The following is a 57671-nucleotide window of genomic DNA, read 5'->3' as shown; positions in this document are numbered from 1 at the left end:
GGCACACCGGAGGACATCCTCGCCGTGCTGCCCGGCGGCGGCTCCCCGGTCGCCGTCCTGCACATCTCCTGCCACGCCCTGGCCGGTCCGGACCCCACGCGCTCCGCCCTCTGGCTCGCCGCCCCGCCCGCGGGGCCCGAGGACTCGGGGCGGCTCAGCGTGGCCCATATCCTGGATGGCGCGGTCGGCGCCGTGGGCGCCGCCGCCGGACAACCGGTCGGCGCGGGCCCGCTGGTGGTGCTCAGCGCCTGCGAGACGGACCTCAGCACCCGCGACCACGACGAGGCCCTGACCCTGTCCACCGCCCTGGTCGCCCGTGGCGCGGCCGATGTCATCGGCTCGCGCTGGGCGGTCCTCGACGCCTCGACGGCCCTGATGATGGCCGTCTTCCACGATTTCGTCAGCACACATGGCCTCGCCCCGGCGGACGCCCTGCGCGCGGCCCAGCTCTGGATGCTCGACCCGCGGCGCGAGCCCCCGCCCACCCTCCGCGGCCACCTCCGCGGCGAAGCCGCCCGTACCGACCTCGACCGCGTGCACCTCTGGGCCGCCTTCACCCACCAGGGCAACCCGTCGGCCCGGGGCACGGGGTGACGCCGGAGGCCGGGCCCGTACCGGTGCGGCGATCGGCGGGCCGAACAGCCCCGGCGGCCCAGGGGGTGGTGCCGATCCGGCGGGGGGCTAGCCGATGACGAACGGGAGCTTCGCGGCCAGATCGCCCAGTTCGGCCCTCTCCGCGTCGGTCGGGGCCCGCCGCCCGGTGCCGACCAGCAGCGCGTCCTTGTCGGACCACGACGCGGGGAACGCCGCCCCGGCGATCTCCTCCAGCATCCGGCGCGATCCGGCGAGGCTCTCGGCGGGAGGGTCCGCCGCGCCCGGGAGGTGGGCGATCAGATCGAGGTGGTGCAGGGTCCACTCCAGGACGTATGCGGAGAGGTAGTCGCCCGCGGTGAGCACCACATCGCGGGTGCCGACCCGGAGGGCCGGGTCGGCGAGGCCGGCCGCGCGCCCGGCGGCGGAGCCGACGTCGTCGAGGTGGAACTTCAGCAGCCACGGCTCCTCGTACGCGGCGGCCAGCCGGACGATCAGCGCGTCGAGCGGATCGTCGCCGGCCGGCGGCGTGTCGGCCACCTCCCAGTAGGTCACCGCGTCGCGCGTCGGTTCGGCGTCGGTGGGTGTCACGAGGGTGATCAGGACGTCCTGGGCGTCGATGACCAGGTGGCACACCAGGTCCCGGACGAGCCAGCCGGTGCAGCCCGACGGCCGAGCGAAGTCCTCGTCCGCGAGCTCGGCGACCGCGGTGCGCAATGCCGTCCATGAGTGTGAGAAGAGGTCCACGGCCGCAAGTCAATCAGATCGGCGGACGTCGGCCGCGGTTCGGTGGCGGCCCCGAAGGTGTGCGGAGGCTGTGCCGAGGCGCGGTCGGCCACGATGGCGCCCCAGACGATCGGCGGCACCACGAAGGCCGAACTCGGGCCCGGGAACGGGGAATTGGGGACTCGGTCCCGCCAGGGGCGGCGGCGTCACGACACGCCGATGCCATCAGGTCAGGTGTCGTAGTGGCGGACGTCGTCGAGGTACTCGCGCGCACGCTCCCGCACCAGCGGGGGCAGCTCACCGGCGGCCAGATCCGCGAAGGTGGTCTTCTCCAGCACCTGCCGCAGACTCGCCCGCACCGCGCGCCACACATCCGGCAGCACCGCCGCCGCGCCCGGGTACTCCAGCCCGCTGAGGCCCACGTCCCGCACATTGGCCAGCGGGCCGTCCATGGCGCGGATCGCGTCGGCGAGGGTGATCTCCTTCGCCGGGCGCGCCAGCAGATATCCGCCTTCCGGGCCCCGCACACTGCGCACCAGATGGGCCAGACGCAGCTCCCGCAGGATGCCGAAGAGGAAACGCAGTGGAATGTCCTGCCGGGTCGCCACCTGCTCGGCGGTCAGGGGAGAGCCCTCCGCGGCCGCCAGTTCGGCCATCGCCCGGACGGCATAGTCCGACTTGGCTGTGATCCGCACCCGCGCAAGTTATCACGCACGTCCGTTTCATGGGGCCGCATACAACCGGCTTGGGGCCAGGCCCCGCTTTTCCTTCTCCCATGAGTTCACAAAGTTCATTGAATTGGTGAACTTAGATGGCTACGGTACCGCTGCGTGAGCGGGGCATCGGTCTCGCTCGCCCACCGGTTCAGGGGAAGCAGGAGGTATCACATGGCATCGCCAGAGCCGTGTACGACGTCAGGGCCGTGTAAGAAGACCGTCGCCATCGTGGGGGCGGGTGCCGCCGGGGCGCTGGTGGCGATCCAGCTCTGCGAGACCGCGGCACGCCGCCGTATCCCGTTCGACCTCCTTCTGATCGACCCGGCCCCCGAGGCCGGCCGCGGCACCGCCTACTCCACCCTCGACCCGCGCCACCGCCTCAATGTGCCGGCGGGCAAGATGAGCTGCTACCCCGACGATCCGGGACACTTCGTGCGGTGGCTGTGCCACCACGGTGAACCGGGCGTGCGCGGCGGCGACTTCGCGGAGCGCTACCGCTACGGCGCCTATCTCGCCGACACCCTCGGCCGGGCGATCATGGCGGCGCAGGGCGTCGTCGGCGTCCGCCGGCTGCGCACCCGGGCCACCGGCTGCCACTGGACCACCCAGCCCGGAGGGGACCCGTCCGCCCGGCTGGAGCTCGCCGACGGCGGCACCGTCGAAGCGCACCACGTGGTGCTCGCGACCGGTCCGTCCCGCGCCACCGCCGAATGGGCACCGGCGGACCTGCGCGGCAGCGACCGCTTCATCGCCGACCCCTGGGCGCCGGGCGCCCTGGACGCCGCGCTCGGGCAGGGCCACAAGGAGGATGTACTCCTCGTCGGCACGGGGCTGACCTCGGTGGACATCGCCATGACACTCGACCGCCCCGGCCGCACGGTGCACACCGTCTCCCGTGGCGGAAGGCTGCCGCAGCCGCATGCGGTGGACCCGCTGCCCGCCGCCGCGTGTACGACACCACTGCCCGGTCTGTCCCTGGCCGCGCTGCGCGCCGAGGTACGGCAGCACATCGGCCGGGTGATGCGCACCCACGGCGACTGGCGGCCCGCGGTGGACGGGCTGCGCCCGGTCACGGCCGAGATCTGGGCGTCGATGTCCACCGCGGAGCGGGCCGAGTTCATGGCCCGGGACGGCTCCCTGTGGAACACCCACCGCCACCGCATGCCCCCGGCCACCGCCGAGTCGGTGGGCCGTATGCGCCGCACCCGGCGGATGCGCACGTACCAGGGGCGGCTCGCCTCCGCCTCGGCCCGGCCCGACGGCTCCCTGACGGTCTCCCTCGCCACTGCCGATGGCCCGCGCACCCTGCCCGTGGGCTGGGTGGTGGACTGTACGGGGCCGGGCCTGCGGCTGTCCGGGACGGCCGACCCGCTGTGGCGGAGTCTGCTCGACCAGGGCGCCGCGGTGCCCGGCCCGCTGAGCATGGGCGTGGCCACCGACCACGGGCGGCTGCGGGGCGCCGACGGCGGCGCCACCCGCCCCCTGTGGACCCTCGGCGCGCCCCGCCGTGGCGAGTTGTGGGAGACCACCGCCATCCCGGAGATCCGCGAACAGGCCGCCGCCATCGCCGAGGCCGTCCTCGACCCGTGGACGGCCCCCGCCCTCCCCGCCGACGGCGGCCGCGCCCCGCGCCGGGCGCGTCGGCCCATGGACACCTCGGGCTTCCCCCTCAGCACCCACGCGGCCGCCGCCACCGCCTACCGCCTCGGTGTGGACCGGCTGCTGAAGGTCCGGGCCGGGGCTCCGCAGGCGCTCCGCCGCTCCGTGGCGCTCGACCCCGGATTCGCCCTCGGCCACGCCGCGCTCGCGCTCATCGGCCATGAGTGCGGCGCCGATGTGGATGTCTCGCGCGCCCTGGCCGACGCCCGGCGCGCGGTGCGCGAGCGGGCCGATGACTACGAGCGCTCCTTCGTGGACGTCGTCTCCCGCCGTGTTCTGCGCTCGCCCGCGGACGGCGACGCCGCCCTCCTGCGCCATCTGGAGGAGTACCCGGGCGATGCGCTGGCGCTCGCCGTCGCGGTGCCCACCATCGCCTTCTCCGGTCTGCGCGATCTGGACGGCACCACCGCGCTCCGCGTGGTCGAGCGGACCGCCCAGGCCCATGGAGGGGGCTGGTTCCACACCTCCCTGCTGGCCTTCATGCGCCAGGAGCAGGGGCGTTACGACGAGGCCGGAACCCTGGCCGAGCGGGCCCTGGCCGCCGAACCCGCCTCCGGCCACGCGATGCACGCCCTGGCCCATGTGCACTACGAGCGCGGCGACCACGAGGCGGGCCGTGAGCGGCTCGAACGATGGCTGGCCCACCAGGGCCGGGGCGGCACCCACCGCGCCCACTTCTCCTGGCACGCCGCGCTGCACGAACTCGCCCTGGAGGATACGGCGGCGGTCCGCCGCCGGTGGGCGGAACAGCTGTCCCCGGGGAAGGTCCACGGGGTCCGCGCCCTGGTCGACTCCGGCTCCCTGCTGTGGCGGGCCCGGCTGGTGGGTGCGTGGCAGGGCCCGTTCCCGATCGGCGACGTGCTGGACTCGGCGCCCGCGGCCGTCCTGGAGCGCCCGGCCACCGCGTTCGTCGCGCTGCACGCCGCCATCGCCCTCACCGCCGCGGGCGACCTGGCGGGGCTGCGGCGGCTGCGGGTCCACGCCCTGCGCGCCGATGAGGTGCAGCGGAGCGTCATCGCCCCGCTGTGCACGGCCTTCGAGGACATCCTCGAAGAGCGCTGGGCCGAGGCGGCGCGCGGATTGGAGCGCCTGCTGCCACGGCTCCCCGGTGTGGGCGGCAGCGCCGCGCAGCGCGAGATCGTCGAGGAGACCCTGCTGTTCGCGCTGGTGTCGGCGGGCCACCGCGACGCGGCCCGGGACCGTCTGGAGGAGCGGCTGGACCGCCGTTCCTCTCCCCACGACCGGCGACGGCTGACGGCTCTCTCCTCCTGACGGCTCTCTCCTCCTGACGGCCCTCTCGTCCTGACGGCTCTGTCGTCCTGAGCCCCTCTCGTCCCGACCACCCTCATCGTCCCGACCGTCTTCCCGCTCTGCCCCCGGGCGCCAAGCCCCGGGGCCTGTCGGGGAGTTGGGAGTCGGTGAGGTGGTTAGGACGGTGACATCGATGGGGATGACAGTGGACCAGACCACTTCCGTCCCATGTCTTGACCGTGAACGGACAGCCGGTATGGTCTAGACCTAGTGCGGCGCGGATTCGCGGCCGCCTGAACGGCCATGAAACGTTCCGACACAGCCACCCCCCACATCCCCCCACATCCCCACCTTCGGCAAGGGCTTCGCGCCTGGCGTGGGGCCCTCGCCGCGAAGGAGTTGGCATGAACATGAAACGCAAGCTGTCCGTGGTCATCGGCGCGGGGATAGCTCCCATGATCGCGCTGAGCCTCCCCACGGCCGAGGCGAGCGCGCACGGCTACATCTCGACCCCGCCGAGCCGCCAGGCCCAGTGTGCGGCCGGGACCGTGCCCTGCGGCGACATCAAGTACGAGCCGCAGAGCGTCGAAGGCCCCAAGGGGCTGACGAGTTGCAGCGCTGGTAACTCGCGGTTCGCCGAGCTCGACGACGACAGCAAGGGCTGGGCGGTCACGCCCGTCCCGTCCAAGGCCGACTTCACCTGGAAGCTGACCGCGCGTCACTCGACCAACACCTGGCAGTACTTCGTCGGCGGCCAGAAGGTCACAGAGATCGACGACGGGGGAGCGCAGCCGGGTGAGACCGTCACCCATCAGGTCGACTTCGGTGACCTGAAGGGCCAGCAGAAGGTGCTCGCCGTCTGGAACATCGCGGACACCTCCAACGCCTTCTACGCCTGCATCGATGTGAACATCGGCGGCTGAACGCCGACGGCCGAATGCGGGCGGTTGAACGCAGGCGGTTGAATGTGAGCGGTTGAACGTCGGGCCGGTCGTCACCGAGACGACCGGCCTTCGCCGTTGCCGCCGTAGCGCCGGGAGCCGGCTACCGGGGGCCGTACGTAAGCCTCCGCAGCAGCTTCTCGGCGGGCCCCGGAAGCGAACGGCGCTGGAGGGCATACGCCCCGGCCACCGTGGCGAGCCAGATCAGGATGGCGCTCAGACACGCGGTGAGCGTCGGACTGCCGGTCCGCTCGCCCAGCGCGAGGGCGAACGGGGAGAGCAGCAGCACCCACGCCAAGGACTGGCACAGATAGCCGCTCAGCGACCGCCGGCCCAGGGCCGCCAGCGCCGCCACGGGGAGTTTCGGCCGCGAGCCGGAGCGGCCCTTGGACAGGCGCAGGGCGAGGAGTCCGAAGAGTGCCACATATCCCGGGCCGCCGAACTGCCCGCTCACCTCGTACAGCATCAGGAACGCGTCCGCGGTGGCGCCGTCGACATGCACGAACCCCGCGCTGACCAGGCCGATCGGCGCCCCGCCCGCGAAGGCGATGCCGAGCCCGATCACCGCGGTGCGGATCAGCAGCCGCCGGTGGCGGGCCGGGTCCTCCAGCACGCCCCGGCGCGCGGCCCACGCGCCCAGCCAGACGATCACGATGAACGGCACCACGGTCAGCGTGTGGATCGGCCACTCGCCGAGCCGGTCGGCCACGGACGCGGCGTAGTCGGGTGCCGAGAGCGAATCCACATCGCCCGTCGGCACACCGGCGGACCCCGACCCGCTGTTCGCGGCGCGGTAGCCGGCCATGGCCGCCACGACGGCGACGTACACCGTCATACCGCCCCACAGCCACAGCACGACGCGCTGCACCCGCTCGCCGCGGCGCAGGAGCAGCAGGGTGAAGAGGATGCCGACGATGCCGTAAGCCCCCAGGAAATCACCGAAGTTGAGCAGCGCGGCGTGGACGAGGCCGAAGGCGACGAGCCATGCGTTGCGCTTCAGCAGCACCGAGCGCGCCGCGCCGGGGCCGGTGCCCGCCGCGTCCTGTCTGCGGGTGAGCTGCACCAGCCCGTAGCCGAACATCACGGCGAACATCGGATAGGCGCGGGCGTGCACGAAGACGAACATGACGAGGTTGAACGGGCGTTCCCAGCCGTGCGGGGACCCCTCGGCGCCCGGCTGGTTGCCGAAGGCGAACACCGCGGCATTCGCGAGCGCGATGAACAGCAGCATGGTGCCCCGGGCCAGATCGGGGGCCAGGGCCCGTTCGGTCCGGCGGACTGGGCCCCGCGCGGGGCCCGGGGCATGGGACTGCGTCGATATGGCGGTCACCGGGATCTCTCTCCGTCCTGTCGTATTGAGGGCCCTTCGGGCAAGGGGACGTGAGCGAGCCCTCGGCGCCCGGCTTAGTATAAGCAATAATCTATATGAGCGATACTAAGTAGCCGTGCGCCATGATGTACCTGGTGAGAAACCGAGGTACGAGAAGGAGAAGCGCCATGTCGGCCGACCAGGAGGAGGCGCCCGCCGAGCTGGCCCGCCTGTGGCGGCTGCCGGTCCCGGCCTCGGGCCTCGGCCGGCCCGCCGCGCTCGACACCGAGCGCGTGGTGCGTACGGGGGTGGAGCTGGCGGACCGCGACGGGCTGCCGGGCGCGACGCTGCCGAAGATCGCGAAAGAGCTGGGCGTCTCCCCGATGTCCCTCTACCGCCACGTCGGATCCAAGGACGAGCTCCTCGTCCTCATGCGGGACCTGGCGCTCGGCTCTCCGCCCGATGTCGAGACCGCCCCGGACCGGTGGCGTGCGGGGCTACGGCAGTGGGCCGTCGCCCAGCGCCTGGTCAACCACCACCGCCCCTGGCTCCCCCGCCTCCCCATCGCGGGGCCGCCGACGGGACCTCATGAGATCGCCTGGATGGAGGCGGGCCTGAGCGCGCTGAGCGGCACGGAGCTCGACTGGGCCGCGAAGGTCGGGAGTCTGAGCCTGCTCAGCGGCTATGTGCGCCACGCCTCCCTGCTCGCCCAGGAACACGCGCAGGGCAGAAGCGGAACGGGCCTGAGCCAGGAGGAGACCGAGCGGGTCTACGGCCGGACCCTGGCGCGGCTCATCACCCCGGACCGCTTCCCGCAGATGGCGCTGCTCCTCTCCGCCGGCCTGTTCGAGGCGGCGCCGGACGGCGCGTACGACGACCCGGCCACCGACCACGACTTCGTCTTCGGCCTCGAACGCGTCCTCGACGGGATCGCCGTGGCCGTCGACGACGCGCGGACGGCTACGGGGCGGGGCCCGACGCCGTAACGCGGGGTCGCCGACGGATCAACTCGGCGCGGGGGCGGTGGCCCGCCCCCGCCGGGCGACGATCGCGTTCACGGTCTTGCCGCCGCCCGGCTCCTCGGTGACGGCCGTGGCCATGGCCATACCGCAGATCATCGGCCAGCCGAATCCGCCGCCCGCTCCCCGGACATCCGGAGTGCGCCGGTGCGGCGGTACGCGGCTGGCATCGCCGACGGCGATGGCGATGGCCTCCGGGTCGGCCGACACGCGCAGCGAGCAGTACCGGCCGCCCGAGTGCCGTACGGCATTGGTGACCAGCTCCGAGACGATCAGCATCACCGCCTCGACGGCGCTCCGATCGGGCTCCGGACGCAGGCCCTCCAGGAAGGTGCTGGTGAGTTGGCGTGCGTACGAGGCCGCTTCGGGGCGGCAGTCCAAGGTGGCCCGCAGCGCGGACGGCGAGGCGGCCGTCCGCCGGGCCGTGGCGGTGTGCATGATGCTCACCTCGTTTCATCGGGTGTGTTCGCGCGGCCTGATTGTTTCCACGCGCTTACCCGATGGGGCGCTCCCGAAAAGGGGTCCCTCAGGAGTCCTTTCCGTAGCTGCGCGGTGCGGAGGTGGACGGGGGCAGATCGCCGTTGAAGCGGGTGTCCACATAGTCGGCGAACCGGAAGCGGCGCGGGGTGAGCTTCAGCTTCGCGAAGGTGTCCGCGATCTCCTGCTCCGAGGCGACGGCGGGCTTGTCGACCGCGACGTACACCCGGGTGCCGTTGGTGCGCTTCACGGAGTCCAGCGCCACCTGGTACGGCAGCCCGGTCTCCTTGCCCCACACCTTGGCCCATGCCTCGGGGTGCTGGTAGACCCAGTCCTGGGCCCGGCGCAGCCGCCCGAGATAGTCCTCGATGACCTTCGCCTTCTTCTTGTCGTCGAGGGAGGAGGGGTTGGCGACCTGGAAGTTGAGGCCGTTGACCACGCCCTGACCCGTGGTGAGCACCCGCGCGTCCGACTGGCGCAGCGCCTGGGAGGTGTACGGGTCCCAGACGGCCCAGGCGTCCACCTTGCCGCGGGTGAAGGCGGCCAGGGCGTCGGCGGGCTGAAGGAAGTTGACCTTGACGTCCTTGATCGAGAGCCCGGCCTTGGCGAGCGAGGCGACCAGTTGGTAGTGGGCCGAGCTGCCCTGCGCTACCGCCACCGACCTGCCCTTGAGGTCGGCGGTCCGCTTCAGCGACGACCTCTTCTTGACCAGGATCGTCTCGCCGTCGGCCGTGCCGTGCTTGGCGGCCACGACCTTGATGTGGGACTTGGCTGCCGCGGCGAAGACCGGCGGGGTGTTGCCGACCCCGCCGATGTCCACGGCCTTGGCGCTCACAGCCTCCAGGATCGGCGGGCCGGAGGTGAACGTGGACCACTTGATCTTGTACGGGAGGTTCTTGAGCTGCCCGGCGGCGCGCAGCACCGCCTCGTCGTTCCCCTTCTGGTCACCGACGTTGAGGGTCACATCGCCCTTGCCGTCGGTATTGCCGGAGGAGCCGGAGTCGTTGTGCGAGTTCGAGCTGACGCAGGCGGACAGCAGCAGGGCGAGCGGGAGGGACAGGGCGGGGACGATTCGCCGTCTCATGTCAGCAGGGTCCGTTCGGGGAGATCAGAGGGTTGCGAGATCGCGAGGTGTCGCGCGGGCGGGTACGGGATCGTGCCGGACGGCCGTCAGGCCACTTTGTGGACGGCCGGTTCGGGCGCCTTCACACCCAGCCGGTCCAGGAGCTCGGTGCGCAGCTCGGCGAGGAGCGGGTCGGCGATGTCGCGCGGCCGGTCCCGGTCCACCCGGACCTGGTGCGCGATGACGCCGCCGTCCATCACCAGTACGCGGTCGGCGAGCAGCAGCGCCTCCTCCACGTCATGCGTGACCAGTAGCACCGCACAGCCCCGCCGCTGCCACAGCTCGGCGACCAGCTGCTGGGCCGTGATCCGGGTGAGCGCGTCCAGCGCGCCGAACGGCTCGTCCAGCAGCAGCAGATCGGGCTCGCGCACCAGCGCACGGGCGAGCGAGGCGCGCTGTGCCTCACCGCCGGAGAGGGTCTTGGGCCAGGCGTCGACCCGATGGCCGAGACCGACCTCGTTCAGCGCCCGCTCGGCCACGGCCCGCCCGGGGCGGCCCGGCAGCCCGAGCAGCACATTGCGCCAGACCCGCTTCCAGGGCATCAGCCGCGGTGCCTGGAAGGCGACGGCCTTGCGGCGTGGCACCAGCACCTCGCCCTCGATCTCCCGGTCGAGCCCGGCGAGGACCCGCAGCAGCGTGGACTTGCCACAGCCGCTGCGGCCCAGCAGCGCCACGAACTCACCCGCCCCGACGTCCAGTTGGAGATCGTCGATGACCGCGCGGCCGTCGAACGAGCGGGTCAGCGAGCGGACCCGCACCGCGGCATCGCCGCCGTCCCCGCCCCTCTCCTCCGTCGCACCCTTCTCGTCCGTCGTCTTCTCCAGCTCCTTGTCCACGGAGCTCACGTGCCGGTGAAGTTCGGTCGCCACTGCAACAGCAGCCTCTCCAGGGTGCGGACGATGAAATCGGCGAGCAGGCCGAGGGCGGCGTAGACGATCAGGCAGACCACGATCACATCGGTCTGGAAGAACTCCCGTGCGCGGTTGAGCAGAAAGCCGATCCCGTCATCGGCGTTGATGGTCTCGCCGAACACCAGCGCCAGCCAGGCGGTGGCGAGGGAGTAGCGCAGCCCGGTCATCGCACCGGGGAGCGCACCCGGCAGCACCACATGGCGGATCAGCCCCCAGCGGCCGAGCCCGAGCGAGGTCCCGGCCTCGATGAGCTGGGCGTCCACACCACGGATGCCCGCGTAGACATTGAGATAGAGATGGAAGGTGACGCCCAGCGCGATGAGCGCGATCTTCGGGGCCTCGCCGATGCCCATCCAGATGATGAACAGCGGGATCATGCCGACCCAGGGGATGCTGCGCAGCATCTGCACACTCGCGTCGACGAGGTCCTCACCGAGCCGGGAGAGCCCGGAGATCAGCGCGAGCGAGACGCCGATGACCCCGCCGAGCACCAGCCCGATCAGCACCCGCTGCACCGACACCAGCATGGCGTGCGGGAGGGTGCCGTCCTCGACCAGGTCGGAGGCGGTACGGGCGATGGTTCCGGGGGAGGCCAGGGTGTCGGAGGGCAGCACACCGGTGGCGCTGGACACCTGCCAGAGCACCAGCAGCAGTAGGGGTCCGGTCGTGCGCCGCAGCCAGCGCGGTACGGTGCGGCGGCGCGCGGAGAGCGGCACGACCGGTTCGAGAACCGGGGACATGGGGGCTCCACAAAGCGGGTACGCCTCGATGCCCCTGCGTACGCCGGTACGGCCCGACCATCAGGGCCGGTACGGCGGAACGGGCCGGAACGGGGCGTTGCCGAGGCGGAGAAGAAGCGGGGGAGGAAGGGGGAAGGTCAGCGGTGGCCGGGACACGCGGCGGACGCCACCCGCAGCAGGTCGATATGACCGCGCGTGGTGAGCAGGGCTGACGTATACATGCTCACGAAGCTAGCGAGGACGTCCGGAACCGGTCAACGCCTGTCTTGCCCCTCGGACCTTTGTTGCGGGAGTTTTGCGGGGCGGCGTATCAGGATGGAGCCATGAGCACATTCCGTACCCACACCATCAGCGTCACCACCGGTTCCACCGAGACCGTCGCCGACCTCACCGCCGACTGCGAGGCGTATCTACGGGAGGTGGCGGGCGGCGGTGACGGCCTGCTCAACGTCTTCGTCCCGCATGCCACGGCCGGGATCGCGATCCTGGAGACGGGCGCGGGCAGCGACACCGATCTGCTCTCCGCGCTGCGCGATCTGCTGCCCCCGGACGACCGCTGGCGCCACCGCCACGGCAGCCCCGGCCACGGCCGTGACCACGTCCTCCCCGCCCTTGTGCCGCCGCACGCCACCCTCCCGGTCATCGGCGGCGGGCTGGCGCTGGGCACCTGGCAGTCGGTGTGCCTGGTCGACACCAACCGCGACAACCCCGAGCGCCAGGTCCGGCTGAGCTTCCTGGGCTGATCGACCGCCGTTGGGCCAGGCGGTCGATCGCAAGGCGGAGCGTCGCCCTCGTACTGGGCGTACTCGGGCGACGCGACAACGCGGCGAGCGGCCGTGCCAGGCGTCGGGAGCAGGGCGCGCCCCCTTTGACGACTGACGACTGACCCTAGGCCCAGCAGCCGTTGACGGTGGCGGCGAGGCCGTCGAGGGTGTCCTTGGTCGCGGCCGGGTCGGCGGAGGATTCGTTCTCGATGAAGGAGAAGACCTTCCACCGGCCGTCCTGAGCCTTGGTCAGGCCGCTCAGGGCGATGGCGCCGGTCAGCGTGCCGGTCTTGGCCTTGACCTGGCCGACGGCGCACTGGGAGTCCGCGGTGTCGAAACGGCCCCACTCGGGGCCCAGGGTGCTGCCCGCCTCGCCCGCCACGGGCAGACCCTCGTCGATGGAGCGCAGCAGGCCGCGGTAGCGCGGGTCGGTGACCAGGTCGAGGATGTCCGCGACGGTCTGCGCCGGGATGCGGTCCGCGCGGGACAGCCCGCTGCCGTCGTGGATCTGGAAGTTGTCCATCGAGACCCCGTAGTGCCCGCTGAGGACGTCCCGCACCACGGCCGTGCCGTCCTCGAACGTGGCGGGCCTGCCGGCGCCGAGCGCGGTCATGCGCAGCACCGTCTCGGCGATGTCGTTGTCGCTCTTCTTGAGCATCTTCTTGACCGTCTCGGACAGTGTGGGGGACAGATGGTGTCCCACCGGAACGTCCGTCGCCGGGGCCGTGCCGCGGGTGACCTCGCCGTCCACGGTGACGCCCTGGTCGGCGAGTTGTCGGGCGAAGACCTTCCCCGCGTCGATGGAGGTGTCCGCGGACAGCTTTCCGTCCACCACCAGGGAACGCACCGGTGAGACCTGGTCGTCGTAGTACGAGTCGTTCCACCCGGTGGCGAGGGTCGGCTCGGCGAAGAGGCTGTCGTCGACGCGGACCTTGACCGAGTCCAGGCCGCCGAGCTTGACCCCGGCGGCGGCCGTCTTGGCGAGCTCGGTGAGGTCGGCGGTGGTCAGCAGGCGGTCGCCGCCGCCTATGAGGGTGAGCGTGCCATCGCCGTAGACCACCTTGGTGGTGAACCGGTGCTCGGGGCCGAGCACGGTCAGCGCCGCGGTGGCGGTGGCCAGTTTGGCGTTGGACGCGGGCATCAGCGCGGTGTCGGCGTTGTGCCCCCAGACGACCTTGTCGGACGCGGAGTCCAGCACGACACCGCTGAAGGTGTCGCCCAGACTCGGGCTCTGGGCGCGGGTGTTGAGGTTGTCCGCGATCCGCTGCTCGGCGGGGTCGAGCCCGTCGGCGGCGGCCACGGACTGGGTCGTCGCGGTGGTCTTGGCGGTCTTGTCGGCGGCGAGCGCGGAGGGAGCCGACAGCAGCGCGCCGGTGACCGGGACGGCCGCGACGATGAAGGCGCGGCGCAGCGCGAGGCTCATGGGCTTGGCTTTGCGATGACGCGCGGTGGACGAGGTCGCGCTGGACATGGGGGCTCCGCGGCGCGTAGAGGGACATTGGGGGGTGTGAAGCGAAGCACTCACTTTAGCCATGGCTGAACGGCTTCGTCCCCGAGGCCGGTGGATATGTGGTGAAGCCGTTGCGGAGATACGCCACCGCACCCACTCCTCCGGTTTTTCACGAGATGTTGCGACCACCGTTGAGAACGATCGCCTCGCCGTCCGTATCCATCGGCGTCGCGCTGTGCCTTCCAACTCCGGGACGGGTGGTGGGGGCGCGGTCCGACGCGGCCGAGGGCAAGGCGTCCCCGGCGTATGGAGACTGCCGATGAGGGGCGAAGGATGAGGAACAAGAAGAGACACAAGCGATCCAGGGTCATCGGGCTGACCGTGGTCGGAGTGACCGCACTGGCCGTGGGTGGCGGGGCTCTCCTGATGACCGACAACGACGCTTCCGCCGCCCGCCAGTCGGCCGGGCAGCGGCAGACATCGGCACGAGCGGCGATGACCGTCAAGTGCCCGGATGCCGCGACCCGGCTGTCGAGTGTGCCGCAGCAGGCGCGGCCCACCGTGGACAAGGAACTGGCGACGATGGACAGCCAGGTGGCCGACGCCTACCAGCGGTTGGCCGCGCGCGGCGCCGGTGCCGACCAGGACTGGGTGCGCACCCGGGTGCTCGAGCCGCTGACCGCCCAGCGGCGTGGCGCGCTCAACCGCATCGGGAACGAGATGGACCGGGTGTCGAGCCGCCCGTCCGGCCTGGGCACGCTGGCCCCCTGCACCGTGCAGGAAGCGCCCCCCGCCGCCACCCCGGCAGGCGCCGCCCCCGCCGCGGGAACGGCCGCCCCCGCCGCTCCGGCCGCGGGCGCCCCGCCGCAGTCCGGCCCGGTGCGGGCGGACTTCGTGGACATCCGCAAGGTGAGGCCGAACGTCAAGAACCCCCGCACCCGGGCCAACGCCTCCCGCGGCACCTTCTCATCGCGCTGCGGACGCAATGAGAACAAGCACTTCAACTCGGACAACGTGATCGTCGCCCCCGGTGTGAGCAACGGCGCCCACCATATGCACGACTACGTCGGCAACCGCGACACCGGCGCCTTCTCCACCAACGACGGCCTCGCCGCCGCCGGGACCACCTGCACCAACGGCGACCGCTCCACCCACTACTGGCCGGTCCTGCGGCTCCAGGACGGGACGAAGGAGGTCGACGCCGACCAGCCCGGCGGCGGCACCGAGGGCAATATCGGACGGATCCTGCGCCCGGCCACCGCGTCGATCACCTTCCGTGGCAGCGCGGTCTCCAAGGTCGTGGAGATGCCCAGGTTCCTGCGCATCATCACCGGTGACGCCAAGTCCTTCACCAACGGCACGGCCAACGCCAACGCCTCCTGGAGCTGCACCGGGTTCGAGAACCGGCAGCTGAAGGACAAGTACCCGCTCTGCCCCAAGGGCAGCAAGGTGGTCCGTACGTTCGCGTTCCAGAGCTGCTGGGACGGTAAGAACACCGACAGCGCGAACCACCGCACCCATGTGGCCTTCGCGGACGCCAAGGGCACGTGCCCCAGCGGGTTCAAGGCCATCCCGCAGCTGATCCAGCGGATCACCTACAAGGTGGCACCCGGCTCGCTCTTCGCGGTCGACAGCTTCCCCGAGCAACTGCACAAGCCGGTGACCGACCACGGCGACTTCATCAACGTGATGTCCAACTCGCTGATGAGAAAGGCCGTGAAGTGCATCAACACCGCGCGTAGGTGCGGCTGACAGCCGCCTCGACGGCCCGGTGCCCCGGCCGGATCGGGATCCGGCCGGGGCACCGTCCGCGGAGCGGGTCAGTCCTCAGGAGTGCCCTTGGGGAGCTGACGCCAGGTGACCTCGGTGTTCGCCCGGAAGGCCCAGTCGAGCATCTTCTTCGCGTCCGGGTAGCGCTTGGGCGCGTTGAGGATCACGCCCACGACGGTGCGCCCGTCCCGCTTGGCCGCGAACACCAGGCACCTGCCGGGCGCGGTGCCCGTGCCCGTCTTGATGCCGATCGCGCCGCTGTACGAACCCAGCAGCCGGTTGGTGTTGTTCCAGTAGTACGTCCTGGTCCTGCCGTTGGCGGCCGGCGCCTTCTGGATGGTGTCGACGGACTTGACCACGGTGCCCAGAGTGGAGTTGCGCAGCGCGTGCCTGGCCAGCTTGGTCATGTCACGGGGCGTGGTGTAGTTCTGTCCGCCCTGCGAGATGCCGTCGAAGGTGTCGTAATGGCTCTTGGTCATCCCCAGCGCGGACGCCTTCTTGTTCATCTGCGCGATGAACGACTTGGTGCGCTTGGCGGTGGTGTCACCGGTGCCGAACGTATCGGCGAGCGCCATGGCCGCGTCGCAGCCGGACGGCAGCAGCAGGCCGTACAGCAGCTGCTTGACCGTGAGCTTGTCCCCCTTCTTCAGGTCCGCCTTGCTGCCGCCCACACGCGCGGTGTAGTCGATGTACGACTGCTTGACCGTGACCTTCTTGCCGAGGTCCAGCCCCCGGCTGTCGAGGACCACGACCGCCGTCATGAGCTTCGTGGTGCTCGCCATCGGCCGCTTGGTGTCCGCCGCCTTGGCCCACAGCTGCTTGTTGGCGCTGTTGTCCAGCAGATACGCGCCCTTGGCGCTGACCCCCGTCGGACCGCTCGCGGCCCCGGCGGCCTGGGCCGCGGTCGCCGGCGCGGCGACCGCCACGGCCGCCGCCGAGGCGATGACCGCCGTCCCCCAGCGGCGGATCGCCTTACCCCCACGTCTTTCCATACGCCCTCCGTCTCTCCTGCGACATGCCGGTGAATGTCCGGGCATGTGCATGCGCATCGTCTCACCGGAGGGCCGGGGACCGTGTTGCGGGGTGTCGGCCGCGGGCTGTCGCGCTCCGGGGACCGGGGGCGTCAACTACCGGCCGTGGTCCACTCATAGGCCCGCCGGGCGTCGAACTCCGGCTGTCCGCCCCGGAAGAGCAGCCCGGCGGAGGCGAACGGCTCGCCGTCCGGAGACGGACCCGCCACGTACGGAACGGCGATACAGCGCATCCCGGCCCGCCGCGCCGCCTCCACCCCGGGACCGGCGTCCTCGACCACCACACACCGGCCCGGATCGACGGACAGCAGCCGCGCGGCGGCCAGGAACACATCCGGCTCCGGCTTGCCGCGGCCCACGTCCTCCGCGGACACATACAGGGGCAGCAGCGCGTCCAGCCCGGTGGCCTTGAGCGCGGTCTCGATCGCGGAGCGGGACGAGCCGGAGGCGACGGCCAGCGGATGCCCGGCGGCCCTCAGCAGCTCCACGAAGTCGCGCATCGCGGGAAAGACCTCGGTCGTGGCGGCGAGCTCCAGATAGTGCCGGTTCTTGACGGCGAGCAGCTCCTCCACGGGCGCCTCGATGCGGTACCTGCCGCGCAGGGTCTCCAGGGTCTCGCGGGTGCCGATCCCGATGAACTGGGAGTGCTCCTCCCAGCTGAAGCCGGTGATCCCGTACTGCTGGAGGGTTCGCCTCCCCGCCTCGTAGTAGAGGGGCTCGCTGTCCACGAGCGTGCCGTCCAGGTCGAAGATCACGGCGGGCATGGTGTTCATGGGGACAGCATGCCAAGAAGCCGCCACGGCCTTCGCCGGACGGCGTGTTGGTCTAGACCGCTCTGTTACCGTCGGGCCCGAGCGGATACCGGAACCGGAGTCGGCGGAAGGGGAGTGCGGTGGGCGCGACAGGAAGCGGACGGCGGGCGTATATCGGGTCCTTCACCTCGGCGGGGGGTGCCGGGATCACCGTCGCCGATGTCGACGACGAGACCGGCGCGCTGGGGATCCGGAACTCCACGGACGTGGTCGTCAACCCGTCCTATCTGACGCTCGCCCCCGGCGGGCGCATTCTGTACGCGGTGAGCGAGACCGACGACGGCGCGGTCGCCGCCCTGGATGTCACCCAGGATCCGCCCTCGCTGCTCGGGGAGCCCGTGCGGGTGCGGGGCGCGGCGCCCACCCATCTCGCGCTCGCCGGCGGGCAGCTGCTGACCGCCAACTACGGCTCCGGCAGCGTCACCGCGCTGCCGGTGCTGGCGGACGGCCGGCTCGGGGAGCCCGCGTCCGTGTTGCGGCACGAGGGCAGCGGGCCGCATCCGGAGCGGCAGCGGGGGCCGCATGCCCACGCCGTGACACCCGATCCGTCGGGCGGCTGGCTGCTCGCCGTCGACCTGGGGATCGACGCGGTCCAGGTGCACGCGCTGCCCGGACCGCGTCCGCACCGCGAGGTCCGGCTGCGCCCGGGGAGCGGCCCGCGCCATCTGGCGTTCCATCCGCGCGGCGACCACGCGTATGTCGTCAACGAGCTCGATCCGACGATCACGGCATGCCGCTGGGACGCGGCGTCCGGCGTGCTCGAACCGCTGGGCGAGACCCGTGTGCTGCCCGACCGCACGGACGCCGAGACCTACCCCGCCGAGGTCGTGGTCTCCGGGGACGGGCGCTTCGTATGGGCCGCCAACCGCGGTCACGACAGCATCACCACGCTCGCCCTCGACGCGTCCGGCGACCGTATGGAGCTGGTGACCACCACGCCCTGCGGCGGCCACTGGCCCCGCGATCTGACGCTGGATCCATCGGGCCGCAGGCTCTACGCGTCCAATGAGCGCTCGGGAGATATCACCTGGTTCGGCATCGACCCCTCGACCGGGGTGCCGCACCGCGGCGGTTCGGTCCCGGCCCCGGCGGCGTCCTGCGTGGTCTTCGGCTGACGTCCGCCGACGGCGGGTACGAGTGGGGTCGACCGCCACGAAGGGGCCGGCGGATACGAGTGGGGGCGGTGACCTCGGCGGTCGCCGCCCCCGCTGTCTCGTCCGTCCTTCGCCGCTTCGCCGTCGTCCGTCGTGTCAGCGCATCGCCGGTGACGCCTGTTGCAGCGTGATGCCCATCGCCGCCGCGTACTTCGCCAGCACCAGCTTGCCCACGGCCGGGTACTCGCCCAGCGCCTCGGCCGCCGAACAGCCCGCCTCCTCGGCGGCCGCCGAGATCAGCTCGGCGGAGACCTCCGGGCCGATGAGGTACGGCGCGAGGGCGAGCCGGGCGGAGCCGGCCGAGCGCAGCTGCTCGGCGACGCGGACCACGGCCCCGTCCACGTCCAGCGCGGCGGCCATCACCGGCACCGCGAGGCGCGCGGAGAGCAGCATGCCGGTGATGCCACCGGCCTGGGCCGCCTCGTCGCCGCCGACCGTGGCGAGGATGATGCCGTCCGCGGCGGTCGCGACCGTGAAGAGACGGGCGCGGTCGGCACGGGCCAGGCCCGCCTCCGACAGACGTACGTGCAGGGCCTCCGCGAGCAGCGGATGCGGGCCGAGGACATCGGTGAGTTCGGCCGCCGAGCCGCTGCTCATGATGGCCTGGCGTATCCGGCGCAGCTGTGCGTTGTCCGGGCCGGCGAGCAGCGGGACCACGACGGCCGCGGGGCCGTCCGTGGGGGCCGTGGGGACGGGCGGGACCTCGTTCACGACCTCGCCCGCGGCCTCGGCCGCCGCGATCGCCTCCGCGGCCTCGTCGGCGAGGGCCTTGGCGGCCTCGGCCGCCTGCCGCAGACGTTCGGGGTTCTCCTGGGCGGCGCGCGTGAGCACGGCCTCGAGTGGCGGGTACTCCTCGCCGTCCCCGTCCAGGAAACCGATCTGGGCGTCGAGCCCTGGCATCTCGGAGCGGGCGAGGCTCGCAAGCTCCTCGGCCAGGCGCCGAGCGCCGTCGCTCGGGGCACCCGGGACGGCCAGCACCAGCGGAGGCGCGCCGAGCGGTGCGGCGGCGGGCTCCGGTCGGCGGTGCCGTCCGGGCTGGCGGGGACGCGGCATTCGTACAGGCAGGCCGGACGCGGGCCCTGTGGGGGAGCTCATGGCGCCGCATGTTAGTCGCTCTATGGGCTCGGCTGTTCGGGAGGGGGTGACTGGGGGCATCTGTCCCACTTTGTCGGCTGGTGTTGTGTGTTGATGTGCGTTCAGCGGCCATATGTGTTCGAAGAATCGACCATGTGTCCGGAATTGCCGGTCATGGTGTCCCATACGGGGTGCCTCATGGTGAGCGCCCGTACGGGACACCCGTGCCGTGCGGCCCATTTCGGGCGCCCGGTGTGTCCTGCTCGCGTCGTGGCCGCGTTGTGGCCGCGCGCCGCGCCCCGTACGGGGCGGCGTAAGGGGCGTCGCACGGTTGCGTACGGGGCGTCGTACGGGGCGACGCTCAGACGACGGTGAGCAGCGCCGGGTCCCGTGGCAGCCGCAGCCCGTCAGCGGCCAGCGCCGCCGCGACGCACAGCGCCCCGTCCAGCGGATCCCCGGCCGCCTCCGTGACCCGGACCCCGGGCAGCCGCGCCGCCAGTTCCTCATGTACGGGCGTCAGCAGCGGCGCGCCCATCCGGAACAGCCCACCGGCGAGCGCCACCTCGCTCGACTCCAGCCGGGGGCAGACCGCTTCGGCGGCCTCGGCGACATGGCGGGCGGCCGCCCGCAGGATCGCCTCCGCGACCGGATCCTCGCTCGCGCACCGGCCCACCTCGGGGGCGAAGGAGGCCAGGACGGCGGGCCGGTCGGGGCGCGGATACAGCTTCCCCGGCAGTCCGGCAGCGGGGCCGAACACGGCCTCCAGACGGGCCAGCAGAGGCTTTGAACCGCCGTCGCGCCCGTCGTACGCGCGCATGGCCGCCTCCAGGCCCGCCCGGCCGATCCACGCACCGCCGCCGCAGTCACCCAGCAGATGGCCCCAGCCGTCGGCGCGCCGCCAGCCGCCGGTGGCCCGGCGGGCGTCCGGGTGCGCGGCCGGGGCGTCCGCGCCGTGCGGACCGTGCGCACCACCCGGGCCGCCCGCGCCGGGCACACCGGACGTGCTGCCCGGGACGCTCGTGCCGGATGCGCCGCTCGTGCCGCCCGTCCCGGACGCGTCGCCCGTCCCGGACGCGCTGCCCGCGCCGGACGTGTCGCCCGCGCCGCCCGAGCCCTCCGTACCGCCCGGCCCGCCGCCCGAGCCCTCGGGCACCGCGCCCAGGGCGATCAGGCCCGTCCCGGCCGCGACGACCGTACCGGGGCGCTGGCCCAGCGCCCCGGCGTAGGCGGTCACCGCGTCGGCCGCCAGGGCGAGCCGCCGTACGCCCAGGGCGTCGGCGAGCGCGTCCGGGAGCCTGGCGCGCAGATCGTCGCCGAGGGTGGCCATGCCCGCCGCGCCGACGCAGACCGCGCCGAGGCGCCGTGCCCCGGCCTCGTGCAGCAGCTCCCGGGCGGCGGGCAGGACCCGCGCCAGCAGGCCCGCCGCGTCGATGCCCCGGTCGCCGACCGCGGCGGGTGTGGACGAGGACCACGTCAGTGGCGCGGACCAGCTCGGTGGCTGCCCCGCGGAGCCACCGAGTACGTCCGTACGTGCCACGCCCACCCGTACGCCGGAGCCGCCCGAATCGATCCCGAGCACATGCGTCGCCGCATCGCCGGGCGCCGTATCGCCCACCGGCTCAGCCGAATCCGCGCGAGTCCTGCTTGAGCGCCGTGTCCACGGTGAGGGCCGTGGCGATCACAAGGCTCAGCAGCGGGTCGGGCAGCTGGCGGTGGATCTGGAGGACGTAGCTGTCCGCCGTCGTGAACATCGTCTTCGCCAGGCCCTCCCAGGTCTTGGTGATCCGGGCGATCTCGCTGTCGGTGTGGTCGACGATGGCGAAGTTCCAGGCCCGCCAGTTCTCCGCCTTGATGGCGCCGATCTGCTGGCCGTCGACGTGGATGCCGAAGTTGATTTTGCCGAAGACGTTCTGCTGGACGATCTCACCGACCGGCTGTCCGTCCGGGCGGGCCACCAGCACCTTGGACTTCACGAACTTCGCGGGCCGGGTGAGCACCAGATGCGGCTGCCCGTTGGCGTCGCGGATCTCCAGCTTGTGCGTCATGAACTGGTCGAGGCTCGAGACGAACCGCGCGACCTTCTTCATCGTGCTCTGGCCGACCTGGACCACCGAACCGATGGTGCGGCCCTGCTGGTCGAAGACGCTGTACTCATTGGTGAGCTCGATCAGCTTGGCCTTCTGGTTCACCACCAGCACCGGTTCGGTGAACAGCGAGCCGCCACCGCCCGCCGTGGGTCCCACATGTGCCTGCTGCTGGACCTTGGCGGGGTTGGGATTGGGCGGGGCGGCCTGCTGAGGCGGGGGCTGTCCGGGCTGGCCCGCGTGGGTATGCGAGGTCCACTGGGCGCCGTCCCACCAGCGCAGCTGGTTCGGCGTGCCCTCGGGGTCGGCGTACCAGCCCGCGGGGGTGTTCGGATGCGTTGTCATGACGGGCAGCCTACCTGCAGCCTACCCCTCGCCCACCTGGAACGATCGGGTCAGGGAAGGCGCCAGTCCACGGGTTGCGCTCCCTGCTGTACGAGCATGTCGTTGGCGCGGCTGAACGGACGGGAGCCGAAGAACCCGCGGTCCGCGGACATGGGGGAGGGATGCGCGGATTCGATGGCCGGGAGGCTGCCCAGCAGCGGCCGCACGTTACGGGCGTCGCGGCCCCACAGGATGGCCACCAGCGGGCGGGCGCGCTCGGCCAGCGCCCGGATGGCCTGCTCGGTGACCTCCTCCCAGCCCTTGCCGCGGTGGGCGGCCGGGCGGCGCGGGGCCGTGGTGAGCGCCTTGTTGAGCAGCAGGACGCCCTGCCGGGTCCAGGGCGTCAGATCGCCGTTGGACGGGCGCGGCAGACCGAGGTCGGTGTGGAGCTCGCGGTAGATGTTCTCCAGGCTGCCGGGAAGCGGCCGGACCTCGGGCGCCACCGAGAAGCTGAGCCCCACCGCGTGTCCGGGCGTCGGATACGGGTCCTGACCCACGATCAGCACCTTCACCTCGTCGAAGGGCTGCTGGAAGGCGCGCAGCACATTCGGCCCGGCGGGCAGATAGGTGCGGCCTGCCGCGATCTCGGCCCGCAGGAAGTCACCCATCGCCGCGACGCGTTTCTCGACGGGCTCAAGTGCCTTGGCCCAGCCCGCTTCCACAATTTCATTCAAGGGTCGTGCTGCCACACCGCGTCACTCTAGTGGCTCAGCGCGTGGCCGCGTGCCGCTTCGCGATCACTCTCAGCCGATCACGGCGGCCCGGACACACAGCACATCCGGGAGATGACGGGCGATCTGCCGCCAGCTCTCGCCCTCGTCGGCGCTGGCGTACACCTCGCCGTTGCGATTGCCGAAGTAGACCCCGGCCGGATCGGCGTCATCGGTGCGCAGCGCGTCTCTCAGCACCACCCCGTAGTGGGGCTCGCCCGGCAGCCCGGCGCACCGCTCCTCCCAGGTGGCGCCCGCGTCCTCGGTGCGGAACACCCGGCAGCGGTACTCCGGGGGATAGCGGTCCGAACCGTCGCTGGCCGGGAAGACGTAGACGACACCGCCGCGGCGCGGATGGACGGTGACCGCGAAGCCGAAGTCCGCCGGGAGGTCCTTGCCGATCTCGGTCCAGTGCGTGCCGCCGTCGTCGCTGCGGTACACCCCGCCGTGGTTCTGGAGGTAGAGCCGGTCCGGGTCGACCGGATCCCGGGCGATCTTGTGGACGCACTGCCCGAACTCCGGGTACTGATCCGGCAGGAACTCCGCCTTGAGCCCGCTGTTGGACGGCTCCCAGCTCTCCCCGCCGTCCGCGGAGCGGTACACCCCGCCGGAGGACACGGCGACCATGAGCGCCCGCGGGTCCCTCGGATCGGTGACGACGGTGTGCACGGCCTGCCCGCCGAACCCCTCGCCCCACTCCGGCCGCTGGGGGTGGTCCCACAGGCTGCGGACGAAGGCGAAGGTCTCCCCGCCGTCCTCGGAGCGGAACAGCGCCCCGGGCTGGGTGCCCGCGTAGACCACCCCCGGCTCGTCGGGCCCGGCCGGCTGAAGCTGCCACACCCGCTCCAGCGAGGTGCCGGTGCCCTCCGGGAACTTCACCGCGGGCTCGGCGGGCTCGTGCCAGGCGGCCCCGAGGTCGTCGGAGCGGAAGACCGAGGGGCCCCAGTGCGAGCTGTCCGCACCGGCCAGCAGCCGGGGGCGGTCGCCCCGGGTGTCGATGCCGACGGAGTACACCGCCTGCATGGGGAAGTGGGGGCCGGTGAGGTCCCAGCCCCCGCGGCCGCCGGAGCGGCCGAGGAAGAGACCCTTGCGGGTGCCGATGGCGAGCAGGACATCGTTCATGACGGCTCACTCCTTGGAGCATGAGATGGGGAGCATGAGATGGGCGGCGGAACGAGAACGGCGAAAGGAGATCGGGGGGTGGCGGATCGGTGGGCGGATCGATGGAGGAGAAGGGGATGTGTCCGTCATCACAGAGTCTGCACCCCACCACTGACAACGGGCCGGAAGCCATCCGCGTCACCCGAGGTCACATGCGTCACAGCAGGTCACGGCCTCATACGAGGGATTTCGTAATTTGACGATCGTCGTACTACGGTAGTTGCCGTACAAGGCGGCGGTCCGGCCGGGCCGCGCGAGGAGAAACGGAGACGTTCATGAGTGCCCTCTTCGAGCCCTTCACCCTGCGGTCGCTGACCATCCCCAACCGCCTCTGGATGTCGCCCATGTGCCAGTACAGCGCGGACCCGGACGAGGGCGCCGGCGTTCCGCACGACTGGCACTTCGTCCACTACGGCGCCCGTGCCACCGGTGGCACGGGGCTGATCCTGGTCGAGGCGACGGCCGTGTCCCCCGAGGGCCGCATCAGCCCCGGAGACCTCGGCATCTGGAACGACACCCAGGTCGAGGCGTTCCGTAAGATCGTCGGCTTCCTCAAGGCGCAGGGCACCGTCCCCGGCATCCAGCTCGCCCATGCCGGCCGTAAGGCGTCCACCGACGCTCCCTGGAGGGGCGGCGAACCGCTCGCCGCCGACCAGCGGGGCTGGCAGCCGCTGGGGCCGAGCCCGGTCCCGTTCGACGAGGGTCACCCGGTGCCGGACGAGCTGTCCGAGGAGGGCATCGGCGAGATCACCCGCCAGTTCGCGGCCGCCGCGCGGCGCGCGCTCGCGGCCGGTTTCGAGGTGGCCGAGATCCACGGCGCCCATGGCTATCTCATCGGCGAGTTCCTCTCCCCGCACAGCAACCACCGCACCGACGGCTACGGCGGCTCCTTCGAGAACCGCGCCCGCTTCGCCCTGGAGGTCGTCGACGCGGTCCGCGCGGTCTGGCCGGAGGAACTGCCGCTGTTCTTCCGTATCTCGGCCACCGACTGGCTGGAGGAGAACGGCTGGACCGCGGATGACACCGTCCGGCTCGCCGCCCTGCTGAAGGACCACGGAGTGGACCTCCTCGACGTCTCCAGCGGTGGCAACGCCGCCGGTGTGCGCATTCCGGTGGAGCCGGGCTACCAGGTGCCGTTCGCCGCGCGGGTGCGCCGGGAGACCGGGCTGCCGGTGGCCGCGGTCGGGCTGATCACCGAGGCGGAGCAGGCCGAGAAGATCGTCACCAATGGTGAGGCGGACGCCGTCCTGCTGGGCCGCGAACTGCTCCGGGACCCCTACTTCGCCCGCCACGCGGCGGCCGAACTGGGCGGCCGGGTGCACAGCCCGGACCAGTACCACCGAGCGGTCCGGTAGCCGGGACCGCCGCCATCCCGTTCGGGCTCGGAGTAGTACGGCGATCGTCAAACTACACTGGAGGTCCCGGAACGAGGCGATGAGGAGCAGCCGTGCAGACGCAGACCACGCCGACCGCGCCCCAGCCCCAGACGACCGGGCGCTCGCTGGAGCATCCGCGGCGCGAGGAGATCCGCCTCGAGGATGTGCTGCACGCGCTCTCCGAACCCATGCGGATGCGGGTGGTGCGGACGCTCGCCGAGGAGCCGGGCGAGCTGTCCTGCTCGGTCTTCGACCTGCCGGTCAGCAAGTCCACCACCACCCACCACTTCCGGGTGCTGCGCGAATGCGGTGTGATCAACCAGATCTACCGGGGCACCGCCAAGATGAACGCCCTGCGCCGCGATGACCTAGACGCGCTGTTCCCCGGTCTGCTCGACAGCGTCCTCGCCGCCGCGGCCCTCCAGGAGGGGCGCGGCGGCGGCGATCGGGGCTGAAGTCCGCCCGGCCGGCAGGTGGTTGAAGAGCAGGTTGAGCGCGATCGCGGTGACACACCCGGCGCTGATCCCGCTGTCCATCACCGTCTGGAACCAGTCCGGGAACTCCTTGTAGATCCCCGGCACGCCGACCGGCAGCAGCCCCACGGCGGCCGACACCGCGACCACGGTGAGGTTGTGGTTGTCCCGGAAGTCCACCCCGGCCAGCGTGCGCAGCCCGCTCGCCGCGACCGTACCGAACATCACCAGGCCCGCCCCGCCCAGCACCGGGGCCGGGATCGCCGCCACCACCGCGCCCAGCTTCGGGGCCAGACCGAGCAGCACCAGCATGCCGCCCGCGGCCGCCACCACCCAGCGGCTGCGCACCCGGGTCATTCCCACCAGGCCGACGTTCTGCGCGAAGGCGGTGTACGGGAAGGTGTTGAAGACCCCGCCGAGCACGGTCGCGGCGCCGTCCGCGCGCAGTCCGTTCGCCAGCCGCCGCGCGTCGACCGGGCGCTCGGTCAGCTCGCCCACCGCGATGAAGTCGCCGGTGGTCTCGGTCATCGTCACCAGCGCGACGACCAGCATCGACACCACGGCCGGAGTCTCGAACACGGGGGTGCCGAAGTGGAACGGGGTGGACACGCCGACCCAGTCGGCGCCGCCCACCCCGGAGAAGTCGGTGAAGCCCAGCGGTATCGCTGCCGCCGTCCCGGCCACGATCCCCACCAGCACCGCCACCCGGCTCAGGAACCCGGGCGCGAAGCGCTGCACGGCCAGGACGAGGACCAGCACCCCGGCGGCCAGGCCCAGGTTCTTCGGCGCGCCGAAGTCCGCCGCGCCCTGGCCGCCGGCCGCCCAGTTGCCCGCGACCGGCAGCAGCGAGAGACCGATGACCAGTATCACCGTGCCGGTCACCAGCGGCGGGAAGAACCGCAGCAGCCGCCCGAAGACCGGCGCCAGCAGGATCATCGCCACCCCGGCCACGATCACCGAACCGTAGATCGCGCGCAGCCCGCCGCCCTCGGTGCCGATCAGCACCATCGGGGTGACCGCCGCGAAGGTGCAGCCCTGCATGATCGGCAGCCGGACGCCGAACCGCCACAGCCCCACGCACTGGAGGATCGTGGCGATACCGCACAGCAGCAGATCGGCGTTGATGAGATACGCCAGATCGGCGGGGGACAGCTTCATCGCCCCGCCGACGATCAGCGGCACGGCCACCGCGCCCGCGTACATGGCCAGCACATGCTGAAGCCCGAAGGCGGTGAGCCGGCCGGGCGGCGGCACCTCTTCCACGGGATGGCGTACGGACGTCATGGCGGCTCCTCGCGCGGCGCAGGGATGGGCGACGGATCAGGGTGACGCGACCGTAGAAGGCTTAAACAATCTGTTGATTTCAGGGGTGTTGCCGCCGTGTGTCAACCCCCTTGGACCGCGCGGAGACCCGCGAACCACCGGTCCGACCGCAGGGAGCCGGGGGCCGCCGCCGGGCGCCCGGCGGCGGTTCACCCGGCCCGGTTCACTCCTGTCCGCGCGCCGCGCCCAGCAGCCCCGTCCAGTCCGGGATCTTCACCTTCGTACGCCCCAGCGCCTCCCCGAGCGCCTCCTCGGCCGCCTCGATCCGCAGCCAGCCGGTCCACTCCACCGGCTCCAGTCCCGCCTCGCGCAGCGCCCGCAGCGGATCCGCCGCCACCGGGCGGGCGGTGAGCGCGTCCGCGTCGGCCAGCAGCGAGGCCACGGTCTCCTTCGCGCACGGCCGGTTGGTGCCGATCACCCCGGTCGGCCCGCGCTTGATCCACCCCGCCACGTACTCCCCGGGCGAGGGCTCGCCGCCGCGCAGCACCCGCCCCGCCGCGTTGGGGACCGTGCCGCGCTCCTCGTCGAACGGCAGCCCCGGCAGCGGCACACCCCGGTAGCCCACCGACCGCAGCACCAGCGGCGCCTCGATGTCCTCGAAGACCCCGGTGCCCGCGACCCCGCCGCGCCCGTCCGGCGCGGTCCGCTCGAACCGCACCGCGCGCACCGCGCCCTCGCCGAGCAGCGCCACCGGCCGCAGGAAGAACCGCAGATGGATCCGGCGCGCCCGGCCCGAGGGCTCGCGCCGCGCCCAGTCGCGCAGCACCTCCACATTGCGCCGGTTGAGCCGGGGCAGCCCCGACGGGTCCCCGTACGCCGGGTCCAGCGCCAGCTCCTCGGGGCGCACCAGCACATCGGCGCCGGTCAGCGAGCCCAGCTCACGCAGCTCCTTGGTGGTGAACTTCGCCTGCGACGGCCCGCGCCTGCCCACCATATGGATGTCCGAGACCCGGCTCTCGGACAGCGCCCCGAGGGCCGCGTGCGGCACATCGGTGGGCCTCAGCTCCTCCGCCCCGCGGGCCAGGATGCGCGCCACGTCCACCGCCACATTGCCCACCCCGATGACGACGGCGGAGCCCGCCCCGAGCGCGAAGGCGTCGCCGGTCGCGTCGGGATGGGCGCTGTACCAGGAGACGAAGTCGGTCGCGGAGAAGCTGCCCGGCAGCTCCTCGCCCGGAACGCCGAGCCGCCGGTCGGTCGCCGCGCCCACGCAGTAGACCACCGCGTGGTAGAGCCCCAGCAGCCGCTCGGGCACCAGCGGGGGCGGGCCCACATGCACATTGCCGAGAAAGCTGACCCGGGGGTGCTCCAGGACCGCGCGCAGCGTGTTCTGGAGCGACTTGATCTTCTCGTGGTCGGGCGCCACCCCGTAGCGCACCAGTCCGTACGGACAGGGCAGCCGGTCCAGCACATGCACCGACACCTCGGGGACAGCCTGCTGCTGGACGAGCGCTTGGGCCGCGTACACCCCGCTCGGCCCGGATCCGACGACCGCGACGCGAAGCACGAAGGAGCTCCTTCCGCAGGATGTCTCCAGCATCCCACCCTGCGGGGCGCCCTGTCCGGCACTACGCGCCGGGGACCGGTCCGGGTGACGCCTCCGGCCGTGATCCCCGTGCGGCCTGGTCCGGCCCTGACGCGGCCCCCTACGGCCGCGGACGCCCGAGAGGTCAAGCTCCGCACCCCGGCGCCGCGAGGCACCCCCGGCGCCGCGAGGCACCCCCGGCACCGCGACGCGACCCCTACGGCCGCGGGCACCCCGCTACGTCATCTGGCGCATCCGCCGGATCTCGCTGCTCTGCTGCGCGATCACATCGTTCGCCATCTCCTCCACCCGGATGTTGTTCCCCTGGGCCAGCAGATCCGTGGCCATGGAGACCGCGCCCCGGTGATGGGTGATCATCAGCTTGAGGAAGAGCGCGTCGAAGTCGGCGCCCTTGGCGGCGCGCAGCCGCTCGAGCTGGGCCGCGGTGGCCATCCCCGGCATCTTCGCGTCATGGCCCTCGTGGCCGCCCCCGTCGCCGCCCTTCGGCTCGCCGCCGTCCGTCTTCTGCCAGGCGCGCATCGCCTCGATCTCCGGCTTCTGCCCGGACGCGATGCGCTCCGCGAGCCGCTCGACCTTCGCCGACCCGGCCCGGTCGGGGGCGAGGTCGGTCATCACCAGGGCCTGCCGATGGTGCTCGATCATCATGCGGACGTAGGAGCGGTCGGCCGCGTTGGGGGAGTCGTCGTCCCCCGCCTTCGCCGCCTCCTCGGCCGACAGCTTCTTCGCCGCCTCGCCGGGCTTGCCCGGCGCGATCACCGCGGGCTTTCCGTCCTTGCCCGTCGCGGAGTCGGCCCCGCCGCCGCTCTCCGCGTCACAGCCGGTCAGGACGAGTGCCAGAGCGGCCACCGCCGCGGCGGCCGCGAGGGATGCGGTGTGGAGCGTCGTACGGCGATTCAACACCGTGGCCTCCTGGGGCGCTTGGGATCCGCGGACCGTCTTAGCACGTCAGCGACGCCACCGGTCCGGGCGCGTTGGGAAAATCTCTTTACGAACATGTTGCTACCTGTTGTGGTGTACATGGATAGAGCGATACTTCCCCCGGTCCGTGAACCGTTCAACTCCGAACGGAGACGGCGACAAAGGGAGGACGCAGTGAAGCCGTGGGAAAGACCTCCGCAGCGGCGCAGATACCTCGGCGCGGCCGCGGCCGCCTTCGGTCTGGTGGCCACTTTGCTGGCCGCGGGCCCGGCGGCCGCGACGCCCGACCCCGGTGACGCTCCGCACAAGGAGCGGGTGACCAGCGGTCAGCAGGCGGAAGCCAAGGCCGCCATCGAGAACGGCGACATTCCCGGCGTGGACCAGATCGTCCACAGCGACAATGTCAGCCACCTCACCAACATCCCCAAGCAGGACCTCAAGGGCGTCAACTCCGACCTGGCCTTCCAGGGCAAGTACGCCTTCGCGGGCAACTACGACGGCTTCGTCATCTACGACATCAGCCGGCCGAAGAGCCCGAGGATCGTGAGCCAGGTGCTCTGCCCGGGGTCGCAGAACGATGTGTCGGTCTCAGGGGATCTGCTCTTCCTCTCCACCGACTCCTCGCGCAGCGACAACTCCTGCAACAGCACCACCCAGCCCGCGACCGAGAAGTCCTCCTGGGAGGGCATGAAGGTCTTCGACATCAGCGACAAGCGGAACCCGCGGTACGTCGCCGCCGTCGAGACCTCCTGCGGTTCGCACACCCACACCCTGGTGCCCGAGCGCAAGGACGTGTACATCTACGTCTCCTCGTACTCGCCCAGCGTCACCTTCCCGGACTGCCAGCCCCCGCACGACGGCATCTCCGTCATCAAGGTGCCCCGCAAGGCGCCCGAGAAGGCCGCCGTCATCGACTTCCCCGTCCTCTTCCCGGACGGCGGAAACCCCGGCCAGCCCACCAACCCCGGCGTCTCCCAGACCACCGGCTGCCATGACCTCACCACATTCCCCAAGCTGAAGCTGGCGGCGGGCGCGTGCATGGGCGACGGCATCCTGCTCGACATCGCCGACCCCGCGAAGCCGAGGGTCATCGACCGGGTCGAGGACAACGTCAACTTCGCCTTCTGGCACTCGGCCACCTTCAACGAGCGCGGCACCAAGGTCGTGTTCACCGATGAGCTGGGCGGCGGCGTCGCCGCGACCTGCAACGCCGAGGTGGGACAGAACCGCGGTGCCGACGGCATCTACGACATCGTCGGCAAGGGCGACAAGCGCAAGCTGGTCTTCCGCAGCTACTTCAAGATCCCGCGCCACCAGGCCGACACCGAGAACTGCGTCGCCCACAACGGCTCGCTGATCCCGGCCAAGGGCCGCGACATCATGGTCCAGGCGTGGTACCAGGGCGGCGTCTCCGTCTGGGACTTCACCAACTCCGACAAGCCCAAGGAGATCGGCTACTTCGAGCGCGGGCCGCTCTCCGGCGACACGCTCATCACCGGCGGCTCCTGGTCCGCGTACTACTACAACGGCTACATCTACTCCAACGACATCGACAAGGGCTTCGACGTCCTGAAGATCGACGACCGGCGCACCGACAGCGCCGCCTCGGTCCGGCTGGGCGAGCTCAACACGCAGACGCAGCCCGACTACCGCTGAGGTCCGTCCCTCCCCCATGAGTCACCTCTGAGTGCTCATCGACTCCCGTCGGGCGGTTCCTCGCCCGGCGGGAGTCCGAGCTCCCAGTCCAGTCCATAGCGGTGGAACAGCTCCGCCCGCAACCGCTCGGGCGGCATCGGCGCGCCCGGCAGCAGCACCGCGACCACCGCGCCCATCAGCAGGGCGCGCAGCAGCCGGTAGTCGGTCTCGGGGTCCTCCGAGCCGTACCGCGTGACGGTGTCCCGCAGCAGACCGGCCAGCCGCTGCTGCTCGGGGCACTGGATGAAGCCCTCGGCCGTGAGGATCCCGGCCATATGCGTCCGCATCAGCCGCGGCCGGTCCCGGGCCAGCCCGAGGATCGCGTCGATGGCCCGCGCCAGCAGCTCCCGCCCGGCGCCCTCGCCCTCCGGACGCGGCTCCCGCTCGAGCCCCCGGGCCAGCTCCATGTGCATCAGCCGGTGGACGGCCGTCTGGAGCAGCTGCCGCTTGCCCGGGAAGTAGTACGAGACCAGGCCGCGGGCCGCTCCGGCCCGGTCGGCGATATCGGCGAGGGTGGTCGCCTCATAGCCGTGCTCGCCGATCAGCTCGACCGTCGCGTCCAGCAGACGGACTTGGGATCGGCGGCGCAACTCCTCATTGACCGACGGGCTTCGGGGGACCATGCTGTAACTCCTGCGTTGGCTGGCTGTCAGCCAATATACTCAGGGGGCGTTGGGTTGTCCGCCGATCCTCTGGGGGGCGGCCGCATGTCTCCGCCGGTTCGGGCGACACGGGGGGATCGCCCGAACCGGTGGGTGCGGCTGCGGGGGCTCCTTCGGGGCCCCGTCCTCGGGGAGCTCAGGAGGTCGCGGCGGCGTCCGGCAGCAGGCCGAGAATCGCGCGCAGGGCGTCCGGGCGCCGGTCCACCGGGAGATGCTCCACCAGGTGGACCCGGCAGCCCAGGGCCGCCGCTCCCGCGTCCGCCCGTTGGTCGTCGCCCACCATCACGGCGTCGCCCGGGTCCACCTCCAGCGCGTCGCACGCGGCCTGGAACAGCCCCGGATCCGGCTTCTGGACGCCGTGCTCGTACGAGAGCGCATAGGTGTCCACCAGCCGGTCCAGACCGTGGGCGCGGAAGACCGGGCGCAGATCCCAGCCGATGTTGCTGACCACCGCGATCCGTACCCCGCGTCGGCGCAACTCGCCCAGCACCTCGGCGGCGTCGGGATAGGGCCGCCAGGCGGCGGGCTCCATATGGCGGTCATACAGGGCGTCGTAGAGCCCGGGGCGGGGCAGCGGCACCTCGCGGGCCAGACCGGTGTAGGCCGCCCGGTGCGACTCGGCACTGCGGTCCCGTACGCCCCACACCTCCTCCAGGGGCGGCGGCACCGCGAGTGGCGCCGCGCCGCCGGGAAGCGCACCGGCGTCCTCCAGGGCCCGTGCGTACCGTACGAACTCCTCCTCCGGGAGGACGGTCCGGCTCCGCTCCAGCACGGTGCGCAGCCAGGACTCGGTGGACTCGATTCGGAACAGCGTCCCGGAGAAGTCGAACAGCGCGCCCTTGACGGTCACGGTTTACACTCCCTCGTCTCTGATCTGGCCAGGAGCCAGAACTTCGGGCATCGTATGCCGAGGGCACGGCCCCGGATCGGTCCCCGGCGCATCCGTTTCGGCCGATTTGCAAGCAGATAAATCCCGGCCGAATCAAGGCGAAGGATTTAGGGGCATCATGAGGCGGCGGCCGTTTATGGTCGCGATGTCGTGGTGATCATATGGGGGACAATCCCCGCAACTCCGCGACCGAGTCGGGGCATGCGATATCTGCTGAGGGCGAGGCGGTTGCCGGCAATGACACATGACATGACTTTGGGGCAACCGGGGGATGACCGCGGGTTGGGCACTTGCCGATCCGGAGCCCGCCGTGGCGGGCTCGGAGCGGTGACCGGCCGGGGCGGCTGCTGGTAAGCCACCAGCTTCGCGAAGAGCGGGGAATGCCACCGGGTCCATAACCGGTTCACACTCTGAGGTGTGTATTCGCGTCGGCAGGCCGTGAACGCTTTTCTTCCGCGGGTCGGCGCAGGCGGTGTCCCACCCTTCTCCGGGTGCGGGCGGGCCGCCCGCTCGGTCAGGCGTGTTCACACGGGGGCAGGAAACCGTGGCTGAGGTCACAATCGGGTGAAGGTATCGCTCCGGTTGTGTCTCTGCTTATATGAACGTCAAGGACTCGGGCTCCACCGGAGGTGATCCACATCAGAAAATTCGCCGCCGTCGGCGCAGCGGATGTCTGTCTCGTCAGAGAAGTCTTCTTCCGCGGGGTGGGATGACCGCGGAGATCAACTCATCGCTCAGACGCAACCCCCACAGCGAGGACTGATGAGTATGGGACTGACAGATTATCAATCGAGGCTCCGCGACGTTCTCGGCACGGCAGCAGGGGGAAACGGTGGGCTGCTCCAGGTGGTCGGGGGACCCGGAGTCGGGAAGACCACCTTATTGAGCAGTCTGGAGGAGCAGGCGGCCGAATCGGACGTGGTCTGTCTTACGGCGTCCGGATTCGCGGAAGACACCGCCATCCCCTTCAATATCGTGGAACAGCTGATCCGATCCTCCGCGGCCATGGGGGAATTGGACGTCGTGGCGCGCTGGCGGACCGCGGGGGAGCGGTATTCGGAAGCCGAACACGGCATGCTGACCATGCTGGTCCGTGAAATATCGGATGTGCTGCACCGCATCGCGGGCGGCAAACAACTGGTCATCGCGGTCGATGACGCCGAGCATGTCGACTACCCCTCCCTCATGTGCCTTCTGCATATCGCCAGACATGCGTCCGGCACCCGTACGCTCGTCGCGATGACCAGTGGGCGGACACATCATCTGTGCGCCCGTGCGCAGGGATTCCACAACCTCTACAAGATGGAGATCGGCACACTTTCCGAGTCCGGGGTCGTGCGTCTGCTGGAGCGGCACGCCGACGCCGACCTGGCGGACCGGATCGGCGCCTCCTGTCACGCCATCAGCGGTGGCAATCCAAGGCTGGTGAAGGCGCTGCTGCACGACCATCTCATATCCGCTCCGGACGGATCGGAAAGAGAGGTCACGGTCGGAGCGGAGTTCCGGGATTCCTATCGCTGGAGCCTGTTATGCCATCCGTCGCTGCTCCAGATGGCACAGATCCTCGCCGTACTGGGCCCGTACGGCAGCCCGCGGCGGGTGGCCGGTCTGCTCGAATGCGGTGAGGAGCGCGCGGCCCGGGCCATCGATGTCCTCGACTCCGCCGGGCTCCTGGAGGACGGATGCTTCCGGCACCCCGCGGCCCGATCCGTCGCGCTGGAAACGCTGGCGGTGGAGGACCGGGCCCACCTCAGCGCGAAGGCGGCCGAACTTCTGTATGCCGACGGGGCCGACCCGATCGCGGTCGCGGAGCTCCTGGTCGCCGCCGGTAAGACGCCTGATCACAAGGGTGTGGCGGTGCTCTGGCACGCGGCCCGGAAGAATCTCGACGAGGGTCGTACGGAAGAAGCGGTCGCCGGTCTGCGGCTGGCCGCTCGCGCCGATCTCGGCCGGCGGGAGCGCTTGGACATTCGCATGGCGCTGGTCGGCGCGTTATGGGCCGGCAATCCGGCGGCCGCCGAACCCGAGCTCGACCGGCTGATGGCCGCGATACGGGCGGAATCCCCCGAGGACATTCCCGAGCAGTATCTGTGCTTCCTGCTCTTCATGGTGCTGTGGTTCGGCCGGTTCAGCGATGTCGAAGAAGCCTTCACATGGCTGTCGGGCAGTGGTGACTCCGGTAATTCGTCCAGTATGGCGGCGCTGCGGGTGACCCGGCAGTGGGTCACCTTCCTCAAACCGACGCTGATCCACCACTTCCCCGACCAGGATCCCTCGGACAGGGAAGTCGACGGGCTGTGGGCGGCCAATCTGGAGCACGGACTCCAGCTCTCCGTGGACGAACTCGGCATGGAGATCGGGCATCTCAAGGATCTCCGGCAGATGGCGGACTTCTCCCCCGACACCATGCACCTGTTGTCGCCCTCCAACCAATTCTGGTTCGCCTACGCGTACGCCTGCCGGATCGTCTGGGCACTGGCCGCGAGGGGAGAGACGGAAGCGGCGGACCGGCTGTGCGGGGCGCTGTTCACCGCGGCGGACAAGCTCAATATGAAGACGCCGTGTGCCGTCGCCCTGTCCATGCGTGCCTATATCCAGTGCCGCGATGGGGACTTCACCTCGGCCATCGATCTCGCCGGCACCGCGCTGAGGTCCATCCCGCCACGCGGCTGGGGCGTCGCCATCGGGTTACCGCTGTCCGTGCTGGTGGCGGCCCACACCGCCATCGGCAGGCTGGACGAGGCCCAGCGGTATCTGCGCTACTGGGTGCCGAAGGAGATGTTCGACAGCGTTGTCGGATTGGAGTACCTCCGGGCCCGGGGGCAATACTGCCTGGCCACCAACCGCCCCTATGCCGCGCTGAACGATTTCATGGTGAGCGGGATGCTGATAGACCAGTGGCCCGTGGACTTCGGTGATCTGGCACCCTGGCGCATCGACGCCGCCGAGGCCTATCTGCACGTACATGAACCCGCGGAGGCCAAAAGGCTCGCCCTGGAAGAACTCAAGCTGTCGCCCGACCGCCCCATGAGCACCCGCGGCAGAGCGCTGCGCGTACTGGCCATGGCCGAAGACCCGGACAAACGCAGGCTGCTGCTCTACCAATCCGTCAAGTGCCTGCGCGAGCACGGCGACCGTTATGGACTCGCCCGCACGCTCGTCGAGCTCAGCCGGGACTTCCTCAGCACCGGGGAAACCCAGCAGGCGCGCGCCACCTGGCATGAGGCGCAGAAGCTGATGGACGAGTGCGGAATGAGCGCCCAGCACGAGAGCCGACGGGACCCCGTCATGGGCGGCGCCGAGAGCCCGGCGGACCCTCAACCGCCGGGAAATTCCGAGGACTCCGGGGAGCCCGGGGTACCCGAGGAAACGGCCCCCGGCACATCGGCCGAAGATGCCGAGCCACCCGTACTTTCGGAGGCCGAGTGGCGAGTGGCCACCCTCGCGGCGTCGAGAATGACCAACCGGCAGATCGCCAAGAGCCTCTACATCACCGTCAGCACCGTGGAGCAGCATCTGACCCGCGTCTACCGCAAGCTCTCCGTGGGAAATCGACAGGATCTGTCGCGTCGCCTGTGGCCGCTCATAGGAGCCACCGGATCGTCCTCCTGCTGAGCGTCCCGCCCCGCCCCGGGGCAAGGGGGGATAGGGGAGTGATTAGGGGAGTGGAGCGCGGACGCACGCACCAGACTTGGCAATCCGCAGGGCGGCGCAGTGGTGGCGATGGAGCGACGGACGGGACGGACGGATGGACAGGACTGACGAGATACGCGACTACCCCGAATTGCGGGCTGCTGCATGCCCGTTCTCACCCCCGCCGGGTTACGAGGAACTGCGTGAGCGGTCCGCCGTCACCCGGGTGCGGATGTGGGACGGCAGCACCCCCTTTCTCGTCACCGGCTATCACGAGGCGCGGGCCGTGCTCGGCGACAGCAGGTTCAGCGCCGACGGCACGCACAAGGGGATGCCACGCTTCACCAAGTTCGAGGTGCCGGCCGAGGTGTTCAACCTCGGGAGGATGGACGATCCGGAGCACGCCCGGATCCGCCGCATGCTCACCGCGCACTTCACCATCCGGCGCACCGAGGCGATGCGGCCGATGATCCAGGGCATCGTCGACGGCCTCCTGGACCGGCTGATCGCCGAGGGGCCGCCGGCCGACCTGGTGGCCGACTTCGCCTTCCCCCTGCCGTCCCAGGTGATCGCCGTGATGCTGGGGGTCTCGGACGCCGACTTCGCGGAGTTCCAGCGGGCCTCGCAGGGCGTCATGGACTTCACCGTGTCGACCGAGGAGATGGGCGCCGCGCTCGGCGTCATGGTCGACTACGTCAGCCGGATGTGTGCGGCCAAGCGCGCCGCGCCGGGAGACGACCTCCTCAGCCGGCTCATCGTCGACCAGGAGCTGACGGGCGGGCTGACCCAGCAGCAGGTGGTCGCCACCGCCCTGGTGCTGCTGCTGGCCGGCCACGAGACCACGGCCAACATGATCGCCCTGTCCAGCGTCCTGCTGCTGCGCCACCCCGAGCAGCTCGCCCGGCTGCGGGCGGATCCCGGGCTGATGCCCAACGCGGTGGACGAACTGCTCCGGTACATCACGATCGTCCAGGAAGGCACCGGACGGGTGGCCGCCGAGGATGTCGAGGTCGGCGGGGTGCAGATCCCGGCGGGCGAAGGGTTGATCATCAACCTGCCCAGCGCCAACCGCGATCCCCACTTCGCGGACGCCCACGAACTGGACCTGGGCCGGCCGAACGCCCGTGAGCACATCGGGTTCGGCTTCGGTGTGCACCAGTGCCTGGGGCAGACCCTCGCCCGGGTCGAGCTCCAGATCGCCCTGGAGACCCTGCTGCGCCGGCTGCCGGCGCTGCGCCTGGAGGTCCCGCTCGACGACCTGGCGTTTCTGTACGAGTCGATGAACTTCGGCGTCGCCCGTGTGCCCGTCGCCTGGTGACCACGGAGGCCGGCGCGGCCGCCGGAACGACGGAAGACTGAGGGAGAGGGGAACACCACGGTGAAGGTCTCGGTGGATCAGGAGAAGTGCTGTGCGGCCGGCCACTGCGCGCTGGCGGCCCCGGAGGTGTTCGACCAGCGGGAGGAGGACGGGGCTGTTGTCCTGCTGGACCCGCGTCCGCCGCTCGCGCTGCGCGACGGCGTCGCCGAGGCGTCGTTCCTGTGCCCGGCCGCCGCGATCGCGGTAGAGGACTGAAAGCGCCCCACACCCGATTCCGGCCCCGGCGAGACAGCTTCTCGCCGGGGCCGCGCAAGCGATGGGAAGGCAGTCTTGACCACGTCGACCTCCAGTCCGGCCGCCAGTTCCGCCGCTCCTTTCCGGCAGGTCACCGTCGCGCTGGCCGAGCGCTCGTACACCGTCCACATCGGACACGGTGTGCAGCGGCTGCTCCCGCGGGTGGTGTCCGCCCTGGGCGCGCGCAAGGCGGTGGTGGTCACCGCGCGGCCCCCGGAGCAGACGCCCGACCCCAAAGTGCCCTCGCTCGTCGTGTCCACGCGCGACGGGGAGGAGGCCAAGGACCTGGCCGCCGTGACGGACCTGTGCCGCCGGTTCGTCGAATTCGGGCTGACCCGCTCGGATGTGGTGGTGTCCTGTGGCGGCGGCACCACGACCGACACGGTGGGCCTGGCCGCCGCCCTCTACCACCGGGGCACACCGGTCGTCCATGTGCCGACCTCGCTGCTGGCCCAGGTGGACGCGAGCGTCGGCGGGAAGACGGCGGTGAATCTGCCCGAGGGCAAGAACCTGGTCGGCGCCTACTGGCAGCCCGCGGCCGTGCTCTGCGACCTCGATCACCTCACCACCCTGCCCGAACGGGAGTGGCGCAACGGCCTCGGTGAGATCGCCCGCTGCCACTTCATCGGCGCGCCCGATCTCGACGGGCTGCCGCTGCTCGACCAGATCGCGGCCAGCGTGACGCTCAAGGCGGGCATCGTCGCCGCGGACGAACGCGACGCGGGCTTGCGGCACATCCTCAACTACGGACACACACTGGGGCATGCGCTGGAACGTGCCACCGGGTTCGCCCTGCGGCACGGGGAGGGCGTGGCCATCGGTACGGTCTTCGCCGGCCGGCTCGCCGGTGCGCTGGGCCGTATCGGCCCGGGGCGGGTGGCCGAACACCATGATGTGGTCGCCCGTTACGGCCTGCCGACCGCGCTGCCCGCCCAGGTCTCCGTGGCCGAGCTGGTGGAGCTGATGCGCCTGGACAAGAAGGCCACCGACGGGCTGACGTTCGTCCTGGACGGCCCCGACGGGCCCGGACTGGTGCCCGGGATTCCCGAGGACACCGTCAGCGCCACCCTCGCCGCGATGCCCCGCGAGCCGGCGGGGTGACACGGCGCGATCCGGAAGGGGCGACCGCCACGAAGCGGAATGGCCGGAACGGGGATACGCCACGGCATTCATCGCCTCTTCGCTTTAGGGGCACGCCGCCTCGATAGGGGGTTGACCGTGCGGCGTGCGTCCCGGATAACTGAACAGCGCGGTGTGCTGGACGAGATGCGGTGGGGCGGGTTAGGGGGCGGAGGTTCCGGTAGGGGTTGATGCTGATGTGGACGCACTGATGGAATCGTTTCCCGATCAACGTTCGGTCTGATTCAAGGATCGCGAGTCCGCATTTCGTCGACCTCGATCGGGGACCCTCAACATGCCCTTCAGCTATGCCATGCCGGTGAATACCGAGCGGAATTCCCGTCCGATGGACACGGTATTGAATGCCGCGGCGCACCTCGGACACGCGTTCGGTGACTCTTTGGTGCGCCCCGGGCAGGCTCTTCTCCTGGACGGACCGCTGGCATGCGGTAAGACCACCCTGCTCCGGTCGTTCTCCGAGCGGGCCGCGGCGGCCGGCCGGCTCGTCATCACGGCGACGTGTTCCCCCTCCGAGCGGGATCTTCCCTTCGGTGTCGTCTCCCAACTGGCCCGCGGCGCCTGGAAGTCACCGGGCGGCCCACCCGAGGTGCCGGGGCTGCCGGACATCCTCCGCGGGACCAGCGACCCGGTGGACCGGGCCGAGATCGCCCGGCTGTGCCATCGGCTGTGCACCTCGCTGATCGACTACGCGGAACACACCCCGCTGCTGCTCGCCGTGGACGATGTGCGCCACAGCGATCCGGCCTCCGCGCACTTCCTCCTCCAACTGGTGCGGCGGCTGGACTCGGCACGGATCGCCGCCGTGTTCACCGATGATCTGAGCCTGCCCGCGCCCACCCTGCCGCTCCGCTACGAACTGCTGCGCTCCCAGCGCATGCACCGGATCGGCCTCGGCCCGCTCACCCCCGACGAGGTGGCCGACGTGGTCGTGGCGGAGCTGGGGGAGACCGCGAGCCCCCGCTCCGGCGATGTCTACGCCGCCACCGGTGGCAACCGGCTGCTGCTGCACACCCTGCTGGCCGACTACCGCGAGCATGGCGAGGCCCGCCAGACCGGCTATGGCCAGTCCTTCCTGAGCTGTCTGCACCGCAATGAGCCGATCTTCCTGGACGTGGTGCGCGCGCTGGCCGTGGTGGGCTTCTCCCTGCCCGCCACCGACCTGGCCTGGCTGACCCGACATGAGCCCGAGCCCATCGGCCAGGTGCTGGCGGCGCTGACCGGCGCCGGGCTGATGGACGAGGGCGCGTTCCGGCAGGAGGCGGCGCGGCTGAGCGTGCTCAACGACATGCCGGCGCGGGCCCGCAGGACCCTGCACCAGCGGGCCGCGCGGCTGCTGCACGACCAGGGCAGGCCCGCCACCACGATCGCCCGTCATCTGGTGCGGGCCGGGCGGATCCCCGATTCATGGTCGCCGGAGCTGCTGCTGGAAGTGGCCGAGCAGGTGGCGGTGGGCGAAGAGGCGTCCGTCGCCGTCGACTTACTGGAGCAGTCCCTCGAACAGTGTCCGCACCAGGAGCGGCGCGCCGCCTTGCAGGCGAAGCTCGCCGAGGCGGAATGGAAGATCAACCCGTCCACCGCCACCCGGCACCACACACCGCTGTACGGCGCCGTCCGCGCCGGCCGGCTCGGCCTCCCCGACAGCGTCACCCTGCTCATGCAGCTGCTGTGGAAGGGCGGGCTGACCGAGGTGGAGGGGCTCCTCGCCCATCTGCGCGAGGACCCCGCCGCCACCGACCAGCTCCATGCCATCGAGGCCGCGCTCACCTGCACCTACCCCTGGCTCGCGGAGCGGCGGCCGGCCCCGGCGCACCACGGTGGCTCCGCCGCGACGCGGGCGGCGGTGTGGCCACGGGCCGGCACCGTACTGGCGGACGTGCTCACCGGCGGGCAGACCCATGACACCGTCCGGCGGGCCGAGGAGGTGCTGCGCGAACTCCAGCTCGGCCACGACCCGGCGTGCCAGGAGCAGGCCGGGCTGTTCGCCCTGCTCGCGCTGGTCTACGGCGGCCGGATCGACCTGGCGTCCGCATGGTGCGAGGGGGCGCTCGGCGAGACCGGCGCGGGGCCGCACGTCCCGATGCGGCAGGCGGTGCTGGCGGCGGCCAGGTCGGAGATCGCGCTGCGCCGAGGTGACCTCGCCGAGGCCGCGGAGCGGTCCCGGGCCGCCCTCACCCACGCCTCCCCCGGCGCCTGGGGTGTCGCGGTCGGGCTGCCGCTCGGCTCCCTGATCCTGGCGTGTACGCGGATGGGCCGGCACGAGGAGGCGGGGTTCCACGTCGCGCAGACCGTGCCCAACGCCATGTTCAAAAGCTCCTACGGGCTGCACTACCTGTACGCGCGCGGCCACTACTTCCTGGCGGCCGGCCGGCACCAGGCCGCGCTCGCGGACTTTCTGCTGTGCGGCGAGCTGCTCACCGACTGGGGGCTGAGCAGCGGCTGTGACCCGGTGCCATGGCGGATCGGCGCGGCGGAGGCATGGCTCGCGCAGGGCAACCACGACCGGGCCCGGATCCTGGTCTACCAGCAGCTCAGCCGTCCGCATACGGACGGCGCCCGGGCCCGCGGGCAGTCCTTGCGCCTCCTGGCCGCCACCAGCTCGGCCAAGCGGCGGCCGCAGCTGCTCAACGAGGCGGTGGGGCTGTTCACCGAGCAGGAGGACAAGTACGAGCTGGCCCGCACGCTGTGGGACCTCAGCCAGGCGTACCACGCGCTCGGCGAGAAGAAGCAGGCCCGCCGGACCATGCGCCGGGCCTGGCATGTGGCGAAGATGTGCGACGCCGCGTCGCTGTACGAGGAGTGGCTGCCGGCGGACGACCAGTCCCAGGCCGTGGCGCCGGCGCCGAAGGCGGACGCCGGGATCGAGCGGCTGACGCACTCCGAACGGCGTGTCGCGTCGCTGGCCGCCATGGGCTACACCAACCGGGAGATCGCCGGGAAGCTGTATGTCACGGCCAGCACGGTGGAGCAGCATCTGACCCGGGTCTTCCGCAAGCTGGACATCAAGCACCGGGAGCAGCTGCCCACCGAACTGTACGCGGACCGCATGGAGTTGGCGTGACGGCGGCGCCCCGGCCGGAGCGCCGCCCGGCACCGACATGAGCACCGACCGCGAACGGCCACTTCCCGGGAGGGCCCCGGGAAGTGGCCGTCAAGGCAGGCGAGGACTCAGCGTTTGACCGCGAGCGTGATCCCATCACCCACGGTGAGCATGCTGATCTCGACGCGTCCGTCCTCCCGGAGCAGTTTGTTCATCTCGCGCAGTGCCGTGGTGTCGGCGTCCTGTGCGGCGGGGTCGGTCACCCGGCCGAAGAAGAGGGTGTTGTCCAGGACGATGAGGCCGCCGCGCCGGAGCATCGCCAGTGACTCCTCGTAATAGTGCGCGTAGCCGGTCTTGTCCGCGTCGATGAAGACCAGGTCGAACTCCCGGCCCGCCCGCCGCAGTCCGGCCAGTGTGTCCTTCGCGTCACCGATGCGCACATCGATGCGGCCCGCCACTTCGGCGCGCTCCCAGAACGGACGCCCGAGCCCCGGCCACTTCTCCGTGACGTCGCAGGTGATCAGCGTGCCGTCGGCCGGCAGGGCCCGCGCCATGCACAGTGTGCTGTAGCCGGTGAAGGTGCCGATCTCCAGCACCGAACGGGCGCCGACGAGCCGCACCAGCAGCCCGAGGAGCTGGCCCTCCTCGGGCATCACCTGCATGGCCTGTGCGGCCGGCAGACCCGCGGTTTCCGCCCGCAGCCCGGCCAGGACCTCGTCGTCGCGCAGGGACAGTTCCCGGACATAGCCGAGAATTTCTTCGGTCACATCGACTTGCTGAGCCATTGGACTGCCACACCCCGCAAAGGTGGAAAGGGAAGGTCCGGGGAAAGTCAATGCGGCCAATGCTAGGAATCCGCCGGTGTGCCGCGCAATGGCGTCCCGCGGAATGCCGGAACCCGTATTCCGGGCTGAGGGGGGTGTAGGGGGGATCATTAGGGGATTTGCGTGACCGCCCCGAGAATATCGTGAACGCGACAAGCGCGTGTCATGGTCGGCACGTTGTTCACAACGCGCTGCGGAGGCGATTGATGAGCGGACATGCGGAAGCGCACCGGCTCACGGTGCTGGGTGCGGGAACAATGGGACTGGGGATCACCTCTCTCGCCGTGGGGCACGGAATCCCGGTGACGGTCGTCGAGGTGGACGAGGCCAAGGCCGGCCGGACGCGGGCCGCGGTCACCGAACGGCTCCGCATGGCCCAGCTCATGCGAGCCCTGCCCGCCGACCGGCCGCCCGGCGAGCTGACGGTCACCGCGTCCCCGGCCGACGGCCGGGAGGCCACCGCCGTGGTGGAGGCCGTCACCGAGGACACCCCCACCAAGGCCAAGGTGCTCGAAGCGGTCGCCGGGCTCACCGGCGGGCGGGTGCCGCTGATCTCGAACACCTCCTCCATCCCGATCGACGAACTGGCCGGGTTCATCGCCGATCCGGCACGGCTGGTCGGCACCCACTTCATGAACCCGCCCTATCTGATCCCCACGGTGGAGGTGATCCGCGGCCCCCGTACCGGGGAAACGGCGATGGCCGCCGTGACGGATCTGCTGCGCGCGCTGGAGCGCAAGCCGGTCGTCGTCGGCGACGGGCCGGGGTTCGTCACCAGCCGGGTGCTGCACCCGATGATCAACGACGCGATCCGTGTGGTGCAGGAGGGCACGGCGACGGCGGAGGCCGTGGACGTCCTCATGCGGGACTGCCTGGGCCACCGCACCGGACCGCTGCGCACCGCGGACCTGATCGGCCTGGACAACCTCGCCGACTCGCTGCGCGTGCTGCATGAACGCACCGGCGACGCCCGGTGCGCACCGAGCGAATTGCTGCTGGAGAAGGTCCGCGACGGCCACCTGGGCCGCAAGTCGGGCCGCGGGTTCTACGCATACGGGAAGGAGTTGGCGTGACCATCTCATCCGAGCAGGGCAGCCACACCGCCGAGACGGTGGCGCAGGAGGTACAGCAGTTCCTCGAACAGCGCACCAAGCAGACCTGGGACCCGGACACCGACCTGTTCAGCACCGGCGCCGTGTCCTCGATGTTCGCCATGGAACTGGTCGTGCACCTGGAGTCGTCCTTCGACGTGGTGATCAGCGGCCCCGATCTGGCGCTGGACAACTTCCGTACGGTGAACGCGATGACCGCGATGGTCCTGCGGCTGCGCGGGGTCAAGCCGTGACCGACGCCGCCACCGACCACGCGGAGCTGGTCAGCGGGTTGATCGGGGACCGGGCCGACGCCTGGGACCTGGCCGGGGAACTGCCCCGCGACCTCCTGGTCAAACTCGGCGCCTCCGGTGTGCTGTGCGCACAGGTCGGCCCCGAGCACGGCGGCACCGGACTGGACAGCCGGGCAGGCGGGGAGCTCACCGCGCGGGTCGGCGCCCGGTGCAGCTCCCTGCGCAGCGTGATGACCTCGCAGGGCATGGCGGCGTGGACGGTGCGCAGGCTCGGCGGCACCGAGCAGTGGGACACCTTTCTGCCCCGGCTGACCTCCGGTGACCTGGCGGCGGTCGGATTCAGCGAACCCGGCGCCGGCAGCGACCTGTCGGCGATGGAGACCGAGATCGCCGACGACGGCGCCGAGGTGGTCGTCACCGGACGGAAGGTGTGGATCACCGCCGCCCACTACGCCGATCTGCTGCTGGTGTTCGGGAAGTACCGGGGCGGCGCCACGGCCGTGGTCGTGCCCGCCCGGACACCCGGAGTGCGCATCACACGGGTGGAGAACCCCCTGGGCTGCCGCGCCGCCGGTCACGCGAACATCACCCTGGACGCGGTCCGGGTGCCCGCCGGGCATGTACTCGGCGGCACCGGGCTGCCGCTTCCCCTGGCGACCACCGCCGCGCTCACCTACGGGCGCATGTCCGTGGCCTGGGGGTGCGTCGGCATCCTGCGCGCGTGCCTGGACGCCGCCGCCACGCACACCGCCAGCCGGGAGCAGTCCGGCCGGGCGCTCGCCGAGCACCAGTTGGTGGCCCGGCACCTGGCCGAGCTGTACGTCGCGGAGCGGCACGCCACCCGGGCCTGTGAACACGCCAGCGCCTCCTGGGACACCGGTTCGCCCGACATGGCCGTCGACGCGGTGCACGCGAAGTACGTCGCCTCGCGCGAGGCGGCACAGGGCGCGGCACGCGCCGTACAGCTCCTGGCGTCGGCCGGGGCGTCCGACGGCCATGTGGTGGCCCGCGCGTACCGCGACGCGAAGCTGATGGAAGTCATCGAGGGCACCAGCGAGATCTGCCAGCTCGTGCTCGCCCAGCACATGCGGAAGAAGGTGCGACCATGACGGAGGGGAAGCCCGTGAGCGAGCCGACGGCGGCCGTCAAATGTCTCGTCTGGGACCTCGACAACACACTCTGGCGCGGCACCCTGCTCGAGGACGGCGAGGTGCCGCCGTTCGCGTGGGTGCGCGATGTCATCACCACCCTCGACGATCGCGGCATTCTCCAGTCGATCGCCAGCAAGAACGACCACGACCACGCCTGGGCGCGCCTGGAGGCGCTGGGCCTCGCCGAGTACTTCGTGCTGCCGCACATCGGCTGGGGGCCCAAGTCGGAATCGGTGCGTGCCATCGCGGAGCGGCTGAACTTCGCACACCGTGCCATGGCCTTCGTGGACGACCAGCCCGCCGAGCGCGCCGAGGTCGGCTACCGGCTCCCCGAGGTGCGCTGCTACACCGCCGAGGACGTGGCCGGGCTCACCGGGCTGCCCGAGTTCAGCCCCGCCGTGGTCACCGTGGACTCACGGCAGCGGCGCACCATGTACCAGTCGGGGTTCCGCCGTGACGCCGAGCGGGCGGAGTTCGGCGGACCCGACGAGGAGTTCCTGCGCACCCTGGACATCGAGATGGCCATCTCCCGCGCCACCGAGCGGGAGCTGTCCCGGGTCGAGGAACTGACCCTGCGCACCAGCCAGATGAACGCCACCGGTGTGCACTACTCCGACTCCGTACTGCGCGGACTGCTCACCGACCCCGCGCACGAGATGCTGGTCATCACGATGGCCGACCGGTTCGGCCCGCACGGCGCCGTCGGCATCGTGCTGCTGGAACGCCATCCGGCGGTGTGGCATCTGAAACTGCTCGCCACCTCCTGCCGTGTGGTCTCCTACGGCGCCGGGTCCACCCTGCTGAGCTGGCTGGCCGACCAGGCGGCGCGTGCCGGGGTGCACCTGGCCGCCGACTTCCGGCGCACCGACCGCAACCGGATGATGGAGGTCGCCTACCGCTTCGCCGGGTTCGCCGATGCCGGCTGCGCCTGCACCGCCGCCCTCGCGGCCCCCGGCGAGGAGGGCGTCGAACGCCTCCACCTCACCCCCGCGTTCCAGCCGGCCCCGACCACGCTGCGGCTGACCGCGCCTGAGCTCGCCGACGCGGCGCTGCCGCGCTCCCGGTGACCGGCGGGCGACTCCCGCCCCGCATCCTCGCGTTCGCCTCCGACTGGTTTGGGTGATCACTGTGCTTGTGCTCGGGCTCAACGGCAACTTCTCCGCCGCGGACACCGATGTGGTGCCGCGGCTGAGCGAGGTCTTCTTCCACGACTCGGCGGCCTCCTTGATCCGCGACGGCGAACTCGTGGCCGCGGTGGAGGAGGAGCGGCTCAACCGGATCAAGAAGACCACCAAATTCCCCATCAACGCGGTCCGTGAGTGCCTGGCCCTGGCCGGCGCGCGGCCCGAGGACGTCGACGCGGTGGGCTACTACTTTCCCGAGAACCACATCGACACCGTCCTCAACCACCTCTACACCGAATATCCGCGGGTGCCCCTGCGCTACTCCCGGGAGCTGATCCGGGAGCGGCTGAAGGAGGGCCTGGACTGGGACCTGCCGGAGGACAAGCTCGTCTACGTGCCGCACCACGAGGCACACGCGTACTCCACATATCTGCACTCCGGCATGGACTCGGCGCTGGTCCTGGTGCTGGACGGCCGGGGCGAACTGCACTCCGGCACCGTCTACCGCGCCGAGGGCACCCACCTGGAGAGGCTGGCCGACTACCCGGTGCCCAAGTCACTGGGCGGGCTCTATCTGAACGCCACCTATCTGCTCGGCTACGGCTTCGGCGACGAGTACAAGGTGATGGGCCTGGCCCCCTGGGGCGACCCCGCGACCTACCGCGACACCTTCTCCAAGCTCTACACCCTCCAGGACAACGGCGAGTACGAACTGCACGGCAACATCATGGTGCCGAACCTGGTCAGCCCGCTGTTCTACGCCGAGGGCTTCCGGCCGCGCCGCAAGAGCGAGCCGTTCACCCAAGCACACCGCGACTTCGCCGCCGCGCTCCAGGAGGCGGTCGAGAAGATCGTGCTGCACATCCTCCAGCACTGGGCGAAGACCAGCGGGCTGTCCCGCCTCTGCTTCGGCGGCGGCGTCGCCCACAACTCCAGCCTCAACGGCCTGATCCTCAAGTCCGGCCTCTTCGACGAGGTGTTCATCCACCCCGCCTCGCACGACGCGGGCGCGGGCGAGGGCGCCGCCTACGCCGCCGCGGCGAGCCTGGGCACTCTCCAACGGCCCCGGAAGCGGCTGCTCAGCGCGAGCCTCGGCCCGGCGCTGGGCGCCCGGGAGCGGATCAGGGCACGGCTGGCCGACTGGGCGCCGCTGATCGATGTGGAGTTCCCCGAAGACGCCGTGGAGAGGGCGGCCGGACTGCTCGCCGAGGGCGAGGTGCTCGGCTGGGCGTACGGCCGGTCCGAGTTCGGCCCCCGCGCCCTGGGCCACCGCAGCATCGTCGCGGACGCACGCCCCGAGGAGAACCGGACCCGTATCAACGCGATGGTGAAGAAGCGCGAGGGCTTCCGGCCGTTCGCCCCGGTGGTCACCGCCGAAGCCGCCCGCGACTACTTCGACCTCTCCGGCGCGGAGGGCAACCACGAGTTCATGTCCTTCGTGGTGCCGGTGCTGCCGGAGCGGCGTACCGAGCTCGGCGCGGTCACCCACGTGGACGGTACCGCCCGGGTGCAGGTCGTCTCGGCCGAGTCGGGCGAGCGCTTCCACCGGCTGGTACGGCGGTTCGGCGAGCTGACCGGCACCCCCGTGCTGCTCAACACCTCCTTCAACAACAACGCCGAACCCATCGTGCAGAGCCTCGACGACGTGGTGACCAGCTTCCTGACCACCGACCTGGACGCCCTGGTGGTGGAGGACTGTCTGGTGCGTGCCCAGCCCTCGCCCGATCTGGGCGTTCTGGTGCCGCGGTTCCGCCCGGTCACCCGGCTGGTCGAGCACAGGACCAGCGGTCCTGACGCCTCGGCGGGCACGAAGGTCCACGAGATCCACCTCGACTACGACGGCGGCCCGTCCGCGAAGGTGTCGCCCGAGCTGTACGAACTGCTCGGCGCGGTGGACGGCACCACCACCCTCGGGGATCTGGCCAAGGCCGTGGGCGGGCTGTCGGAGGCGCTGGCCGCCGAGGTGTTCGCCCTGTGGGAGCAGCGGTTCCTCACCCTCGTCCCGGCCGGGGAGCTCCAGCCGGCCCAGAGGTCCGCGGACGACGGCGCGCGGGGGCGCTGACCCGATGGTGGCGGACCCGATCACCGAAGTGCACCGGGAGATCAGCCGGCTGCTGACGAAGCTGAGCCGGGCCGGTGGCGGGCGGCCGGACGCCCTCGTGGAGGCGTGCGTCGCCTGCCTGGAGGCCGCACAGTGCACCTCGGCCGCCGCCACCGGGCAGGAGGGGGCGGACACCGGCGCCCAGGAGGCGCTGCACGCGGTCAACGCGGCGGCGCTGGCCATCAGATACGCCCTGGTCAAGGCGGGCGATGAGCGACGTCTCGCGGCGCGTACCGGGGAGAGCGTGACCTCCGATACGTGATCGCTCCGCTGGGGCGCCGTGGTCTGTCGTCATGCCGTCTGCCGGCCGCGGCTCCGTCGTGGCTGGTCGCGCCCACGCGGCGGAGCCGCACATCGACAGGGGCGCACCAACTGGTCCCCTTCCCCCACGGCACTCGGGGAAGGGGACCAGTCATGTTCGGGTGGGGGAGTGCCTCAGGACGGGGTGGCGGTCGGGGTGAGTTGTTCCGCCAAGTCGTCCACCAGCGAGGGCAGTTCGGCCTTGTCGCCCGCGATTCCGAACACGTAGAAGTCCGGGCGTACCAGCACCGCCGGCGCGCCCATCTCCGACAGATACGGCAGATACCGGCCCTCCACGTCCCGAGCGTCCCCTGGTTCCAGGTCGGCCGCGGGCGTTTCCGCGGGCACCACACGCACCAGCCGGGCCCCGATGTTGTCGAGGAACGTCCGCTGCCGCGCGTCCAGCGCCGGGACCACGTCCTCGCCGTACAGCAGGATGAAACCGGTGCCCACCACATCGTCGAACAGCCCGGTGCCGCCCGCGCGGCCCACCCGCCACTGCGGGGCCGCCTGTCCGGCGTACGGCGCCGGCCGGCCCTGCCCGTCCCGCCGCAGCAACCCGTCCACGAGCGGGCGCACCACCGAGCGGCGTGCGGCGCTCGGCCCGATGTTCCGCTTCCGCGCGGCCAGCATCGCCGCGTCCCGGTCCGCCGCCGCGGCCGGGTCCGCCATGCACACCACCCGGCCCAGGCCCACGGACATCTCCACCGCGTGCCGCACATGCGCCCGCCGCTCACTGGTGTAGGTGTCCAGCAGCGCCGGTGCCGCGTGCCCGCTCAGCACCAGGTCCAGCTTCCAGGCCAGATTCGCCGCGTCACGGAATCCGGAGCACATGCCCTGCCCCGCGAACGGCGGCATGAGGTGCGCCGAGTCCCCGGCCAGCAGCAGCCGTCCGGCCCGCCAGTGCTCCGCCCAGCGGGCCTGGAAGGTGTAGACCGCGTGCCGGTCCAGGACGCCGTTGTCGGGCGTCACGTCGAACAGCCGCAGCAGCTCCCACGCGCTCTCCACGGTGCCGAAGTGCGCGGGGTCGTCCGCGGGCACCCGCATGAACTCGTACCGCCGGTGTCCGGGCCCCGCGGACACCGCGGTCCGCGGGCGGGCCGGATCGCAGATCTCCAGGTTGTTCGGCCGGAACTCGCGGTGCTCATGCAGCCGCACATCGCAGATCAGCCAGTCGTAGGAGAAGTCGAGGTCCGTCACCGTGGTGCCGACACTCGCCCGCACCAGGCTGTTGGCGCCGTCGCAGCCGACCACCCACGAAGCGGTGAGGTCCGTCCTCTCGCCGTCCGGACCGACCACGGTCAAGGTCACCCGGTCACCGTCGTCCGCGAGTCCCACCGCCTCGTAGCCGCGCAGCACCCGCAGCCGCGGCAGCGTCGCCCCGTGTTCGATCAGCGCGGACTCCAGGGCCGGCTGATAGGCCGACAGCGCCTCCGGCCAGGTGCAGTGCCCCCGGTCGGCGACCTCGTGGTCGATCAGCGTCTCGCCCTTGGTGTTCTGCCAGGCGTGGTCCCGCGCGGGTTCGGTGAACTTCTCGAGCGAGTCGCCGATCCCGGCCGAGGCCAGGATGCGCGCGGCCTCACTGTCGAACCCGACCGCCCGGGGGTGCCGGTACGGCTCCGGCCAGCGCTCCACCACCGTCACCCGGCGGCCGCGCTGGGCCAGCAGCACCGACAGCAGCTGCCCCACCGGTCCGTACCCGACGATCAGCACATCGGTCTTGGGCCCGCCGTTGTCCGTGTCCCGCGCGACGTCCACCGCCGCCTCCTTCCCGCTCATTCGCCCGCCAGGATCAGATCGACCGTGTCCTGGAACTCGTCCGCCTTCACCAGCACCTTGGTGCGCTCCACCCCGTCCTCGACGGTGAAGCAGCGCCTGCCGATCAGCACGATCTTTCCGTTGTCCGTGGCCCGGCTGCGGAAGGTGGTCCCGGCGAGCACCGAGTCCTGTGCGTAGTCGTCCAGGCTGTCCAGCCGCACCGCGTCCCAGCCGGACGGGTCGGCCAGCTCCGGCCGGAACCGGTACACCGGCTGCCAGTCGCTCTCCTTGGGCCGTCGTTCCACCACCCGGTAGCCGTAGTGTTCGGTCACGCGGTAGGCACAGCCGTACTGGTGCTGCTCCTCCTCGGACAGGTGCAGCGGCTCCGAATAGGACGGCCCGGGGAAACCGACGTCCACCAGGTGGGTCCGCCCGTCGAGGCGGACCAGGTCGAAGGTGTGCTCGCGCTCCGGGCCGAAGGCCCCGTTCGCCTGCCGTACCGCCGCCGCCACCATGCGCACGTCGTAGCCGAGTTCGGCCAGCAGCGTGTGGAACAGCCGGTTGAGCTCGTAGCACACTCCGCCATGGCCCTCGGTCACCACATGCTCGAACACCAGGTCCAGCGGGACGTTCGTCAGATGCCGTGAGGCCGGGAGCCGGTCGGGGGCCGTCGAGTTGTCGTACGGGACCGCCATGAGATGCCGTTTGTGCAGGTGCCGGAGGGTGTCCAGGGTGGGTGCGGGTGTGGACTCCACCCCGATGCGCCGCAGGTACTTCGCCACGTCGAACATGCTCGTCTCACCTCTCCGTGCTCTGGTCGTCGTCTTCCGCCGCTTCTCGGGCCGCCACGGGTGCGTTCGTGGCATCCAGCGCGAGCTGCTCCTGGAGGTGCTCGGCGGCCATCGACGGGGTGGGGTAGTCGAACAGCATCGCCGCCGCGAGCTGGAGGCCGGTGGCCGCGTTGAGGCGGTTGCGCAGTTCCACCGCGGTCAGCGAATCGAACCCGATCTCGAACAGCGGGTCGTCCGGGCCCACCGCGTCCGGGGTGGGGTGTCCGAGGACGGCCGCGGCCTCGGCGCGGACCAGTTCGGTGAGGCGCTGGTGCCGCTGGGCCGGGTCGAGCGCGGCCAGCTCTTGGGCGAGGGACGGGGCGGCGTCGGGCCGGGCCGAGGCGTGGGCGGTGGGGCGGTGGTGGCCGCGTACGAGGCCGCGCAGGAGGGGCGGGAGTGTGTGGGGGTCGGTGTTGTTCCGGAGGGCCGCGAGGTCCAGCTCGAGCGGGATGAGATGGGGGTGCGGAGTGGTGAGCGCGGTGTCCAGGAGGCGCATACCGTCGGCGTCGGTCAGGGGGATGACACCGCTGTGCCGGGTCCGTTGCTGCTGGGCGGTGGTCATACCGGCCGTGAGGGCGCTGGTGGTCTCCCACAGGCCCCAGGCGAGTGAGGTGGCGGGGAGCCCGGCGGCGTGGCGCTGCTGGGCGAGCGCGTCGGCGTAGGTGTTGGCGGCGGCGTAGTTGGCCTGGCCGGGGGTGCCGAGGGCGCCGGTGGCGGAGGAGAAGACGACGAACGCCGCGAGGCCGAGGTCGCGCGTGAGTTCGTGGAGGTGGGTGAGGGCGTCGACCTTGGGGCGCAGAACGGTGTCGAGGCGCCGTGGGGTGAGATCGGTGAGCAGGGCGTCGTCCAGGGTCCCCGCAGTGTGGACCACGGCGGTCAGCGGATGGTCGGCGGGGATGCCGTCAAGGACGGCGGCGAGTTGGTCGCGGTCGGCGGTGTCGCAGGCGGCGATGTGGATACGGGCGCCGAGCCGCGTCAGCTCCTCGCCGAGCCGGGCCGCGCCGGGGGCATCGGGCCCCTGGCGGCTGACCAGGAGGAGGTCGCGCGCGCCGTGCTGGGTGATGAGGTGGCGGGCGGTGAGGGCGCCGAGGGTGCCGGTGCCACCGGTGATGAGAACGGTCCCTTCCGGGGCCAGGGCGAGGGGCTGGGACGGTGTGCCGGTGGGCGCGGCGGTCAGGTGGGGCGTGTAGGCGGTGGCGTCGCGAAGGGCGAGTTGGGCTTCGGCCGTGGTGAGCGCTGTGGGCAGGGTCTGGTGGGAGTGGCCGTCGACGTCGATGAGCCGGACCCGGCCGGGGTGTTCGGACTGGGCGGAGCGGACCAGGCCCCAGACCGCGGCCGCGGCCGGGTCGGTGACCTCGGCGGTGTCGTGGACGGCCATGGCGCCGCGGGTCAGGACGACCAGGCGGGTGTCCGCCAGTTCGGGCCGGTTCACCCACTCCCGCAGCAGATCCAGCACCCGGGCGCAGAGCGCGTGCGTACGGTCGATGGGCCCGGTCTGTTCGGGGACCCAGGCGGACACGTCGGCGACGAGCACCTCGGGCCGCTCCCCGGCCCCCGCGACCTCCGGGACATCGGCGTAGCTCGACGGGGCGTCCGGGAGCCCGCTCTCCCCGACCGTGGCCCAGCGCGCTTCGGTGGCGCCGAGGCCGCATTCGGCCCATTCGACCGCCCACAGGGCATTGCCGCCCGACGCGGCGGCCAGCGCGCGCAACTGGTCGGGTGTGGTCTCCCGGAGCTGGAGGGACCCGATCGTGGCGACCGGCACACCCCGCGGATCGGTGATCCGCACGCACAACCCGTCCCCGCCGGACACCGTCGCGCGCACCCGCACGGCGGTGGCGCCCACGGCGTGGAGCCGTACGTCGGTCCACGCGAACGGCAACATCGTGGGCCGCTCACCAGCGGACTGGAAGCAGAAGTTCCCGGCGTGCAGAGTGGCGTCCAGCAGCGCCGGATGGATGCCGAACCGCCCGGCCACCCCGGTCTGCTCCTCCGGCACCGACACCTCGGCGAACACCTCGTCGTCCCGCTTCCACACCGCCCTCAGGCCACGGAACGCCGGGCCGTACTCGTACCCGACCTCGGCCAGGTGCTCGTAGAACCCCTCCAGGGCCACGGGCTCCGCACCCTCGGGCGGCCACGGCAGCGCGGCCTCGGCCTCTTCCGGCGGGACGGCGGCCCCCGTGGTCAGCGTGCCGGTGGCGTGCTCGGTCCACTCCCGTATGCCCTCCGGGCGGGAGTAGACCCCCACCTTGCGGCGCCCGCGCTCCTCGCCGCCGACGAGCACCTGGACGTGCAGGGTGCCCTCGTCCGGCACCGTCATCGGCCGGCTGATGACCAGCTCCTCCAGTACGGGGGTGTCCGCCTCGTCCCCGGCACGTACCGCCAGCTCGACCATCGCCGTACCCGGGAGCAGCACGGTGCCGGAGACCGCGTGGTCGGCCAGCCAGGGGTGGGTGGGCAGGGAGAGACGCCCGGTGAGCAGCACACCTCCGGTGTCGGGCACGCTCACCACGGCCCCGACCAGCGGATGGCTGGTGTCCTCGAGACCCACGGCACGGACATCGCCCGGACCGCCACGGTCCAGCCAGAACGTCTCGTGTTGGAAGGGGTAGGTGGGGAGCGGGATTTGGGAGGGTCGTGATCCGGTGTACGCGGTGGGCCAGTCCATTGGTGTTCCCCTGGTGGACAGTTCTGCGAGGTGGGTGAGGAATCGGGTGGGGGTGTCGTCGTCGCGGCGGAGGGTGCCGGTGACGGTGGTGTGGGGGGTTTGGCTTGCTTCGAGGGTTTCTTGGATGGCGGTGGTGAGGACGGGGTGGGGGCTGACTTCGACGAAGGTGCGGTAGCCGTCGTCGGCGAGGGTGCGGATGGTGGTGTCGAACTGGACGGTCTGGCGGAGGTTGCGGTACCAGTAGTCGCCGTCGGCGGTGTGGGGTTCGGTCCATTGGCCGGTGACGGTGGAGAGCCAGGGGATGGTGCCGGGCTCGGTGGTGGTGTCGGCCAGGGCCTGGTGGAGTTCGTTTTCGATGGTGTCGACGTGTCCGGTGTGGGAGGCGTAGTCGACGGGGATGATGCGGGCTCGGATGCCTTGGTCGGTGTAGTGGGTGTGGAGCTCGTGGAGGGCGTCGGTGTCGCCTGCGATGACGGTGGCGTTGGGGCTGTTGTGTGCGGCGATCCAGAGTTTGCCGTGCCAGTTGGTGAGGTCGATGGTGTCGGCAGGGGCGGCGAGGGACATCATGCCGCCGTGTCCGGCGAGGTGGTGGGCGATGGTCTGGCTGCGGAGCGTGATGATTTTGGCGGCGGTGGGGAGGGTGAGGTGTCCGGCGACGCAGGCGGCGGCGATTTCGCCTTGGGAGTGGCCGATGACGGCGTCGGGGTGGATGCCGGTGGACTGCCAGAGCGCGGCCAGGGAGACGACGACGGCGAAGGTGGCGGGTTGTACGACATCGACGCGGTCGAGCGAGGGAGCGTCGGGTGCGCCGGTGATGACGTCGATCAGTGACCAGTCGGTGTACGGGGCCAGGGCCGCGGCGCATTCGTGGAGTCGTTCGGCGAAGACGGGGGAGGTGGTGAGTAGTTGGGCTCCCATGCCGGCCCATTGGGCGCCTTGGCCGGGGAAGACGAAGGCGGTTTTGCCGTGGGTGGTGGCGTGGCCGGTGGTGAGGCGTGGGTGTGGCTGTCCGCTTGCGAGGGCGGTGAGTGGGGCCGTGGTGTCAGTGCTTTCGGTGGTGGTGTCGGTGAGGATGACGGCGCGGTGGTCGTGGAGGGTGCGGGTGGTGGCCAGGGACCAGCCGATGTCCACCGGGTGTGCGTCGGCGCCGGATTCCAGGTGGTCCAGGAGGCATTGGGCCTGAGCTCGCAGGGCTGTGGCGGTCTTGGCCGACAGCACCAAGGGGGCGATTCCGCCGGTGGCGACCAGACCGGGGGTGTCCGTACCGTCGTCCACCTTCGGTACGGGCTCAGGGGTGGGCGCCTGCTCCAGGATCACGTGCGCGTTCGTCCCACTGACCCCGAAGGAGGAGATCCCGGCTCGGCGGGGGTGTCCGTTCACCGGCCAGGGCCGCGCCTCGGTGAGCAGGGACACCGTGCCCGACGTCCAGTCCACCTGGGCGGTGGGTTCGTCGGCGTGCAGGGAGCGCGGAAGTGTGCCGTGCCGCAGCGCCAGCACCATCTTGATGACGCTGGACACGCCCGCGGCCGCTTGGGTGTGGCCGATGTTGGACTTCAGCGAGCCGAGCCACAGCGGCTCGTCACCCTGCCGCTCCTGGCCGTAGGTGGCCAGGAGTGCCTGGGCCTCGATGGGGTCGCCGAGGGCGGTGCCGGTGCCATGGGCCTCGACGGCGTCCACATCGGCCGCCGTCAGCCCGGCGTTCGCCAGCGCTTGCCGGATCACCCGTTGCTGGGAGGGGCCGTTGGGAGCGGTGAGGCCGTTGCTCGCCCCGTCCTGGTTGACCGCCGTGCCGCGGATCACGGCCAGTATCTCGTGCCCGTCGCGGCGGGCGTCGGAGAGCCGTTCCAGCAGCAAGAGCCCTACGCCCTCGGACCAGTTGGTGCCGTCGGCGCCCTCGCCGAAGGACTTGCAGCGGCCGTCGGACGCCAGACCGCGCTGGCGGGAGAACTCCACGAAGGCGCCGGGCTGGCCCATGACGGCGACGCCCCCGGCGAGTGCCATCGTGCACTCGCCGGAGCGCAGGGCTTGTACGGCGAGGTGGATGGCCACCAGCGAGGAGGAGCACGCCGTGTCCACCGTCACCGCGGGACCGGTCAGGCCGAAGGTGTACGACACCCGGCCCGACGCCACGCTCGTCGCGCCGCCCACCCCGAGGTAGCCCTCCAAGCCTTCCGGCGCCGCGCCGGGGCCGGTGCCGTACCCCTGGCCGCTGGCGCCGACGAAGACGCCGACCTCCTGGCCGCGCAGTGACGTGGGAACAATCCCGGAGCCTTCCAGGGTCTCCCACGCGGTCTCCAGCAATACGCGCTGTTGCGGGTCCATCGACAGGGCCTCGCGCGGGGAGATGCCGAAGAAGGCGGCGTCGAATCCACCCGCGTCGGTGAGGAATCCGCCCTCGCGTACATAGGACTTGCCCACGGCGTCCGGGTCGGGGTCGAACAGCCCGGCCAGGTCCCACCCCCGGTCCTGCGGGAACGGGCCGATCGCGTCGGTTCCGGCGGCGACCAGCCGCCACAGGTCCTCGGGGGTGCGGACGTCACCGGGCAGCCGGCAGCCCATGCCCACCACGACGACCGGATCCTCGGCTCCGTCCGGAGCGGACCGGCGGCGGTGGGTCGGCCGGGGCGCGGCCTCCACGGTCCGCCCGCCCAGCTGGTCGCGCAAGAACTCGGCGGTGGCCAGAGGCGTCGGGTGGTCGAAGACCAGCGTCGCGGGCAGCCGTAGCCCGGTGGCCGCGTTGAGGCGGTTGCGGAGCTCCACCGCGGTCAGCGAGTCGATTCCCAGGTCCCGGAACGCCTGTTCCGGACCGATGGGGTCGACCGAGGGGAACCCGAGCACCGAAGCGGTCTCTTCGCGGGTCAACTCGACGAGCAGCCGCTGCTGTTCGGCCGTGGGCAACCCGGCCAGTCGCCGTACGAGCCCGCCCTCAGCGGCCTTCGGCACCGGCCGGGCCGTACGCCGGGCGGGTCGGACCAGACCGCGCAGCAGCGGCGGTGGCTCCGCGGCCTCCGCGCCGAGGGCCGCGAAGTCGAACCGCGATGGCATCAGCAGCGACAGCCCCGACGCCACCGACCGGTCGAACAGGTCCAGCGCCTCCACCGTGGACAGCCCGACGATGCCACCGCGCCGCACCCGGTGCAGATCGCCGGAGCCCAGCCCGGCCGTCATACCACTGGTCTCTGCCCACATGCCCCACGCCAGCGAGGTGGCGGGAAGCCCACGCGCACGCCGCCACTGCGCGAGGCCGTCCAGATAGGCATTGGCGGCCGAGTAGTTGCCCTGACCGGGCCCGCCGAGCACTCCGGCGGCCGACGAGTACACCACGAACGCCGCCAAGTCCTGATCGCGGGTGAGGTCGTGGAGGTGGGTGATGGCGTCGATTTTGGGGCGGAAGACGGTGTCGAGT

46 protein-coding genes (1 of these 46 running past the window's edge) are annotated in these 57671 nt (G+C 71.4%); 21 read left to right on the top strand and 25 right to left on the bottom strand.

The window, feature by feature from the left end:
- Positions 1-594: the end of a CHAT domain-containing protein gene (locus tag NQU54_RS06050; protein WP_257630133.1), read on the top strand. It extends 3228 nt beyond the left edge of the window; only the last 594 of its 3822 coding nucleotides appear in the window; the start codon falls outside the window, past its left edge; its stop codon occupies positions 592-594.
- Positions 595-681: 87 nt separating this feature from the next.
- On the opposite strand, the gene NQU54_RS06045 is transcribed toward NQU54_RS06050, so the two are convergent.
- Positions 682-1338: a maleylpyruvate isomerase N-terminal domain-containing protein gene (locus tag NQU54_RS06045; RefSeq protein ID WP_257630132.1), complete on the bottom strand. Its 657-nt coding sequence runs from the start codon at positions 1336-1338 to the stop codon at positions 682-684.
- 209 nt (positions 1339-1547) lie between these two features.
- Positions 1548-2012, bottom strand: coding sequence for an RrF2 family transcriptional regulator (locus NQU54_RS06040; protein ID WP_257630131.1), 465 nt, complete (start codon positions 2010-2012; stop codon positions 1548-1550).
- A gap of 192 nt (positions 2013-2204) precedes the next feature.
- On the opposite strand from NQU54_RS06040, the gene NQU54_RS06035 reads away from it, so the two are divergent.
- Both NQU54_RS06035 and NQU54_RS06030 read left to right on the top strand, forming a co-directional pair.
- Entirely contained in the window at positions 2205-4964 is a 2760-nt protein-coding gene (locus tag NQU54_RS06035; RefSeq protein ID WP_257630130.1) for an FAD/NAD(P)-binding protein, read from the top strand.
- A 383-nt stretch (positions 4965-5347) separates the two neighbouring features.
- A complete protein-coding gene (locus NQU54_RS06030; RefSeq protein ID WP_257630129.1) occupies positions 5348-5866 on the top strand; it encodes a lytic polysaccharide monooxygenase auxiliary activity family 9 protein in 519 nt (172 codons plus the stop codon).
- A gap of 121 nt (positions 5867-5987) precedes the next feature.
- Here the strand turns inward: NQU54_RS06030 and NQU54_RS06025 are convergent, their stop codons facing one another.
- The gene (locus NQU54_RS06025; RefSeq protein ID WP_257630128.1) at positions 5988-7214 is read right to left on the bottom strand and encodes a DUF418 domain-containing protein; all 1227 of its coding nucleotides are present in this window, start codon (positions 7212-7214) and stop codon (positions 5988-5990) included.
- A 167-nt stretch (positions 7215-7381) separates the two neighbouring features.
- On the opposite strand from NQU54_RS06025, the gene NQU54_RS06020 reads away from it, so the two are divergent.
- Positions 7382-8179 carry a TetR/AcrR family transcriptional regulator gene (locus NQU54_RS06020; RefSeq protein ID WP_257630127.1) on the top strand — a complete coding sequence of 266 codons (798 nt, stop codon included), beginning with the start codon at positions 7382-7384 and terminating at the stop codon, positions 8177-8179.
- Between the two features lie 18 nt (positions 8180-8197).
- Here the strand turns inward: NQU54_RS06020 and NQU54_RS06015 are convergent, their stop codons facing one another.
- From NQU54_RS06015 to NQU54_RS49995, 5 genes are all read right to left on the bottom strand, one after another.
- On the bottom strand, positions 8198-8650 hold the full coding sequence (locus NQU54_RS06015) for an ATP-binding protein (RefSeq protein ID WP_257630126.1): 453 nt from the start codon (positions 8648-8650) through the stop codon (positions 8198-8200).
- An 88-nt stretch (positions 8651-8738) separates the two neighbouring features.
- The gene (locus tag NQU54_RS06010) at positions 8739-9773 is read right to left on the bottom strand and encodes an ABC transporter substrate-binding protein (RefSeq protein WP_257630125.1); all 1035 of its coding nucleotides are present in this window, start codon (positions 9771-9773) and stop codon (positions 8739-8741) included.
- An 86-nt stretch (positions 9774-9859) separates the two neighbouring features.
- Complete coding sequence (locus NQU54_RS06005) at positions 9860-10636, bottom strand: ABC transporter ATP-binding protein (RefSeq protein WP_306278432.1); 777 nt, start codon at positions 10634-10636, stop codon at positions 9860-9862.
- 17 nt (positions 10637-10653) lie between these two features.
- Positions 10654-11463, bottom strand: a complete 810-nt coding sequence (locus tag NQU54_RS06000; protein WP_257630124.1) for an ABC transporter permease — start codon at positions 11461-11463, stop codon at positions 10654-10656.
- Between the two features lie 137 nt (positions 11464-11600).
- Positions 11601-11684 carry a putative leader peptide gene (locus tag NQU54_RS49995; protein ID WP_313905944.1) on the bottom strand — a complete coding sequence of 28 codons (84 nt, stop codon included), beginning with the start codon at positions 11682-11684 and terminating at the stop codon, positions 11601-11603.
- 102 nt (positions 11685-11786) lie between these two features.
- Here NQU54_RS49995 and NQU54_RS05995 point away from each other — a divergent pair, with 102 nt between their 5' ends.
- Positions 11787-12206, top strand: a complete 420-nt coding sequence (locus NQU54_RS05995) for a YjbQ family protein (protein WP_257630123.1) — start codon at positions 11787-11789, stop codon at positions 12204-12206.
- A gap of 145 nt (positions 12207-12351) precedes the next feature.
- Here NQU54_RS05995 and dacB read toward each other — a convergent pair whose 3' ends face one another.
- The gene (dacB, locus tag NQU54_RS05990; RefSeq protein WP_257630122.1) at positions 12352-13698 is read right to left on the bottom strand and encodes a D-alanyl-D-alanine carboxypeptidase/D-alanyl-D-alanine endopeptidase; all 1347 of its coding nucleotides are present in this window, start codon (positions 13696-13698) and stop codon (positions 12352-12354) included.
- A gap of 312 nt (positions 13699-14010) precedes the next feature.
- Here dacB and NQU54_RS05985 point away from each other — a divergent pair, with 312 nt between their 5' ends.
- Entirely contained in the window at positions 14011-15429 is a 1419-nt protein-coding gene (locus NQU54_RS05985) for a DUF1996 domain-containing protein (protein ID WP_257630121.1), read from the top strand.
- Positions 15430-15497: 68 nt separating this feature from the next.
- Here the strand turns inward: NQU54_RS05985 and NQU54_RS05980 are convergent, their stop codons facing one another.
- Together NQU54_RS05980 and NQU54_RS05975 are read right to left on the bottom strand one after the other, a co-directional pair.
- Complete coding sequence (locus tag NQU54_RS05980) at positions 15498-16439, bottom strand: D-alanyl-D-alanine carboxypeptidase family protein (protein ID WP_257630120.1); 942 nt, start codon at positions 16437-16439, stop codon at positions 15498-15500.
- 131 nt (positions 16440-16570) lie between these two features.
- On the bottom strand, positions 16571-17251 hold the full coding sequence (locus tag NQU54_RS05975) for an HAD family hydrolase (protein WP_257630119.1): 681 nt from the start codon (positions 17249-17251) through the stop codon (positions 16571-16573).
- 119 nt (positions 17252-17370) lie between these two features.
- Between NQU54_RS05975 and NQU54_RS05970 the strand changes: the two genes are divergently transcribed.
- Positions 17371-18405, top strand: a complete 1035-nt coding sequence (locus NQU54_RS05970) for a lactonase family protein (protein WP_257630118.1) — start codon at positions 17371-17373, stop codon at positions 18403-18405.
- 135 nt (positions 18406-18540) lie between these two features.
- Here the strand turns inward: NQU54_RS05970 and NQU54_RS05965 are convergent, their stop codons facing one another.
- The 5 genes from NQU54_RS05965 to NQU54_RS05945 form a co-directional block, all read right to left on the bottom strand.
- Complete coding sequence (locus tag NQU54_RS05965; protein WP_147966008.1) at positions 18541-19539, bottom strand: sirohydrochlorin chelatase; 999 nt, start codon at positions 19537-19539, stop codon at positions 18541-18543.
- Between the two features lie 340 nt (positions 19540-19879).
- Positions 19880-21133 carry a BadF/BadG/BcrA/BcrD ATPase family protein gene (locus NQU54_RS05960; RefSeq protein WP_257630117.1) on the bottom strand — a complete coding sequence of 418 codons (1254 nt, stop codon included), beginning with the start codon at positions 21131-21133 and terminating at the stop codon, positions 19880-19882.
- 4 nt (positions 21134-21137) lie between these two features.
- Positions 21138-21947, bottom strand: a complete 810-nt coding sequence (locus NQU54_RS05955) for an LURP-one-related family protein (RefSeq protein WP_257630116.1) — start codon at positions 21945-21947, stop codon at positions 21138-21140.
- 50 nt (positions 21948-21997) lie between these two features.
- Positions 21998-22675, bottom strand: coding sequence for a uracil-DNA glycosylase (locus NQU54_RS05950; RefSeq protein WP_069862070.1), 678 nt, complete (start codon positions 22673-22675; stop codon positions 21998-22000).
- A gap of 54 nt (positions 22676-22729) precedes the next feature.
- On the bottom strand, positions 22730-23818 hold the full coding sequence (locus tag NQU54_RS05945) for a WD40/YVTN/BNR-like repeat-containing protein (RefSeq protein WP_257630115.1): 1089 nt from the start codon (positions 23816-23818) through the stop codon (positions 22730-22732).
- Positions 23819-24132: 314 nt separating this feature from the next.
- On the opposite strand from NQU54_RS05945, the gene NQU54_RS05940 reads away from it, so the two are divergent.
- Both NQU54_RS05940 and NQU54_RS05935 read left to right on the top strand, forming a co-directional pair.
- Positions 24133-25212 (top strand): NADH:flavin oxidoreductase/NADH oxidase, encoded by a 1080-nt coding sequence (locus tag NQU54_RS05940; protein ID WP_257630114.1) that lies wholly within the window; start codon positions 24133-24135, stop codon positions 25210-25212.
- Positions 25213-25304: 92 nt separating this feature from the next.
- Positions 25305-25688 (top strand): ArsR/SmtB family transcription factor, encoded by a 384-nt coding sequence (locus NQU54_RS05935; RefSeq protein WP_257630113.1) that lies wholly within the window; start codon positions 25305-25307, stop codon positions 25686-25688.
- Here NQU54_RS05935 and NQU54_RS05930 read toward each other — a convergent pair.
- The 3 genes from NQU54_RS05930 to NQU54_RS05920 form a co-directional block, all read right to left on the bottom strand.
- Positions 25602-26990, bottom strand: coding sequence for a nucleobase:cation symporter-2 family protein (locus NQU54_RS05930; RefSeq protein ID WP_257630112.1), 1389 nt, complete (start codon positions 26988-26990; stop codon positions 25602-25604). The genes NQU54_RS05935 and NQU54_RS05930 overlap by 87 nt on opposite strands.
- Positions 26991-27192: 202 nt before the next feature.
- Positions 27193-28536, bottom strand: coding sequence for an FAD-dependent oxidoreductase (locus NQU54_RS05925; protein WP_257630111.1), 1344 nt, complete (start codon positions 28534-28536; stop codon positions 27193-27195).
- A 255-nt stretch (positions 28537-28791) separates the two neighbouring features.
- Positions 28792-29475 (bottom strand): DUF305 domain-containing protein, encoded by a 684-nt coding sequence (locus NQU54_RS05920; RefSeq protein ID WP_079256644.1) that lies wholly within the window; start codon positions 29473-29475, stop codon positions 28792-28794.
- 192 nt (positions 29476-29667) lie between these two features.
- Here NQU54_RS05920 and NQU54_RS05915 point away from each other — a divergent pair, with 192 nt between their 5' ends.
- Positions 29668-31149 (top strand): LVIVD repeat-containing protein, encoded by a 1482-nt coding sequence (locus NQU54_RS05915; RefSeq protein WP_257630110.1) that lies wholly within the window; start codon positions 29668-29670, stop codon positions 31147-31149.
- 35 nt (positions 31150-31184) lie between these two features.
- Here the strand turns inward: NQU54_RS05915 and NQU54_RS05910 are convergent, their stop codons facing one another.
- Both NQU54_RS05910 and NQU54_RS05905 read right to left on the bottom strand, forming a co-directional pair.
- On the bottom strand, positions 31185-31811 hold the full coding sequence (locus tag NQU54_RS05910; protein ID WP_069862081.1) for a TetR/AcrR family transcriptional regulator: 627 nt from the start codon (positions 31809-31811) through the stop codon (positions 31185-31187).
- A gap of 175 nt (positions 31812-31986) precedes the next feature.
- Entirely contained in the window at positions 31987-32700 is a 714-nt protein-coding gene (locus NQU54_RS05905) for an HAD family hydrolase (RefSeq protein ID WP_257630109.1), read from the bottom strand.
- A gap of 708 nt (positions 32701-33408) precedes the next feature.
- On the opposite strand from NQU54_RS05905, the gene NQU54_RS05900 reads away from it, so the two are divergent.
- The 5 genes from NQU54_RS05900 (at position 33409) to NQU54_RS05880 (ending at position 42182) form a co-directional block, all read left to right on the top strand.
- Complete coding sequence (locus NQU54_RS05900) at positions 33409-36354, top strand: helix-turn-helix transcriptional regulator (protein WP_306278411.1); 2946 nt, start codon at positions 33409-33411, stop codon at positions 36352-36354.
- A gap of 133 nt (positions 36355-36487) precedes the next feature.
- Complete coding sequence (locus NQU54_RS05895; RefSeq protein ID WP_257630107.1) at positions 36488-37690, top strand: cytochrome P450; 1203 nt, start codon at positions 36488-36490, stop codon at positions 37688-37690.
- Positions 37691-37750: 60 nt separating this feature from the next.
- Entirely contained in the window at positions 37751-37945 is a 195-nt protein-coding gene (locus NQU54_RS05890) for a ferredoxin (RefSeq protein ID WP_069862093.1), read from the top strand.
- A 75-nt stretch (positions 37946-38020) separates the two neighbouring features.
- The gene (locus NQU54_RS05885; RefSeq protein ID WP_257630106.1) at positions 38021-39085 is read left to right on the top strand and encodes a 3-dehydroquinate synthase family protein; all 1065 of its coding nucleotides are present in this window, start codon (positions 38021-38023) and stop codon (positions 39083-39085) included.
- Positions 39086-39449: 364 nt separating this feature from the next.
- Positions 39450-42182 (top strand): helix-turn-helix transcriptional regulator, encoded by a 2733-nt coding sequence (locus tag NQU54_RS05880; RefSeq protein WP_257630105.1) that lies wholly within the window; start codon positions 39450-39452, stop codon positions 42180-42182.
- A 107-nt stretch (positions 42183-42289) separates the two neighbouring features.
- Here the strand turns inward: NQU54_RS05880 and NQU54_RS05875 are convergent, their stop codons facing one another.
- On the bottom strand, positions 42290-42946 hold the full coding sequence (locus NQU54_RS05875) for an O-methyltransferase (protein WP_257630104.1): 657 nt from the start codon (positions 42944-42946) through the stop codon (positions 42290-42292).
- Positions 42947-43191: 245 nt separating this feature from the next.
- Between NQU54_RS05875 and NQU54_RS05870 the strand changes: the two genes are divergently transcribed.
- The 6 genes from NQU54_RS05870 to NQU54_RS05845 are packed head-to-tail and all read left to right on the top strand — an operon-like array spanning position 43192 to position 48968.
- Entirely contained in the window at positions 43192-44058 is an 867-nt protein-coding gene (locus NQU54_RS05870; protein ID WP_257630103.1) for a 3-hydroxyacyl-CoA dehydrogenase family protein, read from the top strand.
- A complete protein-coding gene (locus NQU54_RS05865) occupies positions 44055-44330 on the top strand; it encodes an acyl carrier protein (RefSeq protein WP_093702315.1) in 276 nt (91 codons plus the stop codon). The genes NQU54_RS05870 and NQU54_RS05865 overlap by 4 nt, the downstream gene beginning before the upstream one ends.
- Positions 44327-45439: an acyl-CoA dehydrogenase family protein gene (locus tag NQU54_RS05860; protein WP_251770070.1), complete on the top strand. Its 1113-nt coding sequence runs from the start codon at positions 44327-44329 to the stop codon at positions 45437-45439. Before NQU54_RS05865 ends, NQU54_RS05860 begins: the two co-directional genes overlap by 4 nt.
- The gene (locus tag NQU54_RS05855) at positions 45436-46548 is read left to right on the top strand and encodes an HAD-IIIC family phosphatase (RefSeq protein ID WP_257630102.1); all 1113 of its coding nucleotides are present in this window, start codon (positions 45436-45438) and stop codon (positions 46546-46548) included. Before NQU54_RS05860 ends, NQU54_RS05855 begins: the two co-directional genes overlap by 4 nt.
- Before the next feature lie 52 nt (positions 46549-46600).
- Positions 46601-48667 carry a carbamoyltransferase family protein gene (locus tag NQU54_RS05850; RefSeq protein ID WP_257630101.1) on the top strand — a complete coding sequence of 689 codons (2067 nt, stop codon included), beginning with the start codon at positions 46601-46603 and terminating at the stop codon, positions 48665-48667.
- A 4-nt stretch (positions 48668-48671) separates the two neighbouring features.
- Positions 48672-48968, top strand: coding sequence for an O-linked N-acetylglucosamine transferase (locus NQU54_RS05845; protein WP_257630100.1), 297 nt, complete (start codon positions 48672-48674; stop codon positions 48966-48968).
- 173 nt (positions 48969-49141) lie between these two features.
- Here the strand turns inward: NQU54_RS05845 and mhpA are convergent, their stop codons facing one another.
- From mhpA to NQU54_RS05830, 3 genes are all read right to left on the bottom strand, one after another.
- Positions 49142-50785, bottom strand: coding sequence for a bifunctional 3-(3-hydroxy-phenyl)propionate/3-hydroxycinnamic acid hydroxylase MhpA (gene mhpA, locus NQU54_RS05840; RefSeq protein ID WP_257630099.1), 1644 nt, complete (start codon positions 50783-50785; stop codon positions 49142-49144).
- A complete protein-coding gene (locus NQU54_RS05835) occupies positions 50782-51555 on the bottom strand; it encodes an arylamine N-acetyltransferase family protein (RefSeq protein WP_257630098.1) in 774 nt (257 codons plus the stop codon). The genes mhpA and NQU54_RS05835 overlap by 4 nt, the downstream gene beginning before the upstream one ends.
- Positions 51556-51562: 7 nt before the next feature.
- Positions 51563-57671: type I polyketide synthase (locus NQU54_RS05830; RefSeq protein ID WP_257630097.1), on the bottom strand; the 6109-nt coding region annotated here is incomplete at its 5' end.

This window comes from Streptomyces malaysiensis subsp. samsunensis, assembly GCF_024519315.1.
Taxonomy (GTDB): domain Bacteria; phylum Actinomycetota; class Actinomycetes; order Streptomycetales; family Streptomycetaceae; genus Streptomyces; species Streptomyces malaysiensis.
Note: the sequence above shows the minus strand (reverse complement) of the source record. Positions and strands in the feature narration are given on the sequence as shown.

What these genes read in the sequence shown, in the direction of transcription:
- NQU54_RS06035 (WP_257630130.1), top strand. Translation starts at nt 2,205, where the DNA reads ATGGCATCGCCAGAGCCGTGTACGACGTCAGGGCCGTGTAAGAAGACC.
- NQU54_RS06030 (WP_257630129.1), top strand. Translation starts at nt 5,348, where the DNA reads ATGAACATGAAACGCAAGCTGTCCGTGGTCATCGGCGCGGGGATAGCT.
- NQU54_RS06020 (WP_257630127.1), top strand. Translation starts at nt 7,382, where the DNA reads ATGTCGGCCGACCAGGAGGAGGCGCCCGCCGAGCTGGCCCGCCTGTGG.
- NQU54_RS06015 (WP_257630126.1), bottom strand. Translation starts at nt 8,650, where the DNA reads ATGCACACCGCCACGGCCCGGCGGACGGCCGCCTCGCCGTCCGCGCTG.
- NQU54_RS06010 (WP_257630125.1), bottom strand. Translation starts at nt 9,773, where the DNA reads ATGAGACGGCGAATCGTCCCCGCCCTGTCCCTCCCGCTCGCCCTGCTG.
- NQU54_RS06000 (WP_257630124.1), bottom strand. Translation starts at nt 11,463, where the DNA reads ATGTCCCCGGTTCTCGAACCGGTCGTGCCGCTCTCCGCGCGCCGCCGC.
- NQU54_RS49995 (WP_313905944.1), bottom strand. Translation starts at nt 11,684, where the DNA reads ATGTATACGTCAGCCCTGCTCACCACGCGCGGTCATATCGACCTGCTG.
- NQU54_RS05995 (WP_257630123.1), top strand. Translation starts at nt 11,787, where the DNA reads ATGAGCACATTCCGTACCCACACCATCAGCGTCACCACCGGTTCCACC.
- dacB (WP_257630122.1), bottom strand. Translation starts at nt 13,698, where the DNA reads ATGTCCAGCGCGACCTCGTCCACCGCGCGTCATCGCAAAGCCAAGCCC.
- NQU54_RS05985 (WP_257630121.1), top strand. Translation starts at nt 14,011, where the DNA reads ATGAGGAACAAGAAGAGACACAAGCGATCCAGGGTCATCGGGCTGACC.
- NQU54_RS05980 (WP_257630120.1), bottom strand. Translation starts at nt 16,439, where the DNA reads ATGGAAAGACGTGGGGGTAAGGCGATCCGCCGCTGGGGGACGGCGGTC.
- NQU54_RS05975 (WP_257630119.1), bottom strand. Translation starts at nt 17,251, where the DNA reads ATGAACACCATGCCCGCCGTGATCTTCGACCTGGACGGCACGCTCGTG.
- NQU54_RS05965 (WP_147966008.1), bottom strand. Translation starts at nt 19,539, where the DNA reads ATGAGCTCCCCCACAGGGCCCGCGTCCGGCCTGCCTGTACGAATGCCG.
- NQU54_RS05955 (WP_257630116.1), bottom strand. Translation starts at nt 21,947, where the DNA reads ATGACAACGCATCCGAACACCCCCGCGGGCTGGTACGCCGACCCCGAG.
- NQU54_RS05945 (WP_257630115.1), bottom strand. Translation starts at nt 23,818, where the DNA reads ATGAACGATGTCCTGCTCGCCATCGGCACCCGCAAGGGTCTCTTCCTC.
- NQU54_RS05940 (WP_257630114.1), top strand. Translation starts at nt 24,133, where the DNA reads ATGAGTGCCCTCTTCGAGCCCTTCACCCTGCGGTCGCTGACCATCCCC.
- NQU54_RS05930 (WP_257630112.1), bottom strand. Translation starts at nt 26,990, where the DNA reads ATGACGTCCGTACGCCATCCCGTGGAAGAGGTGCCGCCGCCCGGCCGG.
- NQU54_RS05910 (WP_069862081.1), bottom strand. Translation starts at nt 31,811, where the DNA reads ATGGTCCCCCGAAGCCCGTCGGTCAATGAGGAGTTGCGCCGCCGATCC.
- NQU54_RS05900 (WP_306278411.1), top strand. Translation starts at nt 33,409, where the DNA reads ATGTCTGTCTCGTCAGAGAAGTCTTCTTCCGCGGGGTGGGATGACCGC.
- NQU54_RS05895 (WP_257630107.1), top strand. Translation starts at nt 36,488, where the DNA reads ATGGACAGGACTGACGAGATACGCGACTACCCCGAATTGCGGGCTGCT.
- NQU54_RS05880 (WP_257630105.1), top strand. Translation starts at nt 39,450, where the DNA reads ATGGACACGGTATTGAATGCCGCGGCGCACCTCGGACACGCGTTCGGT.
- NQU54_RS05875 (WP_257630104.1), bottom strand. Translation starts at nt 42,946, where the DNA reads ATGGCTCAGCAAGTCGATGTGACCGAAGAAATTCTCGGCTATGTCCGG.
- NQU54_RS05870 (WP_257630103.1), top strand. Translation starts at nt 43,192, where the DNA reads ATGAGCGGACATGCGGAAGCGCACCGGCTCACGGTGCTGGGTGCGGGA.
- NQU54_RS05855 (WP_257630102.1), top strand. Translation starts at nt 45,436, where the DNA reads ATGACGGAGGGGAAGCCCGTGAGCGAGCCGACGGCGGCCGTCAAATGT.
- NQU54_RS05845 (WP_257630100.1), top strand. Translation starts at nt 48,672, where the DNA reads ATGGTGGCGGACCCGATCACCGAAGTGCACCGGGAGATCAGCCGGCTG.
- mhpA (WP_257630099.1), bottom strand. Translation starts at nt 50,785, where the DNA reads ATGAGCGGGAAGGAGGCGGCGGTGGACGTCGCGCGGGACACGGACAAC.
- NQU54_RS05835 (WP_257630098.1), bottom strand. Translation starts at nt 51,555, where the DNA reads ATGTTCGACGTGGCGAAGTACCTGCGGCGCATCGGGGTGGAGTCCACA.